The following is a 57671-nucleotide window of genomic DNA, read 5'->3' on the forward strand; positions in this document are numbered from 1 at the left end:
GATGACCATAAAAACAGTGTTAAATGCAATCGCTGGTAATACGGCTCCTGCAAACATGCCGACAAATGCACCTGGAAGTCCGACGATGAAATAGGCGGATGCTAGGAAGATTGTACCTGAGACAACTGTTCCAACTGCAGTTAATACAGCAGCCTGAATCACGGATCCGTGATATTTCTTAAAGACCATTAACAATCCAAAGAAAATGAAAGCTGTAAATAGTTTGTCAATGATGTTCGGAATTTGTCCTCCAGGAAAGCCTGTGGTAAGGGCAGAAAGAATGCCAGTTACGATCCCTACTAATAAGACGCTTTTCTTTTCAGGAAAAAGAATAATCCCTAAAAACATCATCGTCAACATCATGTCTGGCTTCATTCCTAAGATAAAGCCTGGTACAGCAGCGTGCAAAACTACACCCATCCCCATCAAGACAGCAAGTGCAACAAGATTCTTTGTATTCATTTCTCAACTCTCCTCTGCTATTCTAGCTAACTATTTGTCTTCCCCTGCAGTGCTCTCTAGCCTACAGCGAGAAGCTTTATACCATTATATCATATATATTTCAAGTGTGAATTGTTCATTTTTGTCATTTGGAGCGGAACCTTTTCATAAATTGAGCTAGTTTTTCGACATGCTCCAGTGGAACGGCATTGTAAATTGAAGCACGGCAGCCACCAATTGAGCGATGACCATTTAGTCCTGTGAACCCAAGCTCTTTAGCTTCTGCAAGGAAAGCATCTGTTAATTCTTTATTTTCAAGAGTAAAGGTAACGTTCATCAAAGAACGGCTGTTAACCTCTGCATGTCCTTTATAAAAGCCATCGCTTTCATCAATTTCATTGTAAAGTAGGTTTGCCTTTTGTTTGTTCTTTTTTTCTAAAGCCTCAGCACCACCAAGTGATTCTGCCCACTCAAGGACTAATTTTAATAAATAGACCGCTAATGTTGGAGGCGTGTTGTATAATGAATTGTTTTTGGCATGGGTTCTGTAATCTAGCATGCTCGGCAAAGTATCTTTGGAACGTTCAAGCAACTCTTTCTTCATGATGACAACTGTAACACCAGATGGACCTAAGTTTTTTTGGGCACCAGCATAAATGAGCCCGTAAGATTGTACATCGACTGGACGGCAAAGGATATCGCTTGACATATCGGCTACAACGGGGATTGAAACATTCTTTGGTGTTTCCTGCCACTGAGTGCCGTAAATCGTATTATTTGAAGTGATATGAAGGTAGGATCCATCCTTTATAGTATCTAGATTTGTTAAGGTTGGAATGGATGTGTAGTTATTCTCTTTGTCAGAAGCAAAGATTGCAGTATCACCTATTTTCTTAGCCTCTTTTAAAGCTTTTTCAGACCATGACCCAGTTAAAACATAATAGCCCTTTTTTCCTTCTTCAAGCAGGTTCATCGGCATCATAGCAAATTGAAGGCTTGCTCCCCCTTGTAGGAAAAGGACCTCATAATCGTCAGGAATAGCTAGGAGCTTCCGTAACAGGGCTTGGGCTTGATTGTTAATTTCTTCATAAGGCTTACTTCTGTGACTCATTTCCATGACATTCATACCTGTACCGTTATAGTTAAGCCATTCTGATTCAGCCTTTTTTAAGACGGCCTCAGGTAAGGCAGTCGGTCCTGCATTAAAGTTGTATGCGCGTTTCATTCTAATCCCCCCAGAATCTTTTCTGTATCACAGTAAAGAAGTAAAATTTTAAATCAATGCTACCAGATAATCGTGAAAATTTCTATTTTTCAAAGTAAAAAAATAAAAAAAACTTCTGCGGATAGCAGAAGTTTAAATGTTTTGATGAATGTCAGCTGCGATTTTTTGTAAATCATCTGGTTTATACTCACTATTATTGGTTTTCCAAACCGCTCCAAATCCATCGCCTTCACCGTAGCGAGGAATTAAGTGTAAATGGAAGTGATATACAGACTGACCGGCAAGTTCGCCATTGTTATTTAACGTATTTAAACCAATTGGATTGTACGCTTTTTTAATCGCATTCGCAATTTTAGGTACTTCCTTAAAAAGATTGGAAGCAATCTCCTCTGTTAATTCGTAAACATTTTCTTTATGTACTTTTGGAATGACAAGTGTGTGACCTTTTGTCACTTGGCTAATATCTAAGAAGGCATATACATGTTCATTTTCATATACTTTTTTACTTGGAATTTCGCCATTGATAATTTTACAAAAAATACAATCAGACATTCTTTTACCACCCTTTCATTTTGTACTTCTCTCTAGGGTATTTTATCACAATTTTCACATACATTTAAAGGTGAGGGAAATCCAACTTTAAAGAAGGGTTGTTTTCGTATTGCGTACTTTTAAAATTCGAAAGCTGATTTTAGCGCAGAGTAGCCATTTGTAAGTTTAATTAAATTTGCAAGCACTTTCCTTATAAAATGAAATGATTTTTTGTATAACCTCGCTCCTTTTGTTCAAAAGCAAAAAAATTGAGAAAGAAAGAGCTTTAAAAGAACATAAGTATTGCAAAAAAGGACAGGATTCATAACTGAATCCTGTCCCTGAAGGGGAATCCTTGCTTCATACTAAGTGCCTTCAATCATCAGCCTTGCTACTCAGGTATGCCTTTGATAAACACCTCATTTTTAATGTGATGTGTTATAAAACGGCCCTGTGTTCAATCGAACCATCCCCTGTTCGTTTCAGTTTTTAAACTTCAACGTCTAAAGCGGATGTGTATCTTCGGCAAACACCTCATTTATTAGAGTGTTTATTGATTAAAGCTAGGTAATGCATATATTGTTCCCAATGCTACCAGCCCCTTGAAGGTTTTTTTGAAGCGTTTAAACCTCGAATTACTTGTCTTTGACAGACACCTCATTTCGATTGGTTAACTGTTTTCCCCTTCAAAGATTATAATGCCCGGTCGACACAAAAATATAACAGAAAGTCAAAAAAAAATTTAAAAAGATGTTTTGGTTATGATTTGCTGTGAGTGTTTATCTCTATCGGCGGAGCAGGGAAGTGCCGCGTTTTAAGGAGCGGAGTTAGACATGCTTCCGAACTTTATTGTTATAGTCATATACTTTCGGGTCTGTAAAACATTGTTGATGAATCCGACTCCAGTCACTTCGCCTACAGTGGCAGTTTAAGTTAATAAATATTCTGCTGTTACTGTTTCTGTTTTTCTTGCTGTGGATTTGATAAAATATGAACCAAGAGTATGCGTGGAAGGATGGTGCCTATGGCATTATTAGAGATTGAAAATATAACGGGCGGGTATACAAGAAATCCTGTGCTTAAAGATGTTAGCTTTGAAGTTGGGGCAAATGAGATGGTAGGTCTAATTGGTCTCAATGGGGCTGGGAAAAGTACCACCATCAAACATGTTATTGGATTGATGGAGCCTCATAAAGGGGAAATTAAAATCAATGGACGTTCCATTAAGGAAGGGCGCGAAGAGTATCGTAAACAATTTACCTTTGTTCCCGAAACGCCGATTTTATATGATGAATTGACGTTAGAAGAGCATTTAAAAGTAACCGCAATGGCTTATGGGATCGATCAAAAGGTATACAGAGAGCGAGTAGACAAGCTTTTAAAGGAATTTCGAATGGAAAAACGGTTAAAGTGGTTTCCAGCTCATTTCTCGAAAGGAATGAGACAAAAGGTCATGATTATGTGCGCTTTTTTAGTTCAGCCTTCCTTATACATTGTCGATGAACCTTTCGTTGGGTTGGATCCTTTAGGAATACAGTCTTTGCTTGATTTAATGGATAAAATGAAAGCAAATGGAGCGGGAATCTTAATGTCGACACATATTCTTGCAACCGCAGAACGTTATTGCGACCGGTTTGTTATTCTCCATGAAGGTGCTGTAAGGGCAAAAGGAACCTTACAGGAGTTACAAAGCCAGTTTGGTATGCCGGGGGCAACGTTAGATGACTTATATATTCAGCTAACAAAGGAAGAAGACTATGTTTAATGCACTGGAGTTATGGAAAGAGCGCTTTGGTATCTTTTTTAAAGAAACTAGTCAGTACCTTCGCTATATTTTTAATGGTCATCTTGTCATTGTGTTTTTGTTCTTAATTGGGACTGCCGGATTTTATTACCAAGAATGGGTTAAGACATTGACTGCTGATTTTCCAGTAGCAATCATAATGGCTGTATTGTTAGGACTGGTTTTAACTTATAGTCCAATTTTTACTTTTTTAACAGAAGCGGATAAAGTCTTTTTGTTGCCACTTGAAGATAAGTTAGCGAATTATTTCAAACGGGGAGGCATCTTTAGTCTTGTTCTTCAGGCGTATTTATTGTTAATTTTTTTAGCAGTAGTGATGCCGATGTATGTTCAAGTTAAAGGGACAAGCTTCGGAGTATTCTTTCCCTATCTGATTGTGTTAATTGTTTTAAAAGGAATTAACTTGCTCATTCGCTGGCAGGTACAATATGATCTTGATCCGGTTACACATAAAGTGGACATGCTAATCCGGTTTAGTGTGAACGCTGTAACCTTGTATTTGTTATTTTCACAAGCAAATTTAATTTTAATTGGTGCTTCTGCGCTTGTATTGCTTCTGCTATTGGTTTTATATCGGAATCAAGCAAAAGGAAAAGGACTTAAATGGGAATATTTAATTGAACAAGAAGAAAAAAGAATGAGCGCTTTCTACCGAATTGCAAATCTGTTTACTGACGTTCCTAAATTAAAGGATCGAGTGAAGCGAAGAAAGTGGCTAGATGTCTTTTTGGGCACCCTATCCTATAAACATGAGTCAACTTTTTCTCATCTGTATGCTCGGACATTTTTCCGTTCTGGAGATTATTTTGGGTTGTTTATCCGATTAACCGTTATTGGGACGATTGGTGTGTTTTTTCTTACCGATGGTGTTGGGCAGACGGTCCTCTCGCTTATTTTCATTTATTTAACGGGATTTCAGCTTCTGCCGTTATGGAACCATCATCAGCATAAACTTTGGTTAGATTTGTATCCTTTAGCTCATAAATTGAAAGAGAAAGCTTTCACTGACTTGTTAACATGGGTTCTCTTTATTCAAACAGCGTTATTTGGTATCGCTATTTTAGTTAAACAAGATTATGCGAACGGACTAATGACGATCGTGTTTGGGGCAGTATTTACACTGTTTTTTGTGCATTTGTATAGTAAAAAACGTAGACAAGTATAATAGCCTTTCAGCAGCGCTGCTGAAAGGTTTTTTTACCTACTTTTATGTTGAAAATAATTGTTATGTTTACATTATTAAGTGCATGTATACATTGAATAGGATTAAGAATTCTTTTTTTATAAGGCTCTTTTTCTCAATCATTGTTGGTATTTAGCTATGATTCCATTCCAAATTCGTTTATATGAGGAGAAAAGAGCTTGAAAACTAAGTAGTATCGCAGAGAAGAGCTTATTTTTCAGTAAAACCGGCTTTAGGATTTTAACAACAAACTTTACGAAAATAGACTTTTATATCCGTATTGTATGAAACGAAATGAGAGAAGGAACGTAGTGATAGATATGGAGGGATCAAATATGAATGAATATGAGCTGAAAGTATATGATGAAATTGCCGATTGGAAACGGAAAATGAAAAAGCGTTCAAATATGCTAACAAGAGCTTCCAAGAAAGTTCAAGGGAAAGTTAATGGGATGATTCCTGATAAAGTTCACCAATTCATGACGGATGCAATTAAAAAAATGGTAAAAGCAACGTTAACTGGTTCTGATTACATGACAAAGCGAAATCAAGGGGCTGGGCTTAGCTTGCAGCAGAAAGATGGGTTATTAACTGAGAAGCTTGACACCTACCGCAAAACAGCAGTGGTTGAGGGTGCAGGAACAGGTGCTGGTGGATTGCTACTCGGCATGGCTGATTTTCCGCTTTTATTATCGATTAAAATGAAGTTTTTATTTGATGCAGCGTCCATTTACGGATATGATTCCTCAGATTATGAGGAGCGACTTTTTATCCTTCATGTCTTTAAATTAGCTTTCTCAAGTGATGAAAAGCGGAAAGAAACCTTGGAAACTATTGAGAATTGGGAGAAGCACAAGCAATCCCTTTTAGATGTCGATTGGCAGGAATTTCAGCAAGAGTATCGCGATTATATTGACCTCGTTAAGATGGCGCAACTTGTCCCTGGAATTGGTGCAGTAGTTGGGGCATACGCCAATTATAATTTGCTTGACCAATTAGGAGAGACAACAAAGAACGCTTATCGTTTACGTTTGCTAACAACACCCCCTCCGACACTGTAGTAAGTTCATTATCTTATTTTCAGTTATTTATTAGGCTCGTTCCTCAAACATTGTTGCTTTTCGAGATAAAATGAAGAGAAATTACTTTATTTTCACTTGAAGGGACTTTTTAGATTAGGAGAAAAGAGCCAGCAAACTTAGTACGAACACACAAAATGGCTGATTCTGCGTTAAAATCGTTTTTTAGATTTCAACAACAATCGTTACAAAAACAGCCATTATTTAAGGAATAAGATTTAAAAACCCAATCTTTGAGATTGGGTTTGTGTGTGGTTTATTCTTCTTGTTTCATTTGAGCATTTAGGGCAGCGATTCCAAGAGTTTTAGCTGCAATTAGCATGGCCTTCTCGTCAAAATTAAATTTGGGATGATGGTGTGGATAAGGGCTTTGAACATCGGTTGGTTTAGCCCCTGTGAAAAAGAAGGTGCCTTTGACATGCTGAAGATAATAGGCAAAATCTTCACCCGCCATCTCCGGCTCTGATTCTTCAATTTTTGTTACATCTGGGACTTGGGTAGCGGATTCAATAAGTAGTTTGGTTTCTACCGGATGATTGACTACCGCAGGATATCCGCGGAAATAGGTATAATCATAAGTGCAATCATTCGCATAGCAAGTACCTTTAATCACCTTTTCTAATTCATCTTCAATTAATTGGCGACTTTCTTCAGTAAATGTCCTTGCGGTCCCGACAAGCTGTGCTTTATCGGCAATAACATTAAAAGCATTTTCTGCCATAAAAGATCCTACACTGACTACAGCAGAATCGATTGGGGAAACTCTTCGGCTAACAACTTGCTGGAGATTCATGATTAACTGTGAAGCAGCTACGATTGCATCTTTTGTTTTGTGAGGCTGTGCACCATGGCCACCCTCTCCTTTAATGGCGATCTCAAACCGGTCAGCAGCTGCCATAATCGGACCTACACGGTATTGAATCGTTCCTGTAGGGACAGTTGCCCAAAGGTGAGTGCCGAAAATGACATCGACACCATCGAGACAGCCATCTTGAATCATTGAAATGGCACCACCTGGGGCATATTCTTCTGCATGTTGGTGGATCATTACATAAGTTCCCGACAGGTTCTCTCTTATCTCATGAAGAACTTTCCCAAGGATAAGAAGGGTAGCTGTATGGCCATCATGCCCGCATGCATGCATAACACCTGGAACAAGCGACTTATAAGGCAGATTATTTTCTTCTTGAATGGGGAGAGCATCAAAATCAGCTCGCAGGGCTACAGTTTTACCGGGCTTAGATCCATATATTTTGGCAACGACGCCATTTCCTCCAACATTTCCACGGACTTCAATTCCTAGCTTGTCATAGAAAGATTTGATGTAGTGTGCCGTCTGTACTTCCTGGAACGATAGCTCAGGATGTTGGTGCAAATATCTTCTAATCTGAACCATATCTTCGAACAAACTTTCAAGTTTATTAAACAATGTTTCCTTCAAGTAATACCTCTCCCTTCCTGTTGTTCTATGTAATTTTCATTCATTATACCACTCTATATTGCCTTTTTTTAATAATTCAGTAAGATAGTTAACGTGCTTACGAGTAGAATAAAAGATTAAGAGAGCACAGATAAAAGGGGAAGAAAATGGTAGGAGTACAAATAAAACGCTTATTGCTAGTCTTAGGTGCGATTTCAGTCTATATATCTTTAGCTATAGCTATAGCTATAGCTAATGGCCATTCACTTCGCTTGGATGAGGGCATAAGCAATGTTGTTCATTCATTTGTAGGAAATTCAAAACCAGCGATATCGGAAACACTAGCTACCCTTGGCTCGACGAAAGGATTTGTGATCGTTGCTGTAGCTGTTATCACTTGGCTGGTTTTCAAGCGGAAAGATTATATGGCAGTAGGTGTCTATGTATTTGCAGTTCTATCAGGGTATCTTTTAAACTCTATTCTCAAAGAATGGCATCAACGACCGAGACCGACAACAGAGCAATTAACCGAGGTAACAACATTAAGCTTCCCTAGTGGGAATAGCATGATGGGCTTCATCATGTATTCGATGGCTGCTTATTTCCTTATAATGAGGCTAACAAGTCTGAAAGCTAAAATTACTGTTATTCTAGTAACCACATTCATCATATTATTTTATGGGATTAGTCGTGTAATCTTGAATGTACATTATCCTTCTGATATTCTTGCTGGCTATGCTTTGGGGCTAATGTGGTCAGTCATATGGATCCAACTTTATGAACGGTATCGCAAAAATGTTCTAAACAAAAGTCTATAACGCAATAATCGTCATTTTGTACGCTGAAAATTAAGTTAGCAAGCTCTTTTTTCTTGAAAGAAGCAACTCTTAGGGTATACCCTAGCTCATTCAATATATTTTTATCAAAAGCAACAAAGTTTGAGAAATAGAACTAAAAAAAGAGGAGAAGTACCTCCTCTTTGAAACCCTATTCTTCTTCGGCTATACTATACGTGGTGATATAGGATGGTCCTGTAAAAATTGAATGTGGATGAGTAGTTTGAGTTCCAGCTTGTTGAGCATGGGACTTTTGAAAGCTCTCTGATGTTTTCCACTTTTCAAATGCTTGACGGTTTTCCCAAAGGGTTAAAATGATGTACGTGTTGGAAGTAATAGGGCGTAAAACTCGAATGGCCACAAATCCTGGCTGGGATTCAATTTGACGATTCCGGTTTTTAAAACGGTATTCAAACAACGGTTTGCCTTCATCGGTAACAGGAATATTGTTCATGACGACGTATTCCGCATTTTCAAAGTTTCCGTAGGAATCGATCACCTCATATTTACGTGGTTGGTTAAAAATCGTGCCGGAAGCGGTCTCATGTATGAGTACAGCTGATTCCTCATCACCAAGCAAAAGCATGTTTTCTTCGGGATACTTTTCTTTCATTTTTTTTAAATAGTTTCGTGTTCCCGACGTAATAAAAAGATTCATATTTATTCCTCCGATCATAAAGGGATTATTTTTATTATATGAATGGAAGGCTTGAAAACCAAAATTTGTTTAGAAATAAGCCACAAAATCGTCATTTTTATGACATTTACCTTATACGCATCTTTTCTTTTAATAAAAAGGATATAGTGTATATAGTGTAAAACTAGGTTGAACCTCTCTGTTCTGGCATTTTTACCCTGAGACTAAAGGATAAGTTAGACAAAAAAGGATAGACGAAAGAGTACTTGAAAGGTGGATCACTTCAAATGACAAGAGCAATTAATGACACATTCTTAAAAGCAGCTAAAGGAGAAAAGACCGATTATGTTCCTGTATGGTATATGCGCCAAGCGGGACGTTCTCAACCTGAATATAGAGCGATTAAAGAAAAATATTCGCTGTTTGAAATCACGCATCAACCAGAACTCTGTGCTTATGTAACACGATTACCAGTGGAGCAATACAATGTTGATGCAGCAATTTTATATAAAGATATTATGAGTCCACTGCCTGCTCTAGGAGTAGATGTTGAAATTAAGTCGGGAATTGGTCCCGTTATTGATAACCCGATTCGTTCTTTAGCGGATGTAGAAAAATTAGGTGAAATCAATCCTGAGGAAGATGTACCATATGTACTTGAAACCATCAAAATTCTAACGGAAGAACAACTTTCAGTTCCTCTAATTGGATTTTCTGGTGCACCGTTCACTCTTGCCAGCTATATGATTGAAGGCGGTCCTTCCAAAAACTACAACAAAACGAAAGCGTTTATGTATGCAGAACCTAAGGCCTGGTTTGCTTTAATGGACAAGTTGGCAGAGATGGTTATTACTTATGTAAAGGCACAGATTAAAGCTGGAGCTAAAGCCATCCAGATTTTTGATTCTTGGGTAGGAGCATTAAATGTTCAAGATTATCGCTATTACATAAAGCCAATCATGCAACGTATTTTTTCTGAACTAAGAGAAGAAAATGTTCCGCTCATTATGTTTGGGGTAGGGGCAAGTCATCTTGCGAAAGAATGGCATGATCTTCCCTTAGATGTGGTGGGCCTAGATTGGCGTCTGCAAATTAAAGAAGCACGTGAGTTAGGAATCCATAAAACAGTTCAAGGAAACTTAGACCCAGCGATTCTTCTTTCTCCATGGGAAGTGATCGAGGAAAGAGCAAAAGCAATACTAGACCAAGGCGTGGAACAGCCAGGTTATATCTTTAACCTTGGTCATGGCGTTTTCCCATCTGTAAATCCAGCAACATTAAAGAAATTAACCAGTTTCGTTCATGAATATTCTGCAGAAAAATTAAAAGGTTAAACTTATGAGTAAAAGTAAGTCGTAAAGTCTGAACGGTCGCTAGCACTTTCTTACATCCCGGAACTGAAGGCAAAACAACGTATATTTCGGTTGTTTTTTAATTCTAGTCGGCTGTGCAAAGCGTTTTCGCTTTTCTTCGAGTAAGGATATTGGTAATTTGCTCGATATTTTGGCAAAATAGTTTTGTGAGAACACACCTAAGACAGAAGAAAGGGGATATAGGTCCTAAATATGCCTTCTTCTTAGATTTATATGCTTTTTATTATTTATACAGTAAAAAGAGGTGCAGTAATGGAAAAGAAGAAAATGGGTCTGCTTGTCATGGCCTATGGTACGCCTTATAAAGAAGAGGATATCGAACGTTATTATACACATATTCGTCACGGACGTAGACCTTCAGATGAACTACTAGAGGATTTAAAATCAAGATATGAAGCTATTGGTGGGATATCTCCTCTTGCACAAATTACTCAAAGCCAAGCAGAAAAACTTGAAGAGCGCTTGAATGATATTCAAGACCAATATGAATTTAAAATGTATTTAGGATTAAAGCATATTGAACCATTTGTTGAGGATGCAGTGAAGCAAATGCATGATGATGGAATTGAAGAAGCCGTTAGCATCGTACTTGCTCCACATTTCTCCACTTTCAGTGTGAAATCTTATAATGGTCGTGCCAAAGCAGAAGCGGAAAAACTAGGAGGGCCATCAATTGTATCAGTTGAAAGCTGGTATGATGAGCCTAAGTTTATCCAGTATTGGGTAGACCATGTATCTGAAACATTCAATCGCATGCCGGCTGACGAGAAAGAAAAGGCTGTATTAATTGTTTCAGCACATAGTTTGCCAGAAAAAATCTTGCAATCCGGAGATCCATATCCAGATCAGCTTCAAAAGACAGCGGACCTAATTGCTCAAGGTGCCGGAGTGAAAAATTACGCAGTAGGTTGGCAAAGTGCTGGGAATACTCCGGAGCCATGGCTTGGACCAGATGTACAAGATTTAACTAGAGACCTTTATGAAGAGCATGGGTACAAAGCCTTTGTTTATGTACCTGCTGGTTTTGTTTCAGAACATCTTGAGGTGTTATATGACAATGACTATGAATGCAAAGTTGTCACAGATGAAATCGGAGCGAGCTATTATCGCCCGGAAATGCCGAATGCACAACCTGAATTCATTGATGCATTAGCGACGATTGTTCTAAATAAATTATCATAATTGTAATTTGGTTGATATAAAACAGCCCGCCGTTTCTAACGGCAGGCTGTTTTTGTATACATTTAAAACATTGGTTTATGATACCTTCAATTTAATACTTTCCTGGGTCCATACAGTTATCGCATTTGCTGCCATAGCACTCATGTTGCTCTTCAATGGCTTCTCCACATTCTACACAATTTTTTGCAGGTAAATACCGGAAAAATTCAACAACATTCTCAAGCATTCTGATAACCCCCATTGATTGAAATTTAAAACTTGTTTGTTTATTAAGTTGCTCTCATTGTATTATAACAGTTGCTGGAGTGTCAACAGTTGTTTTATAACAAAACGTAAAAAATGAAAAAATGGGCAAAATGAAGTATAGTAAGGATTGGACAAATCGACCTAGGGGGAATGAACATGAAACTTACAGTAATCGGCTGTTGGGGTGGTTATCCGAAGAAAAATGAAGCTAGTTCAGGTTATCTTTTAGAGCATGATGGTTTTAAGCTATTGATTGACTGCGGAAGTGGAGTTTTATCGAAAATGCAAAATTTTGTCCAACCAGAGCAGCTTGATGCACTAGTGCTCTCCCATTATCACCCAGATCATAATGCTGATATTGGCGTGCTTTATCATGCAAGACTGATTCAAGGGTTTTTGGGTAAGAAGCCACCGGTGCTCCCCATTTATGGGCATAATTTAGATCAGGCTGAGTTTTCAAAACTTACATATAAAAATGTGACAACTGGAGTTGCATATCAACTTGATCAAACACTAGAGGTCGGCCCTTTTAGGATTACGTTTCTAAGAACCGTTCATCCAGTCCCGTGTTTTGCGATGAGGATAGAAGTTGAAGGGAAAGTATTAGTTTATACGGCTGATACAGCATATAAAGAGGAATTTACCGACTTTTCTAGAAATGCGGATGTTCTGCTTTGTGAATGTAATTTTTACGGACAGCAAAGTGGAAAAGGTGCAGGTCATATGAATAGCTTTGATACTGGAAAACTTGCATCACTAGCCGAAGTAAAGCGTCTCGTGCTCACTCATTTACCCCATTATGGAGATTTAAATCAGCTTCTAGAAGAAGCTAAGCAAAAATATAATGGTCCGATTCAATTGGCACATGAAGGACTGACAATATCGCTTTAAAGGAGAATCACCATGTTATTTATTGATAACAAAGGCATTACAGATCCACGCATTAACCTAGCCATTGAGGAATATGCGGTTAGAAATTTGGATATTAACGAAACGTACTTGTTGTTTTATATTAATGAGCCGTCTATTATCATTGGGAAAAATCAAAACACGATTGAAGAAATCAATACCGATTATGTAGAGAAAAATGGCATCCATGTTGTAAGGCGTGTATCAGGTGGCGGGGCAGTTTATCACGATTTAGGAAATTTGAATTTCAGCTTTATCACAAAAGATGACGGTGACAGTTTCCATAATTTCAAGAAGTTCACAGAGCCAGTAGTTGAGGCTCTAAGAAAGATGGGAGTCAATGCTGAACTTAGTGGTAGAAATGATTTGCTTGCAGAAGGTAGAAAAATATCTGGTAACGCTCAATACTCAACTAAGGGAAGAATGTTTAGTCATGGTACATTAATGTTTGATTCTGAGATCGACCATGTTGTTTCAGCACTAAAAGTAAAAAAGGATAAAATTGAATCCAAGGGAATTAAGTCCATCCGTAGTCGAGTGGCAAACATTTCTGAGTTTATGTCTGAAAAAATGACAATTGAGGAATTTAAGCAATTATTATTAAGAAATATCTTCCCAGACACAGAACAAATACCAGAGTATAAACTTACAGACGATGATTGGGATAAAATTAACCAATTATCCAAAGAAAAGTATCAAACATGGGAATGGAATTATGGGCGGTCTCCTAAATTTAATGTTCGGCATTCACACCGTTTTCCGGTAGGACAGATTGATGTCAGACTAGAGGTTAACAAAGGAATCATTGAAAATTGTAAAATTTATGGTGATTTCTTTGGGGTTGGCGATGTTAGTGAGATTGAAAACTTACTAACAGGAGTAAAATATGAGCGAGAATCACTAGCCCGTCAACTAGACGAAATTTCAATCCAACATTATTTTGGAAATATTACCAAAGACGATTTCCTTCAATTAATTTATTAATGTAAAAAGCGCAATCCATAGGGGTTGCGCTTTTTATTTTCCCTTTTGGGAATTTTTAGATTTTTCTCTTGAATAAGTAATTTTCTTTCAATATAATATATTTAGAAAATTGATAGCGCTTTCTATGTGGATTATACTTAAAGGGGATGGAAGAATGAATTTATCTACTCAACTTCATCAAACAGCATCACGTTTAGGAAGAAAACCTGCGTACTATTTTATGGACCAAAAAAGTACCTACGCAGAGTTGGATGATGCTGTCACTAAATTCGCATCAGGATTATCACAACTAGGGGTAAAACAAGGAGATCATGTTGCACTTTTATTAGGGAATTCACCGCATTTTGTTATCGGTTTGTATGGAGCACTCCGTTTAGGGGCTACGATTATTCCAATAAACCCTATTTATACTGCTGATGAAATTGGCTATATTCTCAGGAATGGGGATGTAAAAGTCGTTGTCGGGTTAGATTTAATGATTCCTTTGGCAGATAAAATGCATGAGCATCTGCCAACAGTAGAGTATTTTATTACTTGCGAGTCGGGACAACCTGAGGCTGCTTTGATTGATCCTTCAAATCTATCGTTTTCTTCTAAATTGAAAACGTTTTCTAACGTTGTATCAATTGGTAAGCTTGACTTTAATGAACCTAGTGTTGATGAAAATGATGTGGCCATTATCCTTTATACATCAGGTACCACTGGAAAGCCAAAGGGAGCTATGCTCACACATCGGAATCTATATAGCAATGCCATCGATGTAAGCAATTATTTGAAGATGAATGAAGAAGATCGAGTCATTACAACGTTACCAATGTTCCATGTTTTTTGTTTAACCGTCGCTTTAAATGCACCATTAATGAATGGAGCGACACTATTGATTGTTCCGAAATTCTCTCCAGGGGAAATTTTCCGCTTAGCGAAAAAATATGAGGCAACCGTTTTTGCAGGAGTCCCAACGATGTATAATTTTCTGTTGCAATACCCTGAAGGAGAAGCTAATGATTTAAAATCATTACGTTTATGCATTTCTGGTGGGGCAGCAATGCCAGTTGCTTTGCTTGAAGGATTTGAGAAAAAGTTCAATGTCGTTGTGTCAGAGGGATACGGTTTATCGGAAGCTTCACCTGTAACTTGTTTTAATCCACTTGACCGCCCAAGAAAAGCAGGCTCGATTGGTCAGTCAATTTTAAATGTAGAAAACAAGGTTGTGAATGAGCTTGGTGATGAAGTTCGTCCAGGTGAAGTCGGTGAGTTAATCGTCAAAGGACCGAATGTGATGAAAGGCTATTATAAAATGCCTGAAGAAACGGCTGCCACGATTAAAGAAGGGTGGCTTTATACAGGTGACCTAGCTAAAATGGATGAGGAAGGCTATTTCTACATCGTTGACCGAAAAAAGGACATTGTCCTTGTGGGGGGATATAATGTTTATCCACGTGAAATAGAAGAAGTCCTTTATGAGCATCCAGATATAGTGGAAGTGGCTGTGATCGGTGTACCTGATCCTGACTTTGGTGAGGCGGTTAGGGCATTTGTTGTGAGTAAAAATTCAGCGTTAACCGAAGAACAAGTAATCGTTTATTGTAAGGAACATTTGGCTAAATACAAAGTCCCAAGATCAGTTGATTTCCTTGATGAGTTACCCAAAAATACAACGGGTAAAATCCTACGGAAATCATTAAAAGAGCAAATCCTACAAGTAAAATAATCCTAGAAGGCTCAGGCAGACTAAAGTAGGTCTGCCTGTTTTTGAATCTATTGTGTTTTTAATTTTCTAAAATTATTGAATATTACTTGATAACTAGATTAGGATAATATTATAATTTTAACAAATAAAAGCACAAAAGCGATAAAGATAAAATCATTTACAGGGGGACCCAAAAATGTTAAAAAAGTTAAAAATGATGGCAGCTATTGGGATGACAAGTGCGCTCGTCTTATCTGGATGCGGAAGTGATGAGGCTGGATCTGATTCATCGACTGGCAGTGAAAATGAAGAGGGCACTACAATTAAGGTCGGAGTGACGCAAATAGCTGAACATCCTTCCCTAGATGCTGCATTTGAAGGCTTTAAGAAAGCTCTAGACGAGGCTGGGCTTGAAGTGGAATACGATGTTCAAAATGCTCAAGGTGACCCTAATAACAACGCACCAATTGCTCAGAATTTCGTTGGTGATGGAGTGGATTTGATCTTCGCGAACTCAACGCCGAGTGCTCAAAGTGCTTTAAACGCGACAAAGGAAATTCCGATTGTTTTCACGTCTGTAACGGATCCAATTGGAGCAGAACTAGTTAAATCTATGGAAAATACAGAAGGGAATGTGACAGGAACTGTTGACAATCATCCTGAAGCCATCCCAAATACAGTGAAATTTATGGCTGAACAGTTTGAAGGAAAGAAAGTCGGGCTTATTTATAATTCGGGTGAGCAAAATTCAATTGCTCAGATTGAAATGGTGAAAGAGGCTGGAGAAGAAGCGGGAGTAGAATTTGTGGAAGCGACAGTTTCCACTACAGCAGAGGTAAAACAGGCTGCTGAGTCTTTAGTTGGTAAGGCAGAAATGTTCTACATTATCACAGATAATACTGTTGTATCTGGACTGGATTCCGTGATTTTAGTTGCTAATGAGAATGATATGCCACTTTTTGTTGGAGAATTAGATTCGGTGGCTAAGGGTGGTTTTGCTGCATACGGGTTTGATTATGCCGATATTGGTTACGAGGCTGGGGTAATGGCAGCAGAAATTCTTAACGGTGAAAAACAACCTTCTGAACTTCCTGTTCAATATCCACAAAACTTAAAATTGGTAATCAATAAAAAAGCTGCTGAGGAAATGAACATTGATTTAAAGGAAGAGTGGGATAGCCTGGCTGAATACCTTGAATAATCAATGATGCCCATTGTCCTGTCTTTCAGCCAGCGGTTAGAACAAGATGACAGGACGATAGCATTTATAGAAAGTTGTTTTCGTAAAGATTGTTGTTAAAATCCTAAAGCTAATTTTAACGCAGAATAAGCCTTTTTGTGCGTTCAAACTAAGTGTGCTGGCTCTTTTCTCCTAATCTAAAATCACTTTCCAATGAAATAGCTATTTCTTTTCATTTTACTTTTAAAAGCAGCAAGGTTTGAGAAAAGAGCCTTAAAGAAAGGAAGTGGACTATGCCTACTGCTATTTTTGGATCATTGGAGGCAGGTGCATTATACGCCCTAATGGCATTAGGGGTTTACTTGTCTTTTAGAATATTAGATTTTCCTGACTTAACGGTTGATGGTAGCTTTGTAACTGGGGGGGCTGTTGCCGCCGTTATGATTGTAAATGGGCAGGACCCATTCTTTGCTACTCTTGTAGCGATAGCTACGGGTTTCATTGCGGGTTGTTTTACAGGGCTACTTCATACAAAAGGGAAGATTAATGCCTTGTTATCGGGTATATTAATGATGATTGCCTTGTATTCCATAAATCTACGAATCATGGGGAAATCGAATGTATCGCTTCTTTCGGAAGAAACGGTCATCACAAAGCTATCTGATTTTTGGAAAGGCATTGGAATGGATGATGCCATCCAGAGTGTGATTTCGACAATTGGCATTGGTTTTATCCCCAAAACTTGGGCTGTTTTAATTTTTATGGTTCTCTTAGCTTTCGCTGTTAAGTTTTTGTTAGATTGGTTCTTAAAAACAGAACTTGGCTTAGCCTTACGAGCGACAGGCAACAATGAAACGATGGTCCGAAGCTTTTCCGTTGATACCGATTTTTATAAAATTTTTGGTTTAGGATTATCAAATGCACTGGTGGCTTTCTCTGGGGCCTTGGTTGCTCAATATAATGGCTTTAGTGATGTTGGTATGGGAATTGGGATGATTGTCATTGGCCTGGCATCCGTTATTATTGGAGAGGCTGTATTTGGAGCGAAAAATATCATTCGTGCAACAGCAGCTGTTATTGGCGGAGCAATTCTATACCGAATTATTGTAACAATGGCTCTGAGAGTTGAGTTTTTGGAAACAGGCGATATGAAATTAATTACCGCACTTATTGTTATTTGTGCATTAGTCTTGCCAAAAGTCATTGACCGTCAAAGAGAAAAGCAGCGTAAACGTAAACGGTTAAAGGCAATGAGTAAAGCGAGTGCTGAGGGAAGGGGGCAAAACCTTGCTGCAGCTAAAACAGATTTATAAAGTCTTTAACGAAGGGACTCCTGATGAAAAGGTAGCTATAAACCAGATTAACCTCAATCTTGAAAAAGGTGACTTTGTGACAGTCATTGGGAGTAATGGAGCCGGAAAGTCAACGGTTATGAGTGTAATTTCAGGGAAGCTTAATCCCGATTTAGGGACTGTTAATATTGATGGGAAAAATGTTACCGATATGGCGGAGCATAAGCGATCTGCCTATGTCGGCCGGGTATTCCAGGACCCAATGGCTGGAACTGCTCCAGAGATGACGATTGAAGAGAATCTGGCCATTGCTTATTCGCGGATGAAACGGCGGGGATTCAGTTTAGGCGTAAACCGGAAGCGACGAGATTTCTTTAAAGAAAAGCTTGAAACGCTTCATTTGGGACTTGAAAATCGCCTACAGGCGAAAGTGGGGCTCTTATCTGGAGGGGAGAGACAAGCGTTATCGTTGTTAATGGCTACTTTCACTGAGCCTAAAATCCTTCTTCTTGATGAACACACCGCAGCACTTGATCCTTCAAGAGCTGAACTGGTTACTGAGTTGACAAAGGAGATTGTCCAACGATACGGACTAACAACTTTGATGGTTACGCATAATATGCAACAAGCACTAGAACTTGGAAATCGTCTCATTATGATGGATCAAGGCCAAATTATCTTTGAAGCGGACCCGAAAGCGAAACAGGCATTGACAGTGGATAAACTGCTTGAAGAGTTCCAAAGTATTCGTGGTGAAAAAATGAACAGCGATCGAGCGATGTTGATTTAACATATTGATAAAACAAGTTAAGGCGTGAATTCATTATGAATTCACGCCTGCTTGTTTGCTTTTTATGATACTTAGGGGGAGCGGGATCTCCTTCCAAACAGATTAGCCGTTTTGGCTTCGTTCATGGCTCGATAATTTTATAGTTTGAAATTGGATGGATAGATAGCAAAATGAAATTAGCAGAATTTTAATATATATAACTTGGAAAATCTTTGTATAATAGATAGTGATTTCATAGGAAAGGTGGGGGGAAAGTGGAAAATGTTATGACCATCGACCAAGGGACTCGATTTAAAAAAGGGTGCCAGGCGGGGATTAGCATTGCAATTGGTTATGTTCCAATTGCACTCACATTTGGGTTGATTGCGAAAACTACTGGTTTGAGTTTAGGCGAAACCGTAATGATGAGCATGATTGTTTTTGCAGGTGCATCTCAATATATGTCCTTGAGTCTGCTAGCGTTAGGGACAGGAGCGTTTGAAATTGTTTTAACCACCTTTATCGTGAACATTCGGCATTTTCTTATGTCTGCATCCTTAAATGAAAAGGTGGAACCGGACCGGACAATAAACCGAGTTATATATTCTTTTGGGATAACGGATGAAACGTTTTCAGTTGCTGCTATCCAACCAGGAAAACTGACGACTGGTTTTATGTTTGGATTGAATTTGACCGCTTATTTAAGTTGGGTTATAGGCTCTGGGGTAGGCTTTGCAATCGGTGCCGGGTTACCTCAAACTCTACAGCAGAGTATGTCCATTGCATTGTATGCGATGTTTATTGGATTATTGGTCCCTTCAATGAAAAAAAGTGTCAAAGTGGTGTTCCTTGCTGCGCTAGCGGCTTGTTTTAACATCATCTTCACCATGACAAACTTCCTGTCATCAGGTTGGGCAATTGTAGTTGCAACGCTTCTTTCTGCGGTCTTAGTTGAGTGGGTTGAGGGAATCAAGAAAAAAGGGCAGGTGTCCAATGTTGAGTAAGGAAATTGTTATGATGATTATTGGCATGGGCATCGTTACATTTATCCCTAGAATGCTACCTTTTATTATGTTCAGGGGAAAAGAATTACCCGCTTTTTTACAAGGTGTTTTAAAAAATGTGCCGTATGCAACCCTGGGCGCATTGATTTTTCCGGCTGTTTTCTACATACAAGAGGATATTTGGTATGGAGTTATTGGGGCAGGTGCTGCGTTTATTGCGGCTTTTTTAGGTGCAAATGTGATTGTAGTCGTCATGGGATCGATTGCTGTATTAAGTGCATACTCGCTGTTTTTCTAGTAACAGGCTTCTTTGGAAGCCTGTTTACTAGAAAGAGTTCTGATGTCTAAAGGCTCGCCAATTCGGCGAGTTTTCTTTGTTTAAGGCTTTTTTGCTTTTTAAAACCATAATCTTTAAGCAATACTTTTCTTCATTCTTTCTATAATTATATAAGTAATATTGACAAGCTAGCGGAATACAGTATAATTGAGAATATATTTCCGAGTAAACTAATATGTTTTATAAGGATAAGGTGAATTTAATATGTTTATAGAAATTAAGAATATCCAAAAACAATTTATAGATAAAGAAAATAAACCAATCACTGTTCTAAAAGATATTAATCTTGAGGTACAAAAAGGGGAATTTGTCTCAATTTTGGGGCCTTCAGGATGTGGAAAATCAACCTTACTTTCCATTGTTGCAGGGTTAACGAAGGCGAACAGTGGGGAAGTGATTGTCAATGAAACGCAAGTTAGAAAGCCTGGAAAAGACCGCGGAATGGTTTTTCAGCAAGCGGCTTTATTCCCTTGGCTAAATGTTTTGGAGAATGTCACTTTCCCTTTAAAGAAGGAGATGTCCAAAAAAGACGCCAATGAACAAGCAAAGAAATACTTACAAATGGTTCAATTAAGTAATTATCTCCATCATTATCCACATGAACTTTCAGGTGGTATGCAACAGCGCGTCGCGATTGCAAGGGCCTTGGCAATGAACCCAGACACGCTATTAATGGATGAACCCTTTGGTGCACTTGATGAGCAGACTCGTTCTCGTCTACACGGCCAGCTAGAAACGATTTGGACGGAAACGAAGAAGACGATTCTCTTTGTTACCCATAGTATCTCAGAATCCATTAAGCTATCTGATCGGATCATTGTGATGGGAACGAAGCCAGGAACAATTCTTCAGGATATCCGAGTAGATCTACCGCGTCCTAGAGAACAGTACAAAAAGGAAATGCTTGAAATCGAAGAGCATATCATGGGCTATCTAAAAAAAGAAATTGATAAAGTTGTAAGCGAGGAACTAGCCAATGCATCCAACAATTAAACGCATCATCTTTTTTTCTGTCATTATTGCATTTTGGGAAATAGGATCGAGGTTAGAGCTATGGCTCCCTACGATTTTGCCGTCGCCGAGCATGGTATTGGACGCCTTAATAACTGGGTTTGAAGATAAAACATTAATATACGATTTGGTAGCAAGTTTTAAACGACTTGCAATTGGATTAGCGTTATCGCTTATTATTGGTTCGGCATTAGGCGTTTTGTTGGCGAAATCGAAGAGTGCCGATGAAACGCTTGGCACAGTCATTCTGGCTTTGCAAAGTGTTCCAAGTATCATTTGGCTACCACTAGCCATTATGTGGTTTGGAATGAACGAAACATCTGTTATTTTTGTGGTCGTACTCGGAGGTACTTTTGTGATGACGCTTAATATGAGAGCAGGGATGAAAAACGTCAATCCTCTCTTTGTAAAAGCAGCCCAAACAATGGGGGCAACAGGGCTTGATTTATTTGTTCGGGTTGCCTTCCCAGCGTCGATTCCACATGTTGTAACGGGAGCAAGGTTAGCGTGGGCGTTTGCTTGGCGGGCCTTGATGGCGGGTGAATTGCTAAGCACCGGTCCAGGGCTTGGGTACACTCTGCGTTATGCTTCCGATTTCGGTAATATGAGTCTGGTTATTGGTGTCATGATTATTATTGGTGTGATTGGTTATATTGTCGATCAATTAATTTTCCAACGCGTCGAGAAGAATGTTCTAGAACGATGGGGTTTAGAGTCTTAATTATTAAAGAAGAGGGAGAGAAGAGGAATGAAGAAATCACTTCTGAGCTTTTTAGTCATTCTGTTGTTTGCAGGATTGTTAGCTGCTTGTGGTTCGAGTGACAAAGCAAATGGTGAGAAAGAAAAAATAGTTATCGGTTATTTTCCAAATATCAACCATGTTCCTGCGATGGTTGCAAAAGACCAAGGGTTTTTTGAGCAAGAGCTTGGGGACGGAACAATTGTTGAATATAAAACCTTTGCCGAAGGTGGATCGTTTATGACAGCGCTCAAAACGGGTGATGTGGATGCCGGTTTAGTTGGTCCTGGGCCAGCGATGAATAATTATACTACCGGTGCAGATGTGAAAATCATCGCTGGGGCTTCTACAGGCGGAACAGTAATTCTAGCGAGAAGTGATTTAGAGATTGATTCCCCAGAAGACTTTGAAGGAAAAATCTTTATTACACCTGGAATTGGCTGTACACATGATGTCCAGTATGAAACGTATCTTGAAGAAGCTGGAGTTACTTCAGAGCGTATTGGTGGTACGATGAAGCACTTAACTGGAAATCCAGCGCAATATGCTGCGATGCTTGAGTCAGGAAAAGTAGATATTGCTGTAGCTCCTGAACCATGGGCGGCTGTAATTGAGAAAGAAACGGATGCTGAAGTGGTAATTGGCTGGAATGAAGTAAGCTTCGGGGAGACACTACCTGCATCTGTTATGGTTACTTCTGGGAAAGTAGCTGAGGAAGATCCAGAAAAGGTCCAAAAGATTATTGATGCTCATAAAAAGGCGATTCAGTTTATTAATGATAATCCAGAAGAAGCAAAAGCAATTACAATTAACGATGTAAAAGAAACAACCGGCCAAGAACTTGATAAAGAAGTCGTTGATTTAGCTTGGGATCGAATCGGGTTTACCTATGAAGTAGACGAAGAAACTGTTCAGGCATTTGCTGATTCCTCCTATGCTTTGAAATTCCTAAAAGAACAACCTGATTTTAAGAATTTAATCGATAAACAATTTATTCATAATCAAAAGACAGCAAGTAAATAATAGCTTCAAAAACACTTAGAACACGGTTCTAAGTGTTTTTCTTTTTAGAGAGAGTGACGGGGAATTTTTGTAGCTTTATGTGCCGTGATGGGTCACAGAAATGAGCTGCCGGTAAGGTAGAGGATTTCTGTGCCCGTTGTGTTCTCAGAAGAGAGTAACCGGTAAGGTAGAGGGTTTCTATGTGCCCGTTGTGTTCTCAGAAGAGAGTAACCGGTAAGGTAGAGGGTTTCTATGTGCCCGTTGTGAGTTCGGAAGAGAGTAACTGGTAAGGTAGAGAGGTTCTATGTGCCCGTTGTGGGTTCAGAAGTGGGTAAACGGTAAGGTAGAGAGGTTCTACGTGCCCGTTGTGAGTTCGGAAGAGAGTAAACGGTAAGGTAGAGAGGTTCTATGTGCCCGTTGCGGGTTCAGAAGTGGGTAAACGGTAAGGTAGAGAGGTTCTATGTGCCCGTTGTGAGTTCGGAAGAGAGTAAACGGTAAGGTAGAGAGGTTCTATGTGCCCGTTGCGGGTTCAGAAGAGAGTAAAAGGTAAAGTAGAGGGTTTCTACGTGCCCGAGCGAGCACAGAAATGAGTTGCTGATAAGCTAGAGACGCTTTACGTACCCGTACCGAATTCTGTAGTGCACTACCGGTTTCATAGCGGAACCCTAAATACCCATAACGCTTTGAAAAAGTTCACGTCGCGATGTCGGATCAATAACCTGAACTTACTGCTATTTAATTTATTGAAAACCAAAGCATCAGGTGTTCTTTGAGTACATTCTACTTCAAATTTCTACAATCTTATGTTGAAGAAAAGCTCGTCAAGTTTGTTCTATTTTAGCGTATTAAGACTAAAATAGTTATGAGAGGTTGTACGAAAAGGAGGGGATTTAATATGGCAAGGAAAATGGGTTTTTTTGCAGTACTTGCCTATGTTTTATATGGTTTCATTATCTATTGGTACCTGTTTTACCTAGCCGATGCAAGCTTGCCTTTTGAATTTCAAGGGTCCAGTGCGGATCCTGCTACGTTTTTAAATAGTAGGGAGCTTATGCTTAGCGAAGAATATTCCCAAATCCGTAACCTTTTGTTTTTCTTATCAACCCCATTGGAATGGCTTATCTATTTTTTAATCCTGCTTTTAGGGTTATCGAAGGCATTCGACAAGTGGGCAGTGGACACAATGAAAAACAAACTAGGACGAGTGGGGATTTATGTATTTTGGCTTACGTTATTTGCTTATGTTGCAACGTTGCCAATTGGCTATCTCAGCTATCATTTATCCAAAACGTATAATATTTCTACGCAGGGTTTTGCTTCCTGGATGAAAGATGAATTGATTGATTTTTGGTTGAACTTTGGCATGATGTTTATTATTGTACTGGTTCTTTATTGGTTGATGAATAAAAGTAAACGATTTTGGTGGTTGTTTGCTTGGATGTTATCCGTACCGTTTACCCTATTTATGATGTTTTTACAACCAGTTGTCATTGATCCGTTGTACAATGACTTTTACCCGTTGAAAAACAAAGAATTGGAAGCTAAGATTTTAAATCTTGCTAACGAAGCAAACATCCCTGCTGAGCATGTGTTTGAAGTAAATATGGCAGAAAAAACAAATGCCTTAAATGCTTATGTAACAGGAATTGGTTCCAATTCAAGGATTGTGCTCTGGGATACAACGTTGAACCGTTTAAATGATGATCAGATTTTATTTATAATGGCTCATGAAATGGCTCATTACGTTGAAAAGCATTTGTATATTGGAATTGCCGGATACTTACTTTTGTCACTACTTGGCTTGTATCTCACTTACCGACTAATGAATTGGGCCGTTGCCCGTTGGGGAAAAGAGTTCAAAATTGACAGGGTTGGAAGCATTCGGTCATTTCCGTTGTTTCTAATGATTATATCCATGTTAGCTTTTGCTTCGAGTCCCTTCTCTAATGCTGTCTCTAGGTACCAAGAGACGAGAGCGGACAACTATGCGATTGAGATGACTGATCACCCTCAAGCGGCAATCACCTCTTTCCAAGAATTAACAAAGGCTGGGTTAAGTCAGGTGAATCCGCCTTTACTTGTGAAAGTTTTCCGCTATGGGCATCCAACCATGCTCGAACGTATTTCTAGAATGGAAGAGTACGAAATTCAAAAAAGAAATCAAGAGTGGGAAAAGCAAGCCACGGAAGAAAATTAGTTCGCGTACAAAGAATCCCCGGTAATAGCCGGGGATTCTTTGTTGTTGAGGAAAGTAAATAATGTGAATATCTTATAGCCAAGTTAGTAAGGTCCAAACTCAGTGTTTAGCGACTTGTATAGTGGCCAAACAGGGGCTTTGTTAATAGGGAAAGGTTTCAAATGATTGACGGCTCTGTCTTTGCCTTAAGGTTCGCTATTTGGAGATTTAACATGATTAGGTGCCAAATTGTTTATCAAGTGCCTTTAGCTCTTCTGTTAGTGATAAGAATAAGGGGCGGTTTCGATCATCAATAGCTTTGTCAATTTTCGTTAGGAGTTTTTCTTTTTGGTTCTTGAGCTGAATTTCAGAAATGAGCATTTCAACATATAAGTCCTGTACAAACGATTCTTTTTCTTTAATTCTTTTTAATACACTGGCCTTCATGAGTTCAGAATAAGACTTCTCCTTCACTGATTTCACCTCTTTGACCTTTTTTATATTATATGGAAGTCAAGGAAGATAATCAACAAATTATTTTAATTTTTGGAAAATTTTATTGTGGTAATTATGTATAAATTTAGAACTTTATATTCCAGCTATTTTCTTTGCGAAAATCAATGCTATGATTTAATTTGGGTAAACTGCCCAGATAAGGAGATGAACTGCATGATTATTGACCAGAAAGATTTAGTAGATGAGTATGAAATAAATCCTTTTACAATGTTGATTCTTCCGTTTGAAGTCGAGAACAAAATGTATTCAAAGATTGTTGAGTATGAAAGAGTCTATTTTTCACCGTTAAAACCGACTGAAGTAGTCAAAAGGGGATGTGAATACAACCTCTCCGATTATAACGCCAGTAAAAAGGTTACGCGTAGGCTGACTAGAGTAACTCATAAAGCCCCTATCGCGGTGGATCCTTCAAACTCGGTCTTTCTGCTACCTACTAAGTCACCATCTAAACCGAACTGTATCTGGGTTTCTCACGAGCATGTACTTGACCACAAACGGAATGATGCTCACAGCACGAGGGTAACTTTTCGAAATAAAGAAACCTATGTGCTCCCCATTTCATATATTTCTTTTGAAAAGCAATTATTAAGAACAGCAGAATTAAGGGCAAAGGTACTTCAAAAAATAAAGGAAAATGAGCGTAGAGCAGAGTATATCATCTATGGTCGGCGCTTAACTCAAGAGAGAATGGCTTTTATGGTTGGCGAACGATATCGTTATGATGATTAGGAAGTGATGACCCTGTGCAGATAAGCAGGGTCTTCCTTTTTAATTCAAGACTTTAAGATGACATACCGCGATTTAAGAGATAATCGGTCATTAGTTCTTGCACTTTATTCCGTATCCGCGGATTAAAATAATTGTGTTGTTCCTCATAGCCTTTATAAAGAAAAAGGTACATAGTGAAGGCTTCATCTTGTTTCAGCTTTTCTACTTTAAGGCTGTTTTGCTTCATATAACGTTTTACATTAGCCAACTTCAATTGAATAGCCCTCATTGTTTCCTCAATTAACTCGAGATATGGTTTTTTTAACTTTAGTGAACTGTTTTCAATAATTTGAATGTCCCGATCGAGAATCGTTAAGACCATTGGGAGATATATCGCTTGTTCAAGAATATCTCGGTCCTGTTTGCTTATTCTAGTCATGTTTCTAAATCCTCCTACAATAAGAGAACGTTTGTTCCTAATTTATGTTACATGATGGACTAGGCCGGATTCAAGTGTTTTTGTAAACTTATTCTATAAATTTTGTTATAGGAGGCTTTTAGATGCATTTATAATCATAAAAAGGAAGAATCATGGAATAGATGTAGGATAAGAATAAGTAATATAAAGGGACAAGGTAATTTAGTTTTACATTCCTAAGCAAGGATAACAAAGAAGCGAAACCTACAACGTTACTTAATAAGCTAGGAGGAATGAGATGCGTTCAGATCGACATATAGGAAAGAAATCAAAGAAGCGACGATTTTCAACTGCTTTCATTATACTGTTCCTCCTTATTGGTGCAGTAGCTTTTTATAGTGTCATTCAATATCGACAAGGATTAAAGGGCTCTCAACAAGAAGCCGGTGATACTAAAGAAGAGTACAGTTTTAATGGCGAGCGCGATAAAAATGGGTATACAAATATCTTGCTTCTTGGGAGCGATTCAAGAGGAGAAGCGGTGTCAAGAGCAGATACAATTATGATTGCCAGCTATAATCCTGATACAGGATCCTATAAGCTTGCATCCATTATGAGGGATACCTATGTAAATATTCCTGGATATGGAATGAACAAGATCAATGCTGCTTTTGCATATGGAGGTCCTGAGTTACTGAGACAAACAATTAAAGAAAATTTTGAAGTTGACTTAAAGTATTACGCTATTCTTGATTTTGAAGGGTTTGTCCGATTAATTGATACAGCCTTTCCAAATGGGGTCGAAATCGATGTAGAAAAGAGTATGTCAAAGGATATAGGGGTAACGCTTGAGCCTGGGATTCAAAGGCTAGATGGCGAACATCTTTTAGGATATGTTCGGTTTAGACAAGATGCTGTCGGTGATTTCGGTCGGGTAGAAAGGCAGCAAAAGGTTATTCGTGAGATAGGGGGTCAACTTGCTAGTGTCCAAACTCTTCCTAAATTACCAAAAATGGTCGGAGTAATTACGCCATATATCAATACGAACATGGATACAGGAGACGTTCTTTACATGGCCCGAGGTTTTCTTTCATCAGATGGACGGGATGTTCAAACTATGAGAGTTCCAGTTGAAAATACGTTTTACAATCAAAGAGTAAGCGGGGCAGGCGCTGTGCTCGCAATCGATTTAGAGGCAAACAAACAAGAATTGAATGAATTTTTAGCGAAATGAGTTTGAATCTTTTTCAATTAATTTGGAAAGGTGTAAAATATAGATAGAATGATTGTAAATTAGTTTGAGTTCATCAGGGAAAAGGAGATTTCAATGGATTTTGAGTCAATTAAGGAATGGTTCGCATTAGAGAATATAATGGATTTAATTGGTGAATATCGTGCGTTGGGACCGATTCCGGGTATTCTCCTTCCAATGATTGAGGCTTTCTTTCCTTTTTTGCCACTAGTATTGTTCGTTATGGCTAATGCTAACGCCTTTGGTCTATGGTTTGGTTTTCTCTTTTCTTGGATTGGAGCTTGCGCAGGAGCGATGCTCGTTTTCCTTTTGTTTCGAAAGTATGGCCAAAAGCGGATTCTTCGGCTTTTGCAAAAGCACAAACAAGTTCGAAAAGGGATGAATTGGATCGAACGACATGGTTTTGGTCCATTGTTTTTATTACTTTGTTTCCCATTTACCCCTTCTGCCATTGTCAATATTGTCGCGGGTTTATCGAAAATTAGTCTGCCGCAATATATGCTTGCTGTCATGGCTGGGAAAATGGTAATGATATTCACCATCAGTTTCGTTGGACACGATATCCGGTCATTATTAACTCAGCCAATTCGAACAGCGATTGTTCTCGTGATTATTTTCGTTCTTTGGTATGTTGGAAAAATAATTGAAGTAAGAATGAATATGACTCCAAATAAAGACCATAATGGAAAATAATCACATCATTGATCAGTCTCCTGAACGGAAAAACTCTGGTGGAAGAGGTGGGAGATCGTTTATGAAAGAAGAATGGAGAAATGAAGGGGTTGAATGGTTTAAGGCTTTATCCTTAGGAATCATTGTATTTGTAGCTATTCGGACTTTCTTTTTTTCTAACTATGTTGTAGAAGGAGAATCTATGCTGCCAACCCTTGAGGATGGAAACAAGGTAGTGGTTAACAAAATTGGCTTTGAGGCAAATGATTTACAGAGATTTGATGTTATCGTTTTCCATGCAAATGAACAAGAGGATTATGTAAAACGTATTATCGGACTCCCAGGAGATACAATTAATTATCGTGATGATCAGCTTTATATTAATGGAGAGCAAATCGATGAACCTTTTTTAGAAAAGTACCGCTCAAAACTTTTTGGAGGAGTCTTAACAGGAGATTTTACACTTGAGGAAGTTACTGGGAAGGTGACCATACCTGAGGGGTATATATTTGTCTTAGGTGATAACCGGAGGGGAAGTTGGGATAGTCGCCACTTTGGCCTCATCGCTGTGGAGCAGATAGTAGGAAAGGTGAATTTACGTTATTGGCCCTTGGACGAAATGGATGTATCTTTTTAATGAATGAGGGTGGGAAGCAACCTAGAAAGGGGCTTCCCACTTTTTCTTTTTCCAGAATAGTCAACTTCCAATTTTTAGGTTTTTAATCAGTTGACACAGCCAAAGATTCAGTAAAAACAACATGCTCAAAACGATTAGGATCTGATGAAAAGATGCAAAAGAGGCTAGCGAGGGTCCTAGGCTTGCACCTATTAATAAAATAAATGAATAAAGTGAAAGGGCCTGGGAGCGCTTTTTTTCTACAAATGAACCAATTAATGTTATAACAGTAGGGATTACAAGTGAAATGGATGAGATGAAAAGAATCGAAAATACGATTAATTCCGCTGTACGATGATAGAATAGCATGGCAATGAAACTTAAAATACCAATGATGAAACCCGCTTCTAACGTTTTCAATTCACCTAATTTCTCGATGAATTTTCCTGTGAAAATAGAAAGTGTAGCCCCAATCAAGCCTGCAGTTCGAATCATGAAAAGGTCCTCGTTCGCACCAGGAAAATAGCGATTAAGTGCATCATAAAAGGCGATGACGGAAAATAGTAGGGAAAAAGTGATTACGTAGCACTTAGCTAACAGCGAGTCCTTTATTAGAGAAAAATAGACAGCTAAGACTGGCTCTTTTTTCATTCGATTTATAGGAGAATCAGCCAGAATAATGAAGGCGAGGACAAAAAGTAAAAGGTAACAAAATGCAAAGAAGAAAAACACACTGTTCCAAGAGAATTGGTAGGACAGTAGGGAACTTATTAATTGACCGAAAATCCCCGCAATTAAAAACCCAGTATTAATCAGCACGACTAATAAAGTACGTGGTTTTGTCGGAAACATCTCAAATGAATAAGCGAAGACAACCGAAGCGAAGGAGGCTAGCGTGAATCCTTGTATAGACCGAGTCAACCATAAGGTGATAGCGCCGGTAGCAAAGCCAACAGCAAAAGTGGTGACTGATGATATAAGTAAGCCGTAGACTAGGATTTTCTTACGACCTACATAATTCGAAATCGGTCCAAACGAGAGTAGTCCTCCTGCATAAAAGAGAGTGAATAAGCTTCCGGCAATAACCACATCTACACTAGAGATATCAAGGTCTATAGCTACGGCTTCATAAATGGGAATAAGTGTATAAATATTGCTTGCAACTAAAATAGAAATAAGCGTTAACAGAGTAAAAGCATACTTCTTCCGTGTGAATGTGTTCATAGAATCACCCAAGATAATGTATGCATTTTCCTTAGCCGTTGTAGGTTGTTTTGGAAATAATTATGGTCAAAAAATCGTAGGGTGTTATGTTATCATCAAGTATAGAGATTTTAGGTAGGGATGGGAGGAACATCGATGTCTGTTCGAATGATACTTGGCCGGTCTGGCAGTGGAAAAACAGAGCTTTGCTTAGAGGAAATTAGGGATAGGCTGAGGGTAGATCCAGCAGGTCCTCCAATTATTTATTTAGTTCCTGAGCAAATGTCGTTTTTATCAGAATACAAGCTTGCAACCACTTCGGGACTCGGAGGGATGATTAGGGCCCAAGTGTACAGTTTTCCAAGACTAGCATGGCGAGTTCTCCAAGAAACAGGAGGGTTTACGCGTTATCATCTTACAAATGTCGGAACGAGTATGATGATCCGCAAAATCATCGAGGAGAAAAAAGACCTGTTAAGCATTTTTCAGCGGACAGCGGATAAAAATGGATTTGTTCAGCAACTAGAACAAATGCTAATTGAATTTAAACGGTATGCTGTTCAACCTGAAGACTTAGCTAAACAAAAGACTGAAACAGAGGAAAAAGCGCTTAAGGAAAAGTTACATGACCTTGAGCTTATTTACCGTCAGTTTGAAGATGAGTTAATTGGAAAATACCTTGACTCAGAGGATTACTTTCGACTGCTTGCTGAGAAGATCCCAGTCTCTGAATACTTAAAAAACGCTGAGATTTATATTGATGGTTTTTATTCATATACTCCGCTTGAATTGTTAATTATTGAACAACTAATGAAATCATCGAAGCGAGTAACGATTACTCTTCCGCTCGATAAACCTTTTCATCAATATCGACCAAGTGACTTAGACTTATTTCGGTTGACTGGAGAAACTTGTCAAAGCCTCTATGAAATTATGCAGCTAAATGGGATCGAGCGCGAAGAGGATGTTGTTCTTTCTAATCAATATCGTTGGAACAATGATTCTTTAAAACATTTAGAAACCCATTTTGATTCTCGACCAACGCGAAAGTTTGACGGTGAAACACATGTGCATATCGTCGAGGCTGCTAACCGTAGAGCAGAGGTCGAAGGGGTCGCACGGGAAATTCGTAAGCTTGCAAGAGAAAAGGGATATAGGTACCGAGATATTACAGTGTTGATACGGAATGAAAGTGATTATCGGGATCTCCTTGAAACTGTGTTTACCGATTATTCGATACCGTCTTTTATTGATCAAAAAAACACAATGTTAAATCATCCACTGATTGAACTCATTCGCTCGAGTATAGAAACGGTACTGGGAAACTGGCGCTATGAACCGATTTTCAGAGCAATCAAGACAGATTTGTTATTTCCATTAGGAAGTAATGTGGAGAAATCAAGGGAACACATGGATATTCTTGAAAACTACGTCCTGGCTTACGGGATTAAGGGAGATAAATGGACAAGGAAAGACCGATGGATTTACCGGAGGATTAGAGGGCTAGAGTTTTCAACGAATACCCAAACAGATGCGGAAAAAGAAACCGAACAGTTACTGAACGATTTAAGAGCGATGGTGACTGCTCCGCTTCAACGTCTTGCTCGCAGGCTAAAGCGCGCAGATAATGGTCGGAAATTATGTGAGGCCATTTACTTATTTCTTGAGGAACTCAATATTCCTTCGAAATTGGAAGAATGGCGTATTCAAGCTGAAGCAAGCGGGAAACTTGTAGCGGCACGAGAACATGATCAAGCCTGGAATTCAGTGGTGGATTTGCTTGATCAGTTTGTTGAAATTATGGGTGAAGAAGAAGTCAATACGCGCCAGTTTCTGTCTATTCTCGAAGCTGGATTTGAGTCAATGAAATTCTCGTTAATTCCACCTGCAATGGATCAAGTCGTTGTGGCCAACCTAGAAAAGTCCCGACTTGCTGATATTAAAGTTGCCTTTGTTGTCGGTGTAAATGAAGGTGTTTTACCAGCGAAGATGTTGGATGAGGGCATTTTTGGAGATGATGATCGAGAAATTTTGTCACGGGAAGGGCTAAAGTTAGCGCCGTCGAGTAAAAAGCGCCTACTTGATGAAGCCTTCTTTGCTTATAAGGCATTTACCACACCGTCAGACGCTCTTTATGTCTGCTATCCAATTGCAAATGAAGAAGGAAAGGCGTTGATTGCTTCTACTTATATAAAGCGATTAACGGATTTATTCCCTAATCATCAGAAACATGTTTTCGCAAATGACCCATCAGAGCTATCCGAACTTGAGCAATTAGAGTACACATCGGGAGAAAATACAGCTCTTAGCTATTTAGCAGCTCAGCTTCAATTGAAAAAAAGAAATTATCCGATTTACGATTTTTGGTGGGACGTTTACGACTACTATATGGAAAATCCCCGCTGGCGAGAGATTACGAATAAAGTCTTGTCCAGTTTGTTTTACGAAAATAAAACAAAACAGCTCTCCACAGAGACGACAAAGGAATTATACGGAGAAGAAATTGAAGCTAGTGTGTCGAGAATGGAATTGTTTAATAGTTGTGCTTTTTCCCATTATGCACAACATGGGCTTAAACTTCGTGACCGACAAATCTTCCGATTAGAAGCTCCAGATATTGGGGATTTATTTCATGCAGCATTAAAGCATATCGCTGAAACGATTATGGAAGAGAATATTTCTTGGGCAAAACTTACTAGAGATCAAGTCCAACACTTAGCCAAAGATGCAGTGGAAATGTTAGCACCGAAACTTCAAAATGAAATACTTCTTAGCTCCAATCGTCATCAATATATCAAACAAAAATTGCAGAATATAATTAGCCGCGCTTCGATGATTATGAGTGAGCATGCAAAAGCCAGTGGATTTTCTCCAGTCGGTTTGGAACTTGGTTTTGGTCGGAAAGGAACGCTACCTCCATTAGGATTCACGTTGAAGAACGGGACAAAAATGGAATTGATGGGTCGAATAGACCGTGTAGATAAAGCAGAGGATGAAAAGGGTTTATATTTAAGAGTGTTAGATTACAAGTCTAGTGAAAAGGATCTTAATTTAACGGAAGTTTATTATGGACTTGCGTTGCAAATGTTGACATACCTTGATATTATCATCAGTCATTCGAAACAACTCGTAGGCAAGCAAGCCGACCCTGCAGGTGTTCTTTATTTCCACGTTCATAATCCAATGATTAATACAACGAAAATTTTAACGCTTGATGAAATTGAAGAAGAAATCATGAAGCAATTTAAGATGAATGGATTACTACTGGCAGATCAAAACGTGATTCAGCTAATGGACAAGTCAATTGATAGTGGTATAAGTTCCCAAATCGTTGCGGCAGGGTTTAAAAAGGACGGAAGCTTGACGAAGACGTCTAAAGTAGCTAGTCGAGAAGAATTTGAAAACCTAAGGCAATTTGTACGGAAGAAATACGAGGACACGGGGAACGAAATTATTAGTGGTGTTGTCGACATTGCTCCATTTAAATTAAAGGATCGTCTACCTTGTACTTTCTGTCCATTTAAGTCTGTTTGTCAGTTTGATCGCTCACTTGATTCAAATGAATATAGAAAACTAGCTCCTAAAAGTAAGGAAGATATCTTAGAGGCAATGAAAAAGGAGGGGATGAACCTTGGCTAAACAAATGATTCCTCCAAAACCAGAAGGAGTAACTTGGACGGATGATCAATGGAAAGCCATTATGGCTGGTGGTCAAGACATCCTTGTTGCTGCTGCTGCAGGTTCTGGAAAAACAGCAGTACTGGTTGAACGGATGATTAAAAAAATAACCTCTACTTCGAATCCAATTGACGTTGATGAACTCCTTGTTGTAACGTTTACAAACGCATCAGCTGCTGAAATGCGTCATCGAATTGCAGAGGCACTTGAAAAAGCCATTGATGAGGACCCGAGCTCTGGTCATCTAAGGAAACAATTAAGCTTATTAAACCGTGCGTCAATTTCAACATTGCACTCGTTTTGTCTCGAAGTTATTCGTAAGTACTATTATTTAATTGATATTGATCCAGGTTTCCGAATTGCTGATGAAACAGAAGCACAATTATTACGAGATGAAGTCATTGATGAACTTTTTGAAGAGGAGTATGGAAAGCCCGATAACCACCCTTTTTATCGGTTAGTTGATACCTTTACCAATGATCGTAGTGATGAGGCGTTAAAAGATATCTTGTTAGATTTGTATGACTTCGCAAAGTCGAACCCTTCTCCAGAAGGTTATCTTGAGAAAATCGTGAAAATGTATGATGTTCATCACGAACTGGGGTTCGAGGAACTGCCTTTTTCTAATGTCTTATTGTTTGATGTTGAACTCCAACTTCTGGGAGCAAAAAGGTTATTAGATCAAGGATTAGAGATCACCAGGATGCCAGAAGGTCCTGCACCTCGGGCCGAAAACTTCGAACAAGATAAGCATCTTATTGAAACATTGCTTTCAGCAAAAGAACGATCTTGGAATGCTTTATACGACGCGATGCAGCTAGTTGACTTCAAACGAGCGAAACCATGTAGCCCCAAACAGTACGATAAGGATTTGATTGATAAAGCAAGTAAGCTTCGTGATAAAGCGAAAAAAATGGTACTCGATTTAAAAGCGGAATTGTTTTCGCGTCGTCCAGAGAGCTTTTTAAAGGATATGTTTGAAATGAGAGACGTCATTCAAACTTTAGCAAACCTTGTAAAAGAATTTGATAAGAGATTTGCGCAAGTAAAGCAAGAAAAAGGCCTCGTTGATTTTTCGGATTTAGAGCACTTTACACTGGATATTCTATCTAGTGGAAGAGAAGCCGAACAGCGAATGACTCCTTCAGAAGCTGGACTAGCCTATCGGAGAAAATTTAAAGAAGTCTTAGTAGATGAATATCAGGATACCAATATGGTACAAGAGGCTATCCTTCGTTTAGTGACAGCTGATGGGGAAAACAACGGGAACTTATTCATGGTCGGCGATGTAAAACAGTCGATTTATCGTTTTCGACTCGCGGAACCGAATTTGTTTTTAAGTAAATATAATCGTTTTACTCCAGGTGGAGAAGTTTCGGGTTTAAAGATTGATTTGGCACGAAATTTCCGTAGTCGCGGGGAAGTTCTAGATGGGACCAATTATTTATTTAAACAGATTATGGGTATACAAGTCGGAGAAATTCATTATGATGAAAATGCTGAGCTTATAAAAGGATCACAGTATCCTGAAGAAACATCTTATCCAGTGGAACTTCTATTGATTGACTCAGAAGGTAAGATTTCAGAAGAAGAGCGTGAGGAAGTACTTGAAGGTGGTTATGATTTAGAAGATCTTGAGCAGTCACAACTGGAGGCAAGATTGATTGCTAAACAAGTTAAAGAGATGGTGATGGAGCGTAGGGGAGTCTACAATCCAAAAACCAAAACGGAATCCCCTGTCCGGTACCGTGATATCGTGATTCTTCTCCGCTCGATGACATGGGCACCACAGATTATGGAGGAATTTAAGCAACAGGGCATTCCGATTTATGCGAACTTGTCGTCAGGTTATTTTGATGCAACGGAAGTATCGATCATGCTTTCTTTACTAAAAGTGATTGATAACCCGTTCCAGGATATCCCGCTTGCTTCTGTCCTTCGCTCACCAATTGTCGGTCTAAATGAAGAAGAACTTGCCATCATTCGAATTGTAAATAAGAAAGGAACTTTTTATGAAGCTCTTACTGCTTTCTGTGAGCGAAGACCAACACAGGAACATGAGGAACTTTATGCAAAAGTCCGCCCGTTTTTAGAAAAATTAAAGTCTTGGCGTTCAAACGCGAGAATGGAATCTGTTTCGGATTTGATATGGCAATTGTTTAGGGAAACAAAGTTCTATGATTTTGTCGGAGGACTTGCTGGAGGAAAACAGCGACAAGCAAATTTAAGAGCGCTCTATGATCGCTCGAGACAATATGAAGCAACCTCATTCCGTGGGTTATTCCGTTTCCTACGCTTTATTGAGCAAATGCGGGACCGGGGCGATGATTTAGGTACTGCTGGTGCGATTGGGGAACAGGAGGATGTTGTCCGAATGATGACAATCCACAGTAGTAAGGGACTGGAATTCCCGATTGTTTTTGTCGCTGGTCTTGCTCGACAGTTTAATACGATGGATTTGAAAAAGCCGTATATGCTCGATAAGGAGTATGGCTTTGCTTCTAAATATGTAAACCCGGAAAAAAGAATTTCTTATCCATCCCTCCCACAACTAGCTTTTAAACGCAAAAAGAAAATGGAAATGCTAGCTGAGGAAATGCGCGTACTTTATGTAGCTTTAACCAGAGCGAAGGAAAAATTAATTCTAGTTGGCTCTGTGAAAGAAGTACAAAAAACAGTGGAAAAATGGGCTGACGCAGCCAATGAATCAGACTGGCTCCTTGAGGATTACATGAGAGCTTCCGCTAATAGCTATCTAGATTGGATTGGTCCAGCACTTATTAGGCATCAAGATTCTGCATTGTTAAAAGATTTTGCAGGTCAATTATATACACAGCTTATCCCAGAAGAAATCTCTTCTCACCCTTCTCGTTGGCTTCTTCGTTTCTATGACGCCAATGAGGTGGCTACCTTTATAGAGGAGGAAGAGACTGAACAAGAAATACGCATGGAGAAGGTTCGTAAAGGAAAAACAATCAATCAGAAATCGGACCATGCTGGAAAGGTTTTTGATCAGTTATCTTGGGCTTATTCATACTCTGAGGCAGCTACTCATCGTTCAAAACAATCTGTTACGGAATTAAAACGGAATCATGAAGTACGTGATGCTGAGAGTGGGTTGGATTTGGTGCAGAGATTCTCAAAACCAATTATGAATCGTCCGCGATTTATGCAGGAGAAACAGTTGACTCCTGCTGAAAAAGGAACGGCGATGCATATGGTGATGCAACATATTGATTTATCGAATCCAATCAGCGAAGAAACAATCAAACTTCAGTTAGAGAATATGGTACAGTCAGAGCTTTTATCTTCTGAACAAAAAGAGGCAATTGAAATCCAGTGGATTCTTGCTTTCTTTGAGACCGAGATTGGTCAGCGTCTCTTAAGTGCCGATAAGGTAAGTAGAGAAGTACCATTTTATTTGAATTTATCAGCCAAACAGGTTTATCCTGAATGGGATGGACAAGATGAATCTGTTTTTGTTCAAGGGGTGATTGACTGTATCTTTGAAGACTCCCAAGGTACAGTCCTCTTAGATTTTAAAACAGATCGAATTCAAGATCGTTTTAAAGGTGGCTTTGCTGAGGCAAAACCTATCCTCGAAGATCGGTACCGTGTCCAAATCAGCCTTTACGGTCAAGCGTTAGAAGAGATTTGGAAAAGTCCAATTAAAGAGCGTTACCTTTTCTTCTTTGATGGTGGTCATTTATTAAAACTAGAAAGTTGAAAGTGAAAATGGAGTTGTAATAAATAATAGCAATTTTGTTATAAGAGTATAGAGAAAAGAAGGACGATACAGTTGATTGCTGTATCGGCCTTCTTTATCACGAGGGAAGTGGACTTCCTAAATAATGTGTAGCCAGTTCCACTTTTTTAGTTGTTTCCAGTTATCGGTTGGTCCACTAAATTCGTATCTAAGACATTGCTTGCGTTTAAGCCGTTATTGGTTAAAATAAAACCACCCGTATTGCCGGCTCCTTGACCGGAGATTGATTTCGAACTACTTTTCGGCGAAATAAATAAGGTATCACCGAATTGTACTGTTCCTCCTCCAACATTAACAATCTGAACGGGACCAATGATTGCGGGCATTTAAAACATCCTTTTCTAATAGGCTTTTTCTCCTTATGCACTATATGCAAACTTTATTAGGACTGTTCTTCACTTGGTAATAACTGACGAAAGTGCTTTGTTCGATTTTCTAATGAAACATGACAAGTGTTTCCTATATGAACAATACTTGAAGTTGAGATAGCTAAAATATCCATATTGTTAATTTTTATAAATGGATTTAAATTCTGTTTGTTCATAATTATATTTTCGTTAATAGATAATTGAGGAATAGGCTCTAAAAAAGTTGAATACTGTTCAAATTTTCCCTCATCCCCAAAGTAAATTTCCGCTTCTCTCTGTACAGCCAATGCGCGTGAAAAACCTTGGATCAAGTGAGAGTCACCAATCTCCAAAATAGACGAGAATATACCCGTTTTAACATTGATATTGTTAACAACAGACGTTCTCTGGAACATAAATTATGACTCACGTCCTAGGGGAACGAATGGGCCTATAATTAGTGATTCTGCTGGAGTATCAAAAGTTGAGGCTAACTGGATTGTTTCGGCATCCCCAACAAGTAGAAGAGAGGAACTAGCCACACCAATAACTCGAATATTATCAACACAAATGTCTCTGTTATAAACATTAAAATTCACATTTTTCACCCTTTAATGTATATAGTGTTTGTAAAAAGCTCTTTTCTCAAAGATAGTTGCTGTTTAAAGAAAATAAGGAATAACTTAGCTAGGATTCCATTTCAAAGATCGTTTATAAGATGAGGAAAGAGCTTACAAACTAAGTAGTAAAGTAACGTAGAGAAAAGCTTAGTTCCCATTAAAATCGGCTTTAGGATTTTAACAACAAACTTTACGAAAACAGCCTTGTAAAAAAACTGGGGTATTGCTAGTGAAGATTCACCCTTGTTCTTTAAGTTGGTTTAAAAATAAGAAGACTCCATGCTGAATTTCACCTTTTATCTTTTCAATAATATCAAGTTTCATATCTTCAGTGAGTTCTTTACTTTCTTGAGGAAGATGATTAAGATGGGTGGCAATTCGACTTGAGAGTTGTTTCGTTATATCTTCTTTAATAAACGAGTAGTAAGATTCATCGACATTAAATTGTAATTTTTGTTGAGTTTTTTCGAAAACCTCCGGTAAATTCCCTTCTAAATACTCCCGCAATTCATTTTCAATTTCCATGCTTCTCATGAATTGATCCTTAGGGGCTACCGGAGTTTGAATGTTTTTATTATCTACCGTAAAATCGGAAATTCCCTCTAGGTCAGATGGATTTAAGCCAATATTTAACGTTCCTTCTAAGGTTTCCACTTTTAACTGGTCGAATTTATATTCTATTGTACCTACTTGTACAGGAGGTCGTTCTTTTAAAGTTGATAGTTCCTTTTGCAATTCTGCAAGTTGTTTTTCCAAAGTTTTAATTTTCGTGCTCTGATGTTCCACAAAGTGATGAAGTTCCTTAAGATATTGATATAGTTCATTGTTCATAGAACTCACCTCAATTTAGGATTTATCGAGTAGCACCATGGAGAGGAACCACAAATCCTCCAGAAGCTCCTCCCGCTGTTTGTTGTCCAGAAGTAGGGGCGGGGCCTGTAAAACCTCCAGTATTATATAGATAAGATGCAGGTTTGATGATACCTGCACTTCCGATCTGTAAAACAGAGGAGTTGGTTATTCCGTCCACCTTTATTAGATTAATAGTAATCGATTGTTGGATATAGTAATTTGTCATTTTATCACCTACAGTTATGCGTTAAAGTTATTTCCTTGGTCGATACTATCTTGGTCAAAAGTATTTGTGGAACTTTGATTATTATAAAGGGTCAAATTTTCACCGGTATTAAAAGATCCTGCGCCTGAAAAGGTTTTGGCTGAGGACACAGGCATTATTTTATAAACATCTCCGATATTAAAAACGCCACTACTTCCAACTGAAATGACTTGAACGGCTCCTACAATGGCTGGCATATGACAACACCCTTAAGCAAGTTTTCTTTTACATTCTATGTGAAGATGTGGGGAGTGTGATTAAAAAGCCTAGATTAGGAAATTCATAAAATTCGAAAATTAATTCCTTTAATATCTATCAATATGGTAATATATTATTAGAATTTTCTGTTAGTAAACGTTGTCATTAATTGGAGGGAGGATAACAAAATGGATGTACCTTTAATTTTAACGCAGTTTTTAGACCGGGCCGTTGCTCTGTACGGTGAAAAAAAGGCCATTATATGTGAGGAGAGGGCTTTTACATATTACGAGTTAAATGCACGCGTAAACCGTCTATCAACTGGTTTACGAAAGCTTGGTGTGAAGAAGGGTGACAGAGTTGCTTATCTTGCTCCAAATACCGTTGAAATGCTAGAGGGCTTTTATGGAATCTTTCAATTAGGCGCGGTGATGGTGCCGCTAAATATTCGCCTTAAGCCAGACGACTATTTGTTTATCCTTAATCACAGTGAATCAAAAGTATTATTTGTTGACCAAGACCTTTACCATTTGATTGCTCCAATCAAAGAGAAGTTAGCGACTGTTGAAAAAATTATTGTCCATTATCATGATGGACAAAGTGGTGAGACTGGATATGATGAATGGTTAGGATGTCATTCGTCTGAAAAGTTTGATCGTGAGCCTCTAGATGAACAGGATGTTTGTAGTCTTCTCTATACTAGTGGAACTACGGGGAATCCAAAAGGGGTTATGCTGACTCATCGGAATAACTATTTACATGCACTTAGCTCCATGCACCATCTGCAGGTATGTGATGAAGATGTATTGGTACATGTTTTGCCAATGTTCCACGTTAATGGCTGGGGATCTCCTTTTTACTACACTGCAAATGGAGCCACTCAAGTTTGTTTACGAAAGGCGACTCCAGAAACAATTTATGAAGCGATTGAAAACCATGGTGTAACCATCATGCATATGGCACCGACCGTATTAAACTCTTTGCTTCAGTACTACGAAAAGAATTATCCAGAGTTTAAGCAAGATATTCGAGTTGTTATCGCAGGTTCAGCACCACCACCAGCCTTTGTTACAAGAGTTGAGAAAGAACTAGGCTGGGAATTTATTCAGGTATATGGAATGACTGAATCATCTCCGTTGAGTTTGGTTTCAACCATAAGATCCCATTTGAAAGAACTGCCGTTAAGAGATCAGTATCGCTTGAAGGCGAAAGCAGGCGTTCAAATGATTGGAACACAGGTAAAAGTCGTCAATGATCTTGGGGTGGAGGTAGCTCATAACGGGCAGGAAATTGGAGAAGTGGTTGTCAGAGGAAATGGTGTTATGAAAGGCTATTGGAAGAATGATGAGGCAACAATGGAAACGATACGGAATGGATGGCTTCACACAGGTGACATGGCGAATGTTGATGAGTATGGGAATATTGAAATTGTTGACCGGAAAAAAGATGTCATAATATCTGGTGGAGAAAATATTTCATCTATTGAGGTAGAAGGTGTTTTATATGAACATCCGTCCATACTCGAAGCGGCTGTCATTGCCATTCCACATGAAAAATGGGGGGAAACTCCGCATGCCTATGTCGTTCTAAGGGACGGAGAAGAAGTGACAGAACAAGATTTAATTCAGTTTTCAAGAGAAAGACTTGCGCACTTTAAAGCGATTACAGGTGTAACGTTTGTGCAAGAACTTCCGAAGACAGCTTCTGGGAAAATTCAGAAAGTCCAGTTGCGTAATGACTACTGGGAGTCGATCGGAAAGTCAGGCAAATTTGTAAATTAGTTTTTTGTGGTGGGGCATCGCTACAAGTACTTTAATTTAGGATTTTTCTGTCTTCTATGATATGATAATGAAGAATTTTGTTTTAGGAGGCAAATGAAAATGGTACATGCCCATATGACAGCTTGGTTTTTGGCCCTCATTTTGTTTTTTGTAGCTATAGGATTGCAAAAGAGCGGGAAAGAAAAAGGGTTTAAAGTTTTAAAAATGGTTTTACGAGTGTTCTATATTTTAATTATTGGAACAGGCTTAGGGCTTATTTTTAGCTTAGCGAATATCAGTTTTATGTACATTGTGAAAGTATTAGTTGGAATCTGGGTTATCGCGATGGTGGAAATTATTCTAAGTCGTAAAACAAAAGGGGCATCCACGAAGGTTCCTTGGATTTTATTTATTATTGCTTTGGTGCTCGTTCTATATCTTGGATTCTCACTTCCACTTGGAACATATTTATTTAAATAGTTTATTACTAGAACACGGTTGTCCTTAATGGAATAATCGTGTTTTTTTGTCTTACCTAATCATTCATTAACGGCACAGTTTAGAAAACTTCATAAAACTATAATTAAATAGGGTGTCCTCCTTTCTAATGTGGATTTACCTTATGAATGATTCACTCTGTACTTATTAGTCGGGTAATAGGTTATCGTTTGATATATTGTCATAATTTTCTTTCACTAGTTGTGTTAATTTTAGGGAGGGGATATTGGGGAAATATCTTGAAATTGGAGATTACCATGACAAAGACCTTTTCGATGGTTTATGAAAATGATTCAAAGTTGGAGACTTTTCTACAACAACATTGTTTAAAAGATGGATCTAATCTTTTGATTCAGGTCATTTCAGAGCAGGTGAAGCCAGAGCCGTTTTACGAAAAACTAAAAAAGAGGTTTCCAACTGCAACCATTACAGATATTGCTGCGGAAGAAGAATTACAGTTAAACAAAAAAATATTTTTATCTTTTACCTTAATTGAGGAAACAGTATTAAACTTATTTAGCTATGACTCGGGGACTGGGATTGCAAATAAAATGAAGTTCATGGAAAAGTTGGAAAAGCAAATGAGTCTCTTTCGCAAGCGGAACGAACCATTAGCACTTTTAATTATTGATATCGATCGGTTTCGAACAATTAACGATAATCTTGGTTATGATGTTGGGGATTATATTTTACGGGAGATGGCGTTCCGCTTAAAAGACTCGATCCCTCAGGAAGCCTATTTTGGAACAATTTCAGGAGGTAAGTTTTCGTTGCTGTTAACGAAGAATGTAAAGGTTGGCTCTATCAGGGGAATTGCCAATCAATTACTAGAAAACATTGCAATCCCGTTTTTCTATCAAAATCAAGAAATCTATTTAACAGGGAGTATTGGGATTAGCTTATTCCCTAGTGATGGGCTAAATCAACAAGGTTTATTGAAACATGCCGACACAGCTGTAAATCGTTCAAAGCAACTTGGAGGAAATCGCGTTTGTTTCTATTCATCGAAAATGAACCGCCAAATTCAGAAGCGGTTCAAAAGAGAGAATTTCTTGAGAAAGGCTTTATGTAAACAAGAACTCTTTTTATGTTATCAACCGTTAATGGAATTGAAGACTGGGGTGATTGTCGGCAATGAAGCTCTTTTACGTTGGAATCATCCTCAATTAGGGCTGGTAGCTCCGTCAGAGTTTATTCCCCTTGCGGAGGAATTAGGAATCATTGATCAAATTGGTGCTTGGGCTTTAAAATCAGCCTGTGAGCAAACAAAGAAGTGGCAAATGAATGGATTTCCTCACTTAGGGATTTCCGTAAATGTTTCAGCTCAACAATTTCAAAAGCCATATTTTTATCAGCAAGTGCTTTATATCCTTCACGAAACTGGAATAGCTCCTCATGACTTGACATTAGAATTGACAGAAACAACGATGTTGCAAAGGATAGAATATAGTAAAAGGCTGATTGGAAAGTTTCAGCGACTAGGAGTACGCATTTCGATGGATGACTTTGGCACTGGATATTCTTCCCTAAGCTATTTAAGAAGCTTACCGATCAACTCTTTAAAAATTGATCGTTCTTTTGTCAAGAATCTCCATGAAACACCAATTGATATGGCGATTATGAAGTCAATCATTTCGCTAGCAGAGGGATTAAATATCGACCTTGTAGCCGAGGGAGTTGAAACGAAGGAACAAGCTATTTTGCTTCGTGATATGCGTTGTGATTATGCACAAGGCTATTATATTCAAAAACCACTACCTCCTCACGAATATGTTTGCGTTGCTAAGAGGGATGTGTTGAACTAAGAGTCTGTTTTCATAAAGTTTGTTGTTATTAGCCATTTCTTATGTATAACATTTAAGTTTTGCAAGCTCTTTTCTCATAAGTAAAGCTACTTTTTGTATAACCTAGCTCATTCAGCCGTATTTTTTTGTTCAAGGGCAACAAAGTTAGAGGAAAGAGCCAATTAAAAAGATGGAAGAACTCTTTGATTAAATGAGTTCTTCCATCAACTTCCATGTATAAAAAAAGTCTTATGAAATTTTTTCAATAACTGTACGTTTTCCATTGTTAAGAGTAAACTCAAAACGGTCATTCCTAGTGGAACTATAATCAAAGTGATGCTGGATGCTACAAATTTCTTCTTCGTTATCAAAAATAAGAAAATTTACGCCGTTAACTCTATCTTTAGGGTTGAGGAAATTTAAATGGTTATAGCAATAAATGCAATCATGTACGGAGAATTGTAGTGAATTTAGTGTATTAATAAAATAAAGAAAAGCCTCATCCTGTAATTGTTCGAGTAGCCTTTCTAAAGAGTAAATTAATTGTTTTCGTATCCGAATTGTTTCTCGGTCATGTAAGTCAAATAGTTCGCTCCCACATTGAACACGACCACCTTCTATTAACATCCCCTTCAACCAACAATCCGTACGGGAAATTTCTATTTCTTGATGAAGGAAGTGATCTAATAAAGAGGCCTCCTCTGTTTCCTCATCAAAGAAAACCCATTGTTGATTGATATATTCAATTGTGCCGGTTTCAAACGACCGGTCTTGTTTTTCTATCAGTATTAATCTCTGTTGTTGATTCATCATTATCCTCCGAAAATTAGCTATTCACCATCCTTTCTAGACAGTTTTCTTGAAATTTATAACCCTTGTAAAAGATTTATCTTTTACAATCCTATAATTCCAATCATGCGTAGGTTTAAATTTAGTCGTAAGCCAGTTTTCATTGCTGTATTTAAAGGTTATGATGCCTTCAATAATTGGTGTTAACCATCTAGTTTGTTTTTGCATAACATTAACCATAGCCCAAAAGAATGCACTGTTTGAAAGGATGATGCACTATGTGTGGGATAACTGGTTGGGTCGATTTTAAGAAAAATCTAAAAAACGAACAGAAAACCATCACAAGGATGGCAGAAACTTTGGCTCAAAGAGGACCTGATGATACAAATTTTTGGTTAGAAACCCATGCTGCACTCGGGCATAAGCGGCTTGTCGTTGTTGATCCTGAAGGTGGAAAGCAGCCTATGACCCGAAGTAAGGGTTCTCACCGCTATACCATATGTTATAACGGTGAGTTATATAATACCGAAAATTTAAGAAAAACGCTTTCATTAAAAGGATATTCGTTTAAGGGTCATTCTGATACTGAAGTTTTATTAACTTCTTACATTGAATGGAAGGAACATTGCGTTGAGTACTTAAATGGCATCTTTTCCTTTGCTGTGTGGGATGAACAAGAGGAAAAATTGTTTATTGGAAGAGACCGCTTAGGAGTTAAACCGCTTTTCTATGCGGAAACACCTTCTGGACTTTTATTCGGATCAGAACTTAAAGCCATCCTAGCCAATCCGGAAATCCGTTCTGAAGTCGATCAGAATGGGCTTAGCGAATTATTTGGACTCGGTCCATCGCGAACGCCTGGTAGCGGAGTGTTTAGGGGGATTAAAGAATTACGCCCAGCTCACTCGTTATTTTTTAGTAAAAATGGTTTGAAAATTTGGAGGTACTGGAATGTAAAAAGTGAAGTTCATCAAGACAGCCTAGAAGAGACGGTGGAAAAAGTACGATTTCTTTTCACAGATGCAGTAAAAAGGCAGCTTGTTTCGGATGTGCCGTTAACCACCTTTTTATCGGGTGGGTTAGATTCAAGTGCGATTACAGCCATTGCTGCAAATGAATTTAGCAAAAGTGGAAAAGGTCGATTGCATACCTATTCCATTGATTATGAAGGAAATGATGAGCATTTTAAAGCAAATGAATTTCAACCGGACTCGGATGAAGCCTTCATAAAAAAAATGACAGATTCTTTTAATACAATTCATCATAACTGTGTTATTTCCCAGCAAGAGTTGGTGAATTTACTTGAGGATGCCGTTTATTATCGGGATTTACCTGGAATGGCCGATATCGATTCATCGCTTTTATGGTTTTGTGCGCAGATAAAAAAGGATTATACGGTAGGGTTATCAGGAGAATGTGCAGATGAAATCTTTGGAGGTTACCCTTGGTTCCGAAGGGAAGAGGATCTCAACAGAGATGGATTCCCTTGGATGAGGTCAGTGGAAGCAAGACAAAGCCTGCTGAGGAATCACTGGCAGAAAAAGCTTAATTTAAGTGAATATATGATGCAAAAGTATAGTGATACGTTGGCTGAAGTACCAAGATTAGAAGGAGAATCAGCACAAGAGGCTAAACGACGGGAACTTTTTTATCTGAATATGATTTGGTTTATGACCACATTATTGGATCGAAAGGACCGCATGAGTATGGGAGCAAGTATGGAAGTTCGCGTACCTTTTGCTGATCACCGTTTAGTCGAATATGTTTGGAATATTCCATGGGAGATGAAGATGTATGGAAATCGAGAAAAAGGAATTCTTCGAAAGGCATTAGAAGGGATCTTACCAACCGAAGTCCTTTATCGAAAGAAAAGTCCTTATCCAAAGACGCACAATCCGGTATATACAGAGGCTGTTAAAGAAATGTTATCAGATTATTTACAAGATAAAAACAGTGCGCTTCATGAATTCTTTGATCGGAAGCAATTGATTGAAATGATTGAAACAAATGGAGAAAGCTTTAAGAAACCTTGGTTTGGACAGTTGATGACTGGACCGCAATTGTTGGCTCATATTGCTCAGATTCATATTTGGTTTCGAGATTATCATGTGAATATTGTCGATTAAGTTAAACACCAACTTAGCGAATGCCTTAGCACACTAGGTTCTCTAGTGTGTTTTTGGCAAGTAGAGAAGGGAATTATCCTTGTTCTTCATTTTAAGGGCCTCCTAAGCCTTATTTTGGGGATTGAGATGTTGTCTAATGTTGAAATTCCTCGAATTCTCGTTTGACGTTCAAAAGGACAAGGGATACTCTAGAAAAGAAGGATATGGTGAATACCCTTGTGAATTAGAGGAGGAAGCTTGATGAAAAAAGGAATATTATTTTTCATTGTTTTGCCCTTATTTTTAATATGTGCATTTCCTGTAACAGCAGTGGAAATGGACAAGCGTGAGTGGCAGGACGAAACGATTTATTCAATCATGATTGATCGCTTTAATAACGGTGACAATACGAATGATTTCGAAGTTAACACAAAAGACCCGAGTGCCTATCATGGCGGTGACTTTGAGGGAATAATTAAGCAATTGGATAATTTGAAGGATATGGGATTTACAGCTATTAATCTTTCTCCCATCTTTGATAATGAGAGTGCAGGTTACCATGGGTACTGGGTGAACGATTTTTATGAGACTGAGGAGCATTTTGGGTCGATTGAGACATTTAAGGAACTTGTCAAAGAGGCTCATGAACGTGAAATGAAAGTGATTTTAGATATGGAGATCTACTATGTTGGGGCCAATCATTCATGGTTAACTGATCCAGAGAAAGCAAACTGGTTCCATCAAGTGGAAGAACCGAGTAAAGAATCTTGGCTTGGAAATCGCCCGATGTTGAATTTTGATAACGCGGAAGTAAGGGAATACTTTTTAGATGTAGCTACATATTGGATTGAAGAAACAAAGATTGATGGTTACCGTTTTTACGATGTTCAACAAATACCTGCTGATTTTTGGTCCCAACTCACAGCTACGATTAAGGAAGGAAACGAAGATATTTACTTGCTCGGTGAAGTTTCTTCCGGTGATATAAAATCGATTGCCAAGTACAAGCAGGCAGGGATTGACGGTTTTACAGACTATTTTTCCAACGAGGATTTAAGAGCAGCTTATGCACAACCAGATCAGTCAATGGAATCTGTACTAACCAAACTTGAGCAGAGAGAGAACATTTATGCTAATCCAAATTTAGTCGGCACTTTTTTCGATAATCATAAAACAGTGCGATTTACTACGGATGCGGCGAAATTAAATGAACATCCTGGCCCAAGATGGAAGCTAGGACTTACTTATTTATACACAACACCTGGAATTCCTATGGTCTACTATGGAAGTGAAATTGCGCTGTACGGTGAAGCAGCTCCAGAAAACTACCAGCAAATGAATTTCATGACTGATAAAGAGTTAATAGAATACATTACACAGTTGGGCGAGATCCGGGGAAAAACACCTTCTTTAACTAGAGGTTCAATGGAAGTACTCTTTGAAGAAAATGGAATGCTTATCTATAAACGCGAATACGAAGGGGAAACTTCAGTAATCGCAATCAACAATACTTCAGGAACAAGAAGTGTTGAAATCAGTGCCGCAGATTTACAGGACGAGAGGGAGCTTCGAGGGATGCTAGCAGGCGATTTAATCCGAAGTGTTGATGGAAACTATAAAATTGTTCTTGACCGAGAAGAAGCAGAAATATACATTCTGGCAGAAAAAACGGGAATCAATATTGCTTATTTAATAGCGATTAGTGCAGTGATTTTATTGTTTATACTCTTTATTGTTCTCCTTAAGCGCAGGTCTAAAGAAAATCCCGTATGATTTAATAAAAGCGGTTGGACAACGAGTTTGTCCAACCGCTTTTTTAAAGGCTCTTTTCTCAAACTTTGTAGCTTTTAGCTATAAAAAGAAAAGAATTAGCTGTTTTATCACTGGACAGCAACTTTAAATCAGAAAAAGAGCCAGTAAACATAATATGAACATACAGTATGGCTTATCCTGCGTTAAAATCGGCTTTAGGATTTTAACAACATTCTTTACGAAAATAGCCTTTCTAAAAATCTCAAAGATATTTCCTCAGTCCGAATTTAGTATTTTTTTATGCTAAACGGACGCTTTTACAACCATTTTGTTCTGAATAGCTGAATTCTCATCTATTCACGATAACTACCCGTTTACAATCGTCCCGCCGTTCACATGTAACGTCTGTCCGCTAACATAGGCCGAGTCATCGCTAGCTAGATAAACGTAAGCAGGCGCCAGTTCATGTGGCTGTCCAGCTCTGCCCATTGGCGTAGTGGAACCAAAAGTTTCGACTTGATCCGCGGGAAAAGTAGATGGAATTAGTGGTGTCCAAATTGGCCCTGGTGCAACGCTATTGACTCTAATGCCTTGTTTTGCTAATGACATCGCTAATGATCGGGTAAATGAAACAATGGCTCCTTTTGTGGCAGAGTAATCAATCAACTGCTCATTTCCCTTATAGGCCGTAATTGAAGATGTATTGATGATTGAGCTTCCTTGTTTTAAATGAGGAAGAGCTGCCTTTGTTAAATAAAACATTGAAAATAAATTGGTACGAAAAGTTTTTTCAAGCTGTTCGGACGTAATATCAAGAAAATTCTTTTGAGGATGTTGTTCCGCAGCATTATTCACTAAAATATCAAGTTTGCCCAATTCGCGTACCGTCTGGTCAATACTACTCTGACAAAAGGCCTCGTTGCCAATATCACCAGAAATCAATACACACTTTTGCCCCTCTTCCTCGATTATTTGTTTTGTTTTTACAGCATCCTCGGATTCATTTAAATAAAGGATTGCAACATCTGCTCCTTCTTTTGCGAAATAAATCGCGACAGACTTTCCGATCCCACTGTCCCCTCCGGTTATGAGCGCTACCTTGTTTTTTAGCTTCCCAGAGCCTTTATACTCTTGGTTTACAGATATAGGGATTGGATTCATCTCTTTTTCTGTCCCTGGTTGATGATTTTGATGTTGTGGAGGAAATGTTTTTTTCTGTTTGTTTGTCACGCAATCAACTCCTTTAAAGTACTCGTTTTGTTAATTTTGATTAATTCGAGTTGAAAAAAACGTGGAAATAAAAAACAGTCCATTGCTGGACTGTTTTTAACGATAATTCATGAATTGAACATCAACAGTTAGGTCTGCTTCTTTCACTAGGGAAATAATCTTTTGCAGGTCATCTCTATTCTTTCCAGTAACACGGACTTGGTCATCTTGAATTTGACTTTTCACTTTTAGCCCGCTGTTTTTGATGAGGGCGGTAATCTTCTTGGCATTGTCTTTATCAATCCCAGAAATTAATTTGGCGCGCTGACGCACTGTTCCACCAGAAGCCCCTTCGATCTTTCCGTAATCAAGATTCCTTGTTGGCACTCCGCGTTTAATTAACTTGCCAAGGAGTACATCTTTTAGTTGTTCAAGTTTGTACTCGTCATCCGAAATAAGGACCAATTCTTCCTTATCTAAGCTAATATCGCTTTTGCTACCTTTAAAATCATACCGTGTGCTAATTTCCTTCATCGCAATATTAATGGCATTTGTGACTTCAGATAGGTCAACTTTGGATACAATATCAAATGAGCTCTCTTTAGACATACTCAACCTCCGAAAACATTTTTCATCATGGCTTCATTATAGTAAAATATAGCAGTTCAAACAACTTTTTACGAGATTAACATACACATACAGGAGGATGATCATGACATTACAAGATCATACAGGTCGAACCATTCAATTATCGGTTGCGCGAATTTCTAACTTTGGATACTTTTTAACAGATGGGGAAGAAGACGTACTTCTTCATCACAATGACAACGACAACAGAAAAGAACTAGAGGAAGGAGAAGAGGTAGAGGTTTTTCTTTATGTTGATTCGAGAGGAAGACTTGCGGCCACCACTAAAATACCAGTTATTACAGTAGGCGAATATGCATGGGTTTCGGTTGTGGACGTAAAACCTGAAATTGGCGTATTTGTTAACATTGGAATCAATAAAGACATTTTGTTAGGAAAAGAGGATTTACCTATACTCCAGTCTGTCTGGCCTCAAGTAGGTGATATGCTTTATCTAACCCTTAGAGTTAATCGAAACTTTTTGATCTATGCTAAGCTTGCCTCTGACCAAGTGATTCAAGGAATCTCTCAGACAGCAACAAGGAGAGATTTCAATAAAAATGTACATGGCCATATTTATCGCACAGCAAGAGTTGGTAGCTGGATGATTACGGCTGAAGGATTTAAGGGGTTTATCCACGAGTCGCAGAGAAGTAAAGAACCTCGAGTAGGGGAGAAAGTCGAGGGAAGAATTATCGATGTTAAAGAAGATGGCACGGTTAACATTTCCCTACTACCAAGAAAGCAAGAAGCTCTAGATGAGGATGCTACAAAGATTTTAGAATATCTAGATTCACGGAATGGAGCTATGCCTTATAGTGATAAAAGCATGGCTGAAGATATAAATGATCGTTTTAATATGAGTAAGTCCTCATTTAAACGGGCTATTGGTCGATTAATGAAGGAAGGAAGAGTCTACCAGGAGGAAGGCTGGACTTACAAAAAATAAGCGGCTAATTGCCGCTTATTTTTATAAATGATCGGTTTTCTTAGAATACTGATTTTTCCCGGCTTTACGATTTTTTTCAGCTAGCATGTTTTTCTCATGGCGGAGGGCGTTATTGTCTTGCGCCTTTTTATCATTATCAGAAGTATGTGGCATAAATAATCGATTCTCCCTTCCAATGTCATCAAGATTAGGGTGTCATTTTTCTTGTCTTTGTATGCAAAAAAAATAGCTCCTTTCGTAGGAGCTATTCATTAAGACGGTATTTCGTTTAAGAAGAAAATGGCGATTGTCCCTGGTCCCGTGTGTGATCCAATTGCTGCACCGACAGACGTAATCACAACATCTTGCGGGCCAAATTTTTCAATAAATCGCTCTTTTATTTCGTTTGCCGTTGTAAAATCATCCGCATGGCTAATTCCAATCACTTGGGATTCAAAGTTTATCCCTCTTTGTTCCATTACCTCTAGAATTCGGTTATGCAATTTTTTCCTTCCGCGAATTTTTTCAATTGGAACAAGTTTGCCGTCCTCTACATTTAAAAGAGGCTTAATGTTCAAAAGACCACCTAAGAATGCGGAAGCTTTTGAAAGTCGACCACCTTTGGCAAGATAATCTAAATCCTCAACTGTAAATAAATGCTCCATATGTGTGCTCCGGAATTGAATATCCTTCACAATTTCCTCCTTTTTCGCTTTTTGCTGCGCCAACTTTACAGCTTCACGTACGCATAGACCAACACCGAGTGAAGCGCATTTCGTATCAATGATTGTTAAATCTAGGTCGGGATATTCTTCTTTTACTTGGTCATAAACCATCACGGCTGTTTGATAAGTTCCGGATAATTCAGAAGAAAAGGCTATGTAAATTCCTTGCTGTTTTTCTTCTGCCAGTTCAACAAATGCCTTTCGAAACGCTAATTGTGATGGCTGGGAAGTTTTTGGATGATTACCAGCGCGAATACTATCATAGACTTCTATAGGTTGTATTGTTTTTTGGTCTTCATATTCCTTTTCATCTATTAGAACCTTCAATGGAATTAATGTCACATTGTTTTCTTGAAAAAAATTTAGCGGTAAATCGCATGCACTATCTGCTAAAATTTTCACTTCCATTAGATCACCTTCTTACCTATTTATGACCTTAGTTTAGCTTTTATATTAAAAAAAAACAATTATAAGTAGTGATATGAGGCAAAATAGGGAAAACCAAACACAAATATGTTAGGAGGATGGAGATGGTTTGGTTACATACGAAGCAGTTAGTTATTGTCCTCTTTGGTGCAATACTCAATGCAGTAGCAATGAACTTCTTTTTAATTCCGGCAAACGTGTATGCTAGTGGGTTTACAGGCTTTGCCCAGTTAATTTCTAGCATTTTGGAAGAATTTTCTCCGATTTTCCTGTCGACTGGAATATTGTTGTTTCTATTGAATGTTCCTGTCATCATTCTAGGGTGGAAAAAAGTTGGAAGGTCATTTACCATTTATAGTTTTATTTCTGTTGTCACCATGTCATTCTTTATGGAAGTAATTCCGGTCATTCATGTCTCGAATGATATCCTTCTAAACGCGGTATTTGGTGGGGTTATCGCAGCCGTTGGTGTAGGTCTGACGTTAAAATGGGGTGCCTCAACAGGTGGGATGGATATTGTCGCAATGGTCTTATCTAGGATGAAGGACAGACCAGTTGGAACTTATTTTTTCACTTTAAATAGCGTTATTATCATTACAGCTGGATTTTTATATGGCTGGGAAAAAGCGTTGTATACTCTTGTTCAGCTTTATGTTTCTACGCGAGTGATTGATGCCATTCATACTCGCCATGAAAAATTAACCGCTATGATCGTAACACAAAAAGCAAATGAACTAAAAAATGCGATACATGCTCAATTGACACGAGGAATTACAAGAGTTCCCGCCAAAGGGGGATTTTCCAATGAAGATAAAGAAATGATGTTTATTGTGATAACTCGCTACGAGTTATTTGATTTGCAAAGAGTGATTAAGGAAGTGGATCCGAACGCTTTTACAAATATAGTAGAGACTTCTGGTGTATTTGGATTTTTCAGGAGAGATTAGATACGAAACTAAGATGAAGAGGAGGGATAATGGTGAAAAAAATCTTACTGGTATTCTTTTTATTTACTTTAGTAGTTGCACCATTTACAACCGTGTTAGGTGCAGAGAGTGAAGAATATGATAAACTTCTGTTTTTCATTGAACCTATTGTAGATGGCTCGACAGTTCAATTTGAACTGATTGTTAGGAATGAGGGAGAGGCCCCAATTCATCTTGAATTTTCTAATGCCCAATTATACGAAATTATTGTAGCAGATAAAGAAGGGAATCAAGTATATCAGTTCTCACAAGAGAAAGGCTTTGCTCAAATGATTCAACACATCCGCTTAAAACCAGGTGAAGATAAAACATGGATAGAGACCTGGGAAAATCACGCGTTGCCAAAAGGTTCATATCAAGTAGCAGCTGAACTTGTAGCAAAGAAAATAAATGGAAAGCCATTTAAAGGGTTAAAGGATTCAACTATGATGAAGGTGCCAATGCATAATCCGATGTTTAAGGACATTACAGTACAGGGAGAAAAAGGGGATTATTATGTAAAAGGGTTAACGCGAACTGTAGAGGGGAAGTTCTACTATACAGTGGAAGATGGTCATAATCAACAAGTAACGGAAACAAAAATGAAAATAAACAAGAGTGAAAAACAATGGAAGGACTTCGCTATTAACCTTTCTATTCCAACTGAAAAGTTACCTAGTAACGGATCACTGATTTTACATCTTTACGAAAGAAAAGGGATGGAGATCATTAATTCTTACCCGGTTGTTTTGGAAGACTTTTACGAGAAAGATACGCAGAGAGGCAAATAAGATACAAAAAGGAAGCTGACACAAACAAGTGTCAGCTTCCTTTTCTTATTTTCCTTTTATTTGATCTAGCTCATCTTGATATTGGTGCAGCTGTTGCTTCTCAGCAAGTGTCGAATTAGCAAAGGCTGAAGAAAGAGCATTCTCTGCACGTTGGATGGTTTCCTGATCATGAGAGTCGCTTTTCTGAGCCGTTGCGACAGCCTTTTTTGCTTCTTGAAAGAGACGGTTACCCATCTATATCCCTCCTACAGAAGGATTGTGGCCATTGGACATTTTCCTTGCTTCTGCCTCAGCATATGTGGTGTGGTACGGGATGCGCTCGTCATGCTTAGAGACTGCGTCTACTCCTTGCTTGACAAATCGTTTTGATTTACTTGATCTTCCCATTATTACCCCTCCATTCAATATCAGAGCAAGATAGAAACAGGCAAAAGGTAACCTGTCCCTTTGGATAGTATGCTCTAGAAGACTTTAAATAAGCATTCTTTCCATTACCTATAATTGGCTGAAATAATGTTTATATTTTTAAGTTGAGAGCGTCGTTTAAATAGGCTCCTACTCCGTCTTCCTCATTAGAAAGGGTAATATCATTGGCGATGTTTTTAACGGCGGCAATCCCATTTCCCATGGCAATTCCTTTTCCTGCAAACTCCAACATATCCAAATCATTATCTTCATCCCCAAATGCAATGATTCGTTCAGAGGGGATATTAAAATAATCGGCTGCTTTTTTTAACCCTACAGCTTTGTTTAGACCATATTTCACAATTTCAATTACATGCCAAGGTGCTGCCCAGCTACGATGGTCGATCACTTCTGCATGTACTTCTGAAAGATGCTTTCGAATTTTATCCAATTGGTCCTCTTCCGTATGTATCAACATACTTGTCGGAGCCTGTTTTAAAAATCTGCGTAAGTCTCCCGTTGTAACGGAAGGAGATCCAAGGTTGAAAATATCGATTAACTTTTCATCATGGTAATGAAAATATACATCGTCTACAACCTCGGCAATGATGTTATGAAATTGGAATGAGTCTAGAGCTTCAACAATATCTTTAGCGACATCAATGGATAGAGGGGAATGATGAATCCCCCAGTTATGATTTCGAGGGTGATGGACGAATGCTCCGTTAAAGTTAACAATTGGAGTATCAAGGTCTAATTCTTTATAATACATTTCGCTAGATCGAAACGGACGCCCAGTTGCAATCATGACAATATGTCCTTCTTCACGCGCTTTTCGTAATACTTTCTTGTTTTTATCGGATATGGTCTTGTCATCTTTTAAAAGCGTACCGTCTAAGTCTAAAGCAATTAAGTGTTTTTCTGGCATAAGAACTCCTTCTTTGTGTTTTTATTAGGCTCTTTTCTCAAAGTTTGCTGATTTTGAACAAAAATACGACTTAATGGAGCTAGGTTATACAACAAAAAATTTTATGAGAAAAGAGTTTGCAAACTTAATTTAAAGATACGAAGTGGTTACTATTGCGTTAAAATTAAATTTAGGATTTTAACAACATGGAAAAGCCGTTTATTATTAGTTTATAGTAGTTTTTCTGGTTGTATGTTCGAACGGACTGTAGAAGTTCAATTTTTCTTCAGTGAACGCTATAAATACATTCTAACGTTTCTAAGGTGAAAAATCATTCTTTGGAATCTCTAATTTAAGTGTTGTATCTTGTAGATAAAGGTTAACCTATGATTAATCTCTTCATAATTTGGACAAGAAAAGGGATAAGAACTCACAAATGTGTTTACAAAGTGAAAAGGCTGTAAAAGTATGCAAAAACTGTTAAGATAGTATAGAAGAAGGTTGAAAAGGAGTGAACTGTTTTGGATCAGGATTTAAAAGATAGCATAATGGGTGCTTTAGAAATGGTCGTTGACCCTGAATTGGGAGTAGATATTGTTAACTTAGGCCTTGTTTATGATGTAGAACTAGATGAGGAAGGGCTTTTAACTGTAACCATGACTCTTACATCTATGGGATGCCCATTAGCTGGTACAATTGTAGACCAAGTTAAGCATGCAGTCTCAGATCTTCCAGAGATTAAAGATACAGAAGTCAATATTGTCTTTAACCCACCATGGTCAAAAGACATGATGTCACGCTATGCAAAGATTGCCCTTGGTGTAAGGGATTAATAGGAAATAAACAAAGAAGCGTCTGAACTTTTTGTTCAGGCGTTTTTTTTTTGAACTCTACTGAGGTGCTAATACCCAAATGTGAATAATTTTTGTCAACATATGTGACAAAAATTTGTACTGTTGCTGAGGGGTGAACTCAAAAAACATTTCACGTGTTAATATGATTTCAATCACGAAAAACAAAAAAATTAACACCTTACAGGGGGAGAAAAATATGGCAAGAATAACCTCATGGAACCCAGAGGACAAGGCATTTTGGCAAGCTGAAGGGAAAGCACATGCCCAGCGAAATCTCTGGATTTCAGTTCCATCATTGATGATGGCTTTCATTATTTGGCAAATATGGTCTGTTGTTGCAATTCGTCTAAATGATATCGGCTTTGCTTTTTCACAGGAACAGTTATTTACATTAGCAGCGCTACCTGGTCTAGTGGGGGCGACACTGCGCTTCGTATATACATTTGGAACGGGTGCTTTTGGTGGACGGAATTGGACAGTCTTTGCAACAGGGATTCTGCTAGTACCTGCATTAGGAATAGGATTTGCGGTACAAAATCCAGAGACACCATTTTGGGTAATGGCTCTACTTGCAGCACTTTGTGGGTTAGGTGGCGGAAACTTCTCTTCTTCTACCTCAAATATCTCAATGTTTTTTCCAAAAGCAGAAAAAGGAACAGCTCTAGGAATTAACGGTGGACTAGGAAACATGGGGGTATCTGTCGTCCAGTTTGTTACTCCACTTGTTATCGCAACAAGCACTTTTGCTTTTATCGGTGGAAATACAGAAGGTCAAGTATTACCCGATGGTACTCAAGTTTGGTTACAGAATGCTGCGTTTGTTTGGGTTATTCCGATTATTATCTTAACAGTAGCAGCCTATTTTGGGATGGATAATCTTCCAAATGCAAAACAATCTGTGTCAGAGCAATTCGTTGTTTTAAAAAGAAAACATACTTGGATTATGACCATTTTATATGTTGCAACATTTGGCTCTTTTATTGGG

Annotated in this window: 57 protein-coding genes (2 of these 57 cut by a window edge); 34 read left to right on the plus strand and 23 right to left on the minus strand. The window is 38.4% G+C overall.

The genetic code is table 11. The features are described from left to right. The 3 genes from M3182_RS10025 to M3182_RS10035 form a co-directional block, all read right to left on the minus strand. Window positions 1-462, minus strand: the 5' portion of a protein-coding gene (locus tag M3182_RS10025) for a tryptophan transporter (RefSeq protein WP_251425005.1). Its footprint begins 63 nt before the window's first position; the window shows 462 of its 525 coding nt (coding positions 1-462); its start codon is at window positions 460-462; its stop codon lies off the left edge, out of view. 124 nt (window positions 463-586) lie between these two features. Next, a complete protein-coding gene (gene serC, locus M3182_RS10030) occupies window positions 587-1666 on the minus strand; it encodes a 3-phosphoserine/phosphohydroxythreonine transaminase (RefSeq protein WP_251425008.1) in 1080 nt (359 codons plus the stop codon). A gap of 132 nt (window positions 1667-1798) precedes the next feature. Continuing rightward, entirely contained in the window at window positions 1799-2218 is a 420-nt protein-coding gene (locus tag M3182_RS10035) for an HIT family protein (protein ID WP_251557946.1), read from the minus strand. Window positions 2219-3221: 1003 nt separating this feature from the next. Between M3182_RS10035 and M3182_RS10040 the strand changes: the two genes are divergently transcribed. From M3182_RS10040 to M3182_RS10050, 3 genes are all read left to right on the plus strand, one after another. After that, window positions 3222-3962, plus strand: a complete 741-nt coding sequence (locus M3182_RS10040) for an ABC transporter ATP-binding protein (RefSeq protein WP_251425014.1) — start codon at window positions 3222-3224, stop codon at window positions 3960-3962. Beyond that, window positions 3955-5166: an ABC transporter permease gene (locus M3182_RS10045; protein ID WP_251557948.1), complete on the plus strand. Its 1212-nt coding sequence runs from the start codon at window positions 3955-3957 to the stop codon at window positions 5164-5166. The genes M3182_RS10040 and M3182_RS10045 overlap by 8 nt, the downstream gene beginning before the upstream one ends. A 353-nt stretch (window positions 5167-5519) precedes the next feature. After that, the gene (locus M3182_RS10050; protein ID WP_251557950.1) at window positions 5520-6245 is read left to right on the plus strand and encodes an EcsC family protein; all 726 of its coding nucleotides are present in this window, start codon (window positions 5520-5522) and stop codon (window positions 6243-6245) included. A gap of 274 nt (window positions 6246-6519) precedes the next feature. On the opposite strand, the gene M3182_RS10055 is transcribed toward M3182_RS10050, so the two are convergent. Then, window positions 6520-7704: a M20 family metallopeptidase gene (locus tag M3182_RS10055; RefSeq protein WP_285867662.1), complete on the minus strand. Its 1185-nt coding sequence runs from the start codon at window positions 7702-7704 to the stop codon at window positions 6520-6522. A gap of 146 nt (window positions 7705-7850) precedes the next feature. Here M3182_RS10055 and M3182_RS10060 point away from each other — a divergent pair, with 146 nt between their 5' ends. Then, a complete protein-coding gene (locus M3182_RS10060) occupies window positions 7851-8501 on the plus strand; it encodes a phosphatase PAP2 family protein (protein ID WP_251557952.1) in 651 nt (216 codons plus the stop codon). A gap of 169 nt (window positions 8502-8670) precedes the next feature. Here M3182_RS10060 and M3182_RS10065 read toward each other — a convergent pair whose 3' ends face one another. After that, a complete protein-coding gene (locus M3182_RS10065) occupies window positions 8671-9177 on the minus strand; it encodes an antibiotic biosynthesis monooxygenase family protein (RefSeq protein WP_251425028.1) in 507 nt (168 codons plus the stop codon). A 266-nt stretch (window positions 9178-9443) separates the two neighbouring features. On the opposite strand from M3182_RS10065, the gene hemE reads away from it, so the two are divergent. Both hemE and hemH read left to right on the plus strand, forming a co-directional pair. Continuing rightward, window positions 9444-10490, plus strand: coding sequence for a uroporphyrinogen decarboxylase (hemE, locus tag M3182_RS10070; protein ID WP_251557954.1), 1047 nt, complete (start codon window positions 9444-9446; stop codon window positions 10488-10490). A 291-nt stretch (window positions 10491-10781) separates the two neighbouring features. Then, window positions 10782-11711, plus strand: a complete 930-nt coding sequence (gene hemH, locus M3182_RS10075) for a ferrochelatase (RefSeq protein ID WP_251425033.1) — start codon at window positions 10782-10784, stop codon at window positions 11709-11711. A 91-nt stretch (window positions 11712-11802) separates the two neighbouring features. Here the strand turns inward: hemH and yhfH are convergent, their stop codons facing one another. Beyond that, on the minus strand, window positions 11803-11937 hold the full coding sequence (gene yhfH, locus M3182_RS10080) for a protein YhfH (RefSeq protein ID WP_251557956.1): 135 nt from the start codon (window positions 11935-11937) through the stop codon (window positions 11803-11805). Window positions 11938-12113: 176 nt separating this feature from the next. Here yhfH and M3182_RS10085 point away from each other — a divergent pair, with 176 nt between their 5' ends. From M3182_RS10085 to M3182_RS10140, 12 genes are all read left to right on the plus strand, one after another. Next, entirely contained in the window at window positions 12114-12848 is a 735-nt protein-coding gene (locus M3182_RS10085) for an MBL fold metallo-hydrolase (protein WP_251425040.1), read from the plus strand. A 12-nt stretch (window positions 12849-12860) separates the two neighbouring features. Continuing rightward, the gene (gene lplA / locus M3182_RS10090; RefSeq protein WP_251557958.1) at window positions 12861-13850 is read left to right on the plus strand and encodes a lipoate--protein ligase; all 990 of its coding nucleotides are present in this window, start codon (window positions 12861-12863) and stop codon (window positions 13848-13850) included. Between the two features lie 154 nt (window positions 13851-14004). Continuing rightward, window positions 14005-15561: a fatty acid--CoA ligase family protein gene (locus M3182_RS10095; protein ID WP_251557960.1), complete on the plus strand. Its 1557-nt coding sequence runs from the start codon at window positions 14005-14007 to the stop codon at window positions 15559-15561. Window positions 15562-15736: 175 nt separating this feature from the next. After that, window positions 15737-16741, plus strand: a complete 1005-nt coding sequence (locus tag M3182_RS10100; protein ID WP_251557962.1) for an ABC transporter substrate-binding protein — start codon at window positions 15737-15739, stop codon at window positions 16739-16741. 272 nt (window positions 16742-17013) lie between these two features. Continuing rightward, window positions 17014-18033, plus strand: coding sequence for an ABC transporter permease (locus M3182_RS10105; RefSeq protein ID WP_251425053.1), 1020 nt, complete (start codon window positions 17014-17016; stop codon window positions 18031-18033). Further along, window positions 18008-18802 carry an ABC transporter ATP-binding protein gene (locus tag M3182_RS10110; protein ID WP_251425056.1) on the plus strand — a complete coding sequence of 265 codons (795 nt, stop codon included), beginning with the start codon at window positions 18008-18010 and terminating at the stop codon, window positions 18800-18802. Before M3182_RS10105 ends, M3182_RS10110 begins: the two co-directional genes overlap by 26 nt. Before the next feature lie 266 nt (window positions 18803-19068). Then, window positions 19069-19785 carry an AzlC family ABC transporter permease gene (locus M3182_RS10115; protein WP_251558115.1) on the plus strand — a complete coding sequence of 239 codons (717 nt, stop codon included), beginning with the start codon at window positions 19069-19071 and terminating at the stop codon, window positions 19783-19785. Then, window positions 19775-20083, plus strand: coding sequence for an AzlD domain-containing protein (locus M3182_RS10120; protein ID WP_432806698.1), 309 nt, complete (start codon window positions 19775-19777; stop codon window positions 20081-20083). Before M3182_RS10115 ends, M3182_RS10120 begins: the two co-directional genes overlap by 11 nt. Before the next feature lie 243 nt (window positions 20084-20326). After that, a complete protein-coding gene (locus M3182_RS10125) occupies window positions 20327-21115 on the plus strand; it encodes an ABC transporter ATP-binding protein (protein WP_251557964.1) in 789 nt (262 codons plus the stop codon). After that, complete coding sequence (locus tag M3182_RS10130) at window positions 21099-21854, plus strand: ABC transporter permease (RefSeq protein WP_251425064.1); 756 nt, start codon at window positions 21099-21101, stop codon at window positions 21852-21854. Before M3182_RS10125 ends, M3182_RS10130 begins: the two co-directional genes overlap by 17 nt. Window positions 21855-21881: 27 nt before the next feature. Then, entirely contained in the window at window positions 21882-22895 is a 1014-nt protein-coding gene (locus tag M3182_RS10135) for an ABC transporter substrate-binding protein (protein ID WP_251425067.1), read from the plus strand. An 874-nt stretch (window positions 22896-23769) separates the two neighbouring features. Further along, complete coding sequence (locus M3182_RS10140; RefSeq protein WP_251425071.1) at window positions 23770-25071, plus strand: M48 family metallopeptidase; 1302 nt, start codon at window positions 23770-23772, stop codon at window positions 25069-25071. 216 nt (window positions 25072-25287) lie between these two features. Here the strand turns inward: M3182_RS10140 and M3182_RS10145 are convergent, their stop codons facing one another. Further along, window positions 25288-25524: an IDEAL domain-containing protein gene (locus tag M3182_RS10145; protein WP_251425074.1), complete on the minus strand. Its 237-nt coding sequence runs from the start codon at window positions 25522-25524 to the stop codon at window positions 25288-25290. A 195-nt stretch (window positions 25525-25719) separates the two neighbouring features. On the opposite strand from M3182_RS10145, the gene M3182_RS10150 reads away from it, so the two are divergent. After that, window positions 25720-26295: a competence protein ComK gene (locus M3182_RS10150; protein ID WP_251425076.1), complete on the plus strand. Its 576-nt coding sequence runs from the start codon at window positions 25720-25722 to the stop codon at window positions 26293-26295. A 52-nt stretch (window positions 26296-26347) separates the two neighbouring features. On the opposite strand, the gene M3182_RS10155 is transcribed toward M3182_RS10150, so the two are convergent. Further along, complete coding sequence (locus M3182_RS10155) at window positions 26348-26713, minus strand: YhjD family protein (RefSeq protein WP_251557966.1); 366 nt, start codon at window positions 26711-26713, stop codon at window positions 26348-26350. Between the two features lie 277 nt (window positions 26714-26990). On the opposite strand from M3182_RS10155, the gene M3182_RS10160 reads away from it, so the two are divergent. From M3182_RS10160 to lepB, 3 genes are all read left to right on the plus strand, one after another. Next, entirely contained in the window at window positions 26991-27926 is a 936-nt protein-coding gene (locus M3182_RS10160) for an LCP family protein (RefSeq protein WP_251425081.1), read from the plus strand. 93 nt (window positions 27927-28019) lie between these two features. Further along, complete coding sequence (locus tag M3182_RS10165) at window positions 28020-28637, plus strand: TVP38/TMEM64 family protein (protein ID WP_251425084.1); 618 nt, start codon at window positions 28020-28022, stop codon at window positions 28635-28637. Between the two features lie 61 nt (window positions 28638-28698). Then, complete coding sequence (gene lepB, locus M3182_RS10170; protein ID WP_251425086.1) at window positions 28699-29253, plus strand: signal peptidase I; 555 nt, start codon at window positions 28699-28701, stop codon at window positions 29251-29253. Window positions 29254-29313: 60 nt separating this feature from the next. Here lepB and M3182_RS10175 read toward each other — a convergent pair whose 3' ends face one another. Then, entirely contained in the window at window positions 29314-30456 is a 1143-nt protein-coding gene (locus M3182_RS10175; protein WP_251425089.1) for an MFS transporter, read from the minus strand. 135 nt (window positions 30457-30591) lie between these two features. Here M3182_RS10175 and addB point away from each other — a divergent pair, with 135 nt between their 5' ends. Further along, window positions 30592-34074 carry a helicase-exonuclease AddAB subunit AddB gene (gene addB, locus M3182_RS10180; protein ID WP_251557968.1) on the plus strand — a complete coding sequence of 1161 codons (3483 nt, stop codon included), beginning with the start codon at window positions 30592-30594 and terminating at the stop codon, window positions 34072-34074. Between the two features lie 4 nt (window positions 34075-34078). Beyond that, window positions 34079-37840 (plus strand): helicase-exonuclease AddAB subunit AddA, encoded by a 3762-nt coding sequence (gene addA / locus M3182_RS10185; RefSeq protein WP_251558119.1) that lies wholly within the window; start codon window positions 34079-34081, stop codon window positions 37838-37840. A gap of 146 nt (window positions 37841-37986) precedes the next feature. Here addA and M3182_RS10190 read toward each other — a convergent pair whose 3' ends face one another. From M3182_RS10190 to M3182_RS10215, 6 genes are all read right to left on the minus strand, one after another. After that, window positions 37987-38205, minus strand: a complete 219-nt coding sequence (locus M3182_RS10190) for a spore germination protein (protein ID WP_251425098.1) — start codon at window positions 38203-38205, stop codon at window positions 37987-37989. A 56-nt stretch (window positions 38206-38261) separates the two neighbouring features. Beyond that, on the minus strand, window positions 38262-38642 hold the full coding sequence (locus M3182_RS10195; protein WP_251425101.1) for a spore germination protein GerPE: 381 nt from the start codon (window positions 38640-38642) through the stop codon (window positions 38262-38264). Window positions 38643-38645: 3 nt separating this feature from the next. After that, entirely contained in the window at window positions 38646-38825 is a 180-nt protein-coding gene (locus M3182_RS10200) for a spore gernimation protein GerPD (protein ID WP_251425104.1), read from the minus strand. A gap of 258 nt (window positions 38826-39083) precedes the next feature. Beyond that, a complete protein-coding gene (gerPC, locus tag M3182_RS10205) occupies window positions 39084-39677 on the minus strand; it encodes a spore germination protein GerPC (RefSeq protein WP_251425107.1) in 594 nt (197 codons plus the stop codon). A gap of 22 nt (window positions 39678-39699) precedes the next feature. Next, on the minus strand, window positions 39700-39924 hold the full coding sequence (locus tag M3182_RS10210; protein ID WP_251425111.1) for a spore germination protein GerPB: 225 nt from the start codon (window positions 39922-39924) through the stop codon (window positions 39700-39702). Between the two features lie 14 nt (window positions 39925-39938). Then, window positions 39939-40160, minus strand: a complete 222-nt coding sequence (locus M3182_RS10215; protein WP_251425114.1) for a spore germination protein — start codon at window positions 40158-40160, stop codon at window positions 39939-39941. A 189-nt stretch (window positions 40161-40349) separates the two neighbouring features. Here M3182_RS10215 and M3182_RS10220 point away from each other — a divergent pair, with 189 nt between their 5' ends. The 3 genes from M3182_RS10220 to M3182_RS10230 all read left to right on the plus strand — a co-directional run bounded on the left by M3182_RS10220 (window position 40350) and on the right by M3182_RS10230 (window position 44224). Beyond that, the gene (locus tag M3182_RS10220; RefSeq protein ID WP_251557971.1) at window positions 40350-41942 is read left to right on the plus strand and encodes a long-chain-fatty-acid--CoA ligase; all 1593 of its coding nucleotides are present in this window, start codon (window positions 40350-40352) and stop codon (window positions 41940-41942) included. Window positions 41943-42035: 93 nt separating this feature from the next. Then, entirely contained in the window at window positions 42036-42401 is a 366-nt protein-coding gene (locus tag M3182_RS10225) for a YisL family protein (protein WP_432806699.1), read from the plus strand. 275 nt (window positions 42402-42676) lie between these two features. Next, complete coding sequence (locus M3182_RS10230) at window positions 42677-44224, plus strand: putative bifunctional diguanylate cyclase/phosphodiesterase (RefSeq protein WP_251425122.1); 1548 nt, start codon at window positions 42677-42679, stop codon at window positions 44222-44224. 228 nt (window positions 44225-44452) lie between these two features. Here M3182_RS10230 and M3182_RS10235 read toward each other — a convergent pair whose 3' ends face one another. Next, window positions 44453-45013, minus strand: coding sequence for a DUF2777 domain-containing protein (locus M3182_RS10235; protein WP_251425125.1), 561 nt, complete (start codon window positions 45011-45013; stop codon window positions 44453-44455). A gap of 257 nt (window positions 45014-45270) precedes the next feature. Here M3182_RS10235 and asnB point away from each other — a divergent pair, with 257 nt between their 5' ends. Together asnB and M3182_RS10245 are read left to right on the plus strand one after the other, a co-directional pair. Next, window positions 45271-47118 carry an asparagine synthase (glutamine-hydrolyzing) gene (gene asnB, locus M3182_RS10240; RefSeq protein ID WP_251425128.1) on the plus strand — a complete coding sequence of 616 codons (1848 nt, stop codon included), beginning with the start codon at window positions 45271-45273 and terminating at the stop codon, window positions 47116-47118. Window positions 47119-47358: 240 nt separating this feature from the next. After that, the gene (locus M3182_RS10245) at window positions 47359-48870 is read left to right on the plus strand and encodes an alpha-amylase family glycosyl hydrolase (protein ID WP_251557973.1); all 1512 of its coding nucleotides are present in this window, start codon (window positions 47359-47361) and stop codon (window positions 48868-48870) included. A 345-nt stretch (window positions 48871-49215) separates the two neighbouring features. On the opposite strand, the gene M3182_RS10250 is transcribed toward M3182_RS10245, so the two are convergent. Together M3182_RS10250 and M3182_RS10255 are read right to left on the minus strand one after the other, a co-directional pair. Then, on the minus strand, window positions 49216-50079 hold the full coding sequence (locus tag M3182_RS10250) for an SDR family oxidoreductase (protein ID WP_251557975.1): 864 nt from the start codon (window positions 50077-50079) through the stop codon (window positions 49216-49218). Window positions 50080-50175: 96 nt separating this feature from the next. After that, the gene (locus M3182_RS10255) at window positions 50176-50667 is read right to left on the minus strand and encodes a YajQ family cyclic di-GMP-binding protein (RefSeq protein WP_251425137.1); all 492 of its coding nucleotides are present in this window, start codon (window positions 50665-50667) and stop codon (window positions 50176-50178) included. A 103-nt stretch (window positions 50668-50770) separates the two neighbouring features. Between M3182_RS10255 and M3182_RS10260 the strand changes: the two genes are divergently transcribed. Further along, window positions 50771-51634, plus strand: a complete 864-nt coding sequence (locus M3182_RS10260; protein ID WP_251425140.1) for a CvfB family protein — start codon at window positions 50771-50773, stop codon at window positions 51632-51634. A gap of 21 nt (window positions 51635-51655) precedes the next feature. On the opposite strand, the gene M3182_RS10265 is transcribed toward M3182_RS10260, so the two are convergent. Continuing rightward, window positions 51656-51787: a DUF3941 domain-containing protein gene (locus tag M3182_RS10265; protein ID WP_251425143.1), complete on the minus strand. Its 132-nt coding sequence runs from the start codon at window positions 51785-51787 to the stop codon at window positions 51656-51658. A 98-nt stretch (window positions 51788-51885) separates the two neighbouring features. Next, complete coding sequence (locus M3182_RS10270; protein ID WP_251425146.1) at window positions 51886-52746, minus strand: DegV family protein; 861 nt, start codon at window positions 52744-52746, stop codon at window positions 51886-51888. A gap of 122 nt (window positions 52747-52868) precedes the next feature. Here M3182_RS10270 and M3182_RS10275 point away from each other — a divergent pair, with 122 nt between their 5' ends. Then, complete coding sequence (locus tag M3182_RS10275; protein ID WP_251425149.1) at window positions 52869-53711, plus strand: YitT family protein; 843 nt, start codon at window positions 52869-52871, stop codon at window positions 53709-53711. A gap of 29 nt (window positions 53712-53740) precedes the next feature. Beyond that, window positions 53741-54520 (plus strand): BsuPI-related putative proteinase inhibitor, encoded by a 780-nt coding sequence (locus M3182_RS10280; protein WP_251557977.1) that lies wholly within the window; start codon window positions 53741-53743, stop codon window positions 54518-54520. Window positions 54521-54565: 45 nt separating this feature from the next. Here M3182_RS10280 and M3182_RS10285 read toward each other — a convergent pair whose 3' ends face one another. From M3182_RS10285 to M3182_RS10295, 3 genes are all read right to left on the minus strand, one after another. Further along, window positions 54566-54754 carry a DUF3813 domain-containing protein gene (locus M3182_RS10285; protein ID WP_251425154.1) on the minus strand — a complete coding sequence of 63 codons (189 nt, stop codon included), beginning with the start codon at window positions 54752-54754 and terminating at the stop codon, window positions 54566-54568. Beyond that, window positions 54755-54907, minus strand: coding sequence for a hypothetical protein (locus M3182_RS10290; RefSeq protein ID WP_251425156.1), 153 nt, complete (start codon window positions 54905-54907; stop codon window positions 54755-54757). It lies immediately after the preceding gene. Between the two features lie 130 nt (window positions 54908-55037). After that, a complete protein-coding gene (locus tag M3182_RS10295; RefSeq protein ID WP_251557979.1) occupies window positions 55038-55853 on the minus strand; it encodes a Cof-type HAD-IIB family hydrolase in 816 nt (271 codons plus the stop codon). Window positions 55854-56353: 500 nt separating this feature from the next. Here M3182_RS10295 and M3182_RS10300 point away from each other — a divergent pair, with 500 nt between their 5' ends. Both M3182_RS10300 and M3182_RS10305 read left to right on the plus strand, forming a co-directional pair. After that, window positions 56354-56665, plus strand: a complete 312-nt coding sequence (locus tag M3182_RS10300; RefSeq protein WP_251425163.1) for a metal-sulfur cluster assembly factor — start codon at window positions 56354-56356, stop codon at window positions 56663-56665. A gap of 217 nt (window positions 56666-56882) precedes the next feature. Continuing rightward, window positions 56883-57671: the 5' portion of an MFS transporter gene (locus M3182_RS10305; protein ID WP_251425166.1), read on the plus strand. Its footprint extends 507 nt past the window's final position; only the first 789 of its 1296 coding nucleotides appear in the window; its start codon is at window positions 56883-56885; the stop codon falls past the right edge of the window.

It is taken from the genome of Mesobacillus maritimus, from assembly GCF_023715205.1.
In the GTDB taxonomy this organism is placed as follows: Bacteria; Bacillota; Bacilli; order Bacillales; family Cytobacillaceae; genus Mesobacillus_B; species Mesobacillus_B maritimus_C.

Excerpts from the sequence above, each read along its gene's own strand:
- yhfH (WP_251557956.1), bottom strand. The coding sequence starts at position 11,937 with ATGCTTGAGAATGTTGTTGAATTTTTCCGGTATTTACCTGCAAAAAAT.
- gerPC (WP_251425107.1), bottom strand. The coding sequence starts at position 39,677 with ATGAACAATGAACTATATCAATATCTTAAGGAACTTCATCACTTTGTG.
- serC (WP_251425008.1), bottom strand. The coding sequence starts at position 1,666 with ATGAAACGCGCATACAACTTTAATGCAGGACCGACTGCCTTACCTGAG.
- M3182_RS10275 (WP_251425149.1), top strand. The coding sequence starts at position 52,869 with ATGGTTTGGTTACATACGAAGCAGTTAGTTATTGTCCTCTTTGGTGCA.
- M3182_RS10220 (WP_251557971.1), top strand. The coding sequence starts at position 40,350 with ATGGATGTACCTTTAATTTTAACGCAGTTTTTAGACCGGGCCGTTGCT.
- M3182_RS10235 (WP_251425125.1), bottom strand. The coding sequence starts at position 45,013 with ATGAATCAACAACAGAGATTAATACTGATAGAAAAACAAGACCGGTCG.
- addB (WP_251557968.1), top strand. The coding sequence starts at position 30,592 with ATGTCTGTTCGAATGATACTTGGCCGGTCTGGCAGTGGAAAAACAGAG.
- M3182_RS10260 (WP_251425140.1), top strand. The coding sequence starts at position 50,771 with ATGACATTACAAGATCATACAGGTCGAACCATTCAATTATCGGTTGCG.
- hemH (WP_251425033.1), top strand. The coding sequence starts at position 10,782 with ATGGAAAAGAAGAAAATGGGTCTGCTTGTCATGGCCTATGGTACGCCT.
- M3182_RS10050 (WP_251557950.1), top strand. The coding sequence starts at position 5,520 with ATGAATGAATATGAGCTGAAAGTATATGATGAAATTGCCGATTGGAAA.
- M3182_RS10105 (WP_251425053.1), top strand. The coding sequence starts at position 17,014 with ATGCCTACTGCTATTTTTGGATCATTGGAGGCAGGTGCATTATACGCC.
- M3182_RS10165 (WP_251425084.1), top strand. The coding sequence starts at position 28,020 with ATGGATTTTGAGTCAATTAAGGAATGGTTCGCATTAGAGAATATAATG.
- M3182_RS10270 (WP_251425146.1), bottom strand. The coding sequence starts at position 52,746 with ATGGAAGTGAAAATTTTAGCAGATAGTGCATGCGATTTACCGCTAAAT.
- M3182_RS10155 (WP_251557966.1), bottom strand. The coding sequence starts at position 26,713 with ATGACTAGAATAAGCAAACAGGACCGAGATATTCTTGAACAAGCGATA.
- M3182_RS10065 (WP_251425028.1), bottom strand. The coding sequence starts at position 9,177 with ATGAATCTTTTTATTACGTCGGGAACACGAAACTATTTAAAAAAAATG.
- M3182_RS10135 (WP_251425067.1), top strand. The coding sequence starts at position 21,882 with ATGAAGAAATCACTTCTGAGCTTTTTAGTCATTCTGTTGTTTGCAGGA.
- M3182_RS10150 (WP_251425076.1), top strand. The coding sequence starts at position 25,720 with ATGATTATTGACCAGAAAGATTTAGTAGATGAGTATGAAATAAATCCT.
- M3182_RS10225 (WP_432806699.1), top strand. The coding sequence starts at position 42,036 with ATGAAAATGGTACATGCCCATATGACAGCTTGGTTTTTGGCCCTCATT.
- M3182_RS10265 (WP_251425143.1), bottom strand. The coding sequence starts at position 51,787 with ATGCCACATACTTCTGATAATGATAAAAAGGCGCAAGACAATAACGCC.
- M3182_RS10295 (WP_251557979.1), bottom strand. The coding sequence starts at position 55,853 with ATGCCAGAAAAACACTTAATTGCTTTAGACTTAGACGGTACGCTTTTA.
- M3182_RS10040 (WP_251425014.1), top strand. The coding sequence starts at position 3,222 with ATGGCATTATTAGAGATTGAAAATATAACGGGCGGGTATACAAGAAAT.
- lepB (WP_251425086.1), top strand. The coding sequence starts at position 28,699 with ATGAAAGAAGAATGGAGAAATGAAGGGGTTGAATGGTTTAAGGCTTTA.
- asnB (WP_251425128.1), top strand. The coding sequence starts at position 45,271 with ATGTGTGGGATAACTGGTTGGGTCGATTTTAAGAAAAATCTAAAAAAC.
- M3182_RS10130 (WP_251425064.1), top strand. The coding sequence starts at position 21,099 with ATGCATCCAACAATTAAACGCATCATCTTTTTTTCTGTCATTATTGCA.
- hemE (WP_251557954.1), top strand. The coding sequence starts at position 9,444 with ATGACAAGAGCAATTAATGACACATTCTTAAAAGCAGCTAAAGGAGAA.
- M3182_RS10280 (WP_251557977.1), top strand. The coding sequence starts at position 53,741 with ATGGTGAAAAAAATCTTACTGGTATTCTTTTTATTTACTTTAGTAGTT.
- M3182_RS10140 (WP_251425071.1), top strand. The coding sequence starts at position 23,770 with ATGGCAAGGAAAATGGGTTTTTTTGCAGTACTTGCCTATGTTTTATAT.
- M3182_RS10175 (WP_251425089.1), bottom strand. The coding sequence starts at position 30,456 with ATGAACACATTCACACGGAAGAAGTATGCTTTTACTCTGTTAACGCTT.
- M3182_RS10060 (WP_251557952.1), top strand. The coding sequence starts at position 7,851 with ATGGTAGGAGTACAAATAAAACGCTTATTGCTAGTCTTAGGTGCGATT.
- M3182_RS10290 (WP_251425156.1), bottom strand. The coding sequence starts at position 54,907 with ATGGGAAGATCAAGTAAATCAAAACGATTTGTCAAGCAAGGAGTAGAC.
- M3182_RS10045 (WP_251557948.1), top strand. The coding sequence starts at position 3,955 with ATGTTTAATGCACTGGAGTTATGGAAAGAGCGCTTTGGTATCTTTTTT.
- M3182_RS10125 (WP_251557964.1), top strand. The coding sequence starts at position 20,327 with ATGTTTATAGAAATTAAGAATATCCAAAAACAATTTATAGATAAAGAA.
- M3182_RS10085 (WP_251425040.1), top strand. The coding sequence starts at position 12,114 with ATGAAACTTACAGTAATCGGCTGTTGGGGTGGTTATCCGAAGAAAAAT.
- M3182_RS10210 (WP_251425111.1), bottom strand. The coding sequence starts at position 39,924 with ATGACAAATTACTATATCCAACAATCGATTACTATTAATCTAATAAAG.
- addA (WP_251558119.1), top strand. The coding sequence starts at position 34,079 with ATGATTCCTCCAAAACCAGAAGGAGTAACTTGGACGGATGATCAATGG.
- M3182_RS10245 (WP_251557973.1), top strand. The coding sequence starts at position 47,359 with ATGAAAAAAGGAATATTATTTTTCATTGTTTTGCCCTTATTTTTAATA.
- M3182_RS10255 (WP_251425137.1), bottom strand. The coding sequence starts at position 50,667 with ATGTCTAAAGAGAGCTCATTTGATATTGTATCCAAAGTTGACCTATCT.
- M3182_RS10120 (WP_432806698.1), top strand. The coding sequence starts at position 19,775 with ATGTTGAGTAAGGAAATTGTTATGATGATTATTGGCATGGGCATCGTT.
- M3182_RS10190 (WP_251425098.1), bottom strand. The coding sequence starts at position 38,205 with ATGCCCGCAATCATTGGTCCCGTTCAGATTGTTAATGTTGGAGGAGGA.
- M3182_RS10095 (WP_251557960.1), top strand. The coding sequence starts at position 14,005 with ATGAATTTATCTACTCAACTTCATCAAACAGCATCACGTTTAGGAAGA.
- M3182_RS10035 (WP_251557946.1), bottom strand. The coding sequence starts at position 2,218 with ATGTCTGATTGTATTTTTTGTAAAATTATCAATGGCGAAATTCCAAGT.
- M3182_RS10230 (WP_251425122.1), top strand. The coding sequence starts at position 42,677 with ATGACAAAGACCTTTTCGATGGTTTATGAAAATGATTCAAAGTTGGAG.
- M3182_RS10115 (WP_251558115.1), top strand. The coding sequence starts at position 19,069 with ATGACCATCGACCAAGGGACTCGATTTAAAAAAGGGTGCCAGGCGGGG.
- M3182_RS10215 (WP_251425114.1), bottom strand. The coding sequence starts at position 40,160 with ATGCCAGCCATTGTAGGAGCCGTTCAAGTCATTTCAGTTGGAAGTAGT.
- M3182_RS10100 (WP_251557962.1), top strand. The coding sequence starts at position 15,737 with ATGTTAAAAAAGTTAAAAATGATGGCAGCTATTGGGATGACAAGTGCG.
- M3182_RS10285 (WP_251425154.1), bottom strand. The coding sequence starts at position 54,754 with ATGGGTAACCGTCTCTTTCAAGAAGCAAAAAAGGCTGTCGCAACGGCT.
- lplA (WP_251557958.1), top strand. The coding sequence starts at position 12,861 with ATGTTATTTATTGATAACAAAGGCATTACAGATCCACGCATTAACCTA.
- M3182_RS10160 (WP_251425081.1), top strand. The coding sequence starts at position 26,991 with ATGCGTTCAGATCGACATATAGGAAAGAAATCAAAGAAGCGACGATTT.
- M3182_RS10195 (WP_251425101.1), bottom strand. The coding sequence starts at position 38,642 with ATGTTCCAGAGAACGTCTGTTGTTAACAATATCAATGTTAAAACGGGT.